Raw genomic sequence first — 57,671 nt, forward strand, 5'->3', positions numbered from 1 at the left:
TCCCATCAGCACTTTTGTGACTGAAAAACTGATCTCCAAAAATGTAAAGGAGCCGTGTCAGTTTTTCAAGTACCAGAGTGCGAAGCTTGCCCTTGAGGAAATCAACGGCATCCGACCCAACTATCTCTTTCTGGATCTGAACATGCCGGAAATGAACGGATGGGACTTTCTCGATCGCTTCAAACCAGAGTACCAAGATGCCCAGATATACATTTTGAGCAGTTCTGTGGACGAAAGAGACATCTCCAAAGCAAGCCAATACCTCCTCGTCAAAGAGTATCTATCAAAGCCGCTGATCAAGAAATACATCAAGACGATCTTTAACTGACCTCAAAAAAGTCAGTTTTTTTTTTGCTTCGGCTTTTCATTCCCGTTCTACTTTTGCGAAATTGGTATGAGTTGAAATCGTTAGCCCATGCCCAAGAATTATCGGAAACTGACCGAAGCAATCGAGATAACCGCAATAAAGCTGGCCTGGGGAGCGAGATATTAGGGAGTTTACTTCGGTGAGGGAAGTCGCGGAATTTCGTCCCAACAGCCCACACATTTCACCAAATCGGAAATCCACAGTTTATGTTGCTGAGAAAATAACTAAAGAAAGGATATCACCAGCTATCTGGATTTCTAGGCGAAAACCCTAAGAAACAAATGGATCAAAGAACACGAGCCGAAAATTGAATTGGCACCACGAAAAAAATTAAAGTTGCCAGTATTGGTGTAATTGTTTTTTTGGCTTATTTCGTATCAATAAAATCAATAAAACCCCTTTTAAGACAGCCATGGAGGATTTTGAAGAAGAATTCGATGAAGTTGATGACTTCGAAGAAGAAGACGAGTTCGAAGCCGAATTTGAAGACGAGTATGATCTCGATGAAGACAGTGATCTGGACAGTATCGTAGACTTCGATGAAGAAGACGAAGATATAGACGACGCTGAGGATTTTGAAGACGAGGAATTTGACGATGATTTGGATTAAATCATCCAATATCGTGCGTCGGAGTTAGGATCGGCTTTGTAAAATCAGCTGCCAGCTTTATCTTCGCACATCCATCCGAATTTCAACAAACAAGAAATGATACTACTAGATATTTTCAGCTCGCCCATCATGTCAGGAGCTCAACTGTTTCTGCTGATCGTGTGTACACTTATTGGACTTGGTGCAGGCATCTCAGCAGTGGATGTCAGAAGTACTTTCTCCAAGAAAAAGAAAGCTGATCATTGATCAATTTACAATATTGTTAAAGGAGGCTTGGCCTCCTTTTTTTTTACCCATTCCACTCTATGAAAACCCAAAACTATAAAAATCACGCCCGAGTCTATCCACTTCACCATTTGGTGATTACTCCGATGACTTTGATTTTTCTGGGCTGGACCGTGTACCGTATGGATTTTAGTACCTCAGAAAGCACTTGGACAGGCGTCTACTTTCTTTTAGGTGCCACTGTGCTGGCATTGCTTCCGCTCCTATCGAGGATTTACGCCATCAAAACCCAAAACAGAATTATCCTCGGGGAGATGAGACAGCGATATTTTCATCTCACCGGATCCCCTTTTTATTCTAAAGAGGCTCAGCTGGGTCTCAGCCAAATCATCGCCCTGAGATTCGCCGGCGATGAGGAATTAATCCATCTGATGGAAAAAGCAATCAAAGAGAGGTTGACACCTAAAGAAATCAAGCTTCAGGTCAAGAACTGGCAGGGTGACTATCGTCGAGTTTAGTCTAGCTTCCCTTCCAAAATTGCCAGATCAATTAGCCCGATGAGATTTTCCCGGGCTTTTTCTTTGAAGTCTGGAGCGGAAAAATCCAATTCAGGAAGCTCCAAAACCAAGTCAAAACCAGAATCTCTACCACCAGTACCAGAAGTGATTAATACGATCTTTTTTTGATTGGCTTTGGCCAAATTCAAAAGCTCGAAGCTCGCCTTGCCCTCATCGCTTTGGGTATCGTACTGCCCTTCGCCGGTGATGATCCAATCCGACTGGCGGACTTTCTCCTCCATCTTCACTAGGTCAAAGAAATAGGACGAGCCAAACTTTATCTCTGTATCAAAGAAGAATTGAAGTCCCATGGCCACTCCGCCGGCTGCTCCAAATCCCGGTTGATCAGTCCACTCTTTTTTCGATTTTTTGATAAGAAGTTCAAGTATCCGTTCACTCGACTTGCCAAAAGAATCCAGCTGATCGAAGTCAATTCCTTTTTGCGGCCCAAAGATCCGGACCGCTCCGTTTGCTCCCAAAAAAGGGCTTCTTACATCGCAGAGGCAGGTAAATTTGATTTTTGGTGTCGAAATAGCCCGCTGGACATGTTGCACTTTTTCTAAAAATCCCGGAGAAAACATCGGAATCTCCCGTCCGCTTTCATTCAGAAATAATAGGCCCAAGGCATTCAGAATTCCCGTACCCAGATCTACCGTAGCACTCCCTCCCAAGCCCAAAACAATCTCCTCCGCTCCTTTTTCCAGTGCTTTTAGGATGAGAATCCCTGTTCCATAAGTAGAGGTCACAGCTGGATTTTTCTGATGTTTTTCCAACACCCCGATTCCAGACGCCGTAGCAAGATCGAGATAGGCCTTATTTTGCGTCGCATCCCAACCAAAGTATCCGTAAATAGGTCGACCAACCGCATTGAGCGTCAGGACATGGATTTTCTCCAAACCCAACGAATCAATCAATAAGGCGCACGTGCCGTCACCTCCATCTGCTATCGGTTGGATCCAGCATTCTGCATCCGGTTTTTTGCCGAGTGTATCTGCAATCAACTTGGCTGCTTCATCTGCAGGTATCGTTCCCTTGAAAGCATTTGGAGCGACTAGGTACCGCATTATTTTTGGGCCTTCATTCTAGCAAAATAATCCTTCGATGCTGCCCGAACTTTTGGAGACAGATACAGCGCTGCGATCATATTGGGAAAAGCCATAACCGCATACATCCCGTCCACCAAGCTGACTACCACTTCCAGGCTAGCGACCGCACCGACTACGATCGTCGCCAAATAAAAATAATTATAGTACGATGCCTTATCCGCTCCAAATAAGTAACCGGTACATTTTTGACCGTAGTATGAATAGGTAAACATGGTAGAAAGCGCAAAAACCAGCACGGACAACATCAAAAGGTATTTCCCATAAACTGGGATCCCAACTTCAAATGCTTCCAAAGTCAATCTTACTCCATCATTCTCGGAGTTTTGCCAAACACCGGTCAACAAAATCACCAAAGCTGTCAGCGTACAAACTACAATCGTGTCCACAAATGGCCCGAGCATGGCAATCAGTCCTTCCCTGATGGGCTCCCGGTTTTTGGAAGCTCCGTGGACCATCGGTGCGGTACCAATCCCTGCTTCGTTGGAAAAAGCAGCCCGCCTGGCGCCGATCACGATCACCGACCCAACAGCTCCACCCATCGCTGCATTGCCCGTGAAAGCATCCACCACGACCAAACGCAGCATTTCCGGCACCTGTCCAAAATACTTAAAAACAACAAATAAAACCGTAACCATGTAGATCCCAACCATGAATGGGACCATCTTAGAGGCTACTGAGGCAATTCGCTGGATTCCTCCCAAGATAACAAAGGCCGTCATTCCCATCATTCCAAAACCGATTATCCAACGGTTTCGTACCGTTTCTTCCATCGTCTCAGGTTGGATCAACACAGCCTGAAGCACCGCCGTCAGTTGGTTTGCTTGGAAAATCGCAAGTAGTCCAGCTACTCCAGCTACACAAAAAATGACGGAAAGAAACTTCCATTTTTTCCCCATGCCTTCTTCGATGAAATACATCGGACCTCCTTGGATTTCGCCGGCACTGTCCTTACCCCGGTACATAATTGCCAGGCTACAGGTGTAGTATTTCGTCGCCATTCCCACAAATGCCGCCACCCACATCCAAAAGAGCGCGCCTGGCCCTCCCATGTTGATAGCGATCGCAACTCCGGAGATATTGCCCAATCCGACTGTGGCGGCGATAGCGGAAGAAAGCGCCTGAGCGGAAGAAATCTGCCCCGGAGCGAGGTCATCATCATATTTCCCCGTCAGTAGCTTGACAGCATGCCCCATCTTGGTGAAAGGAATAAAACCAGAGTGTATCAAAAAATAGGTTCCTCCTCCCAAAAGCAAAACCAAAATCGGCGGACCCCAGATCCAGTTGCTAAATGCTATTATAATATCTCCCATTGGAATTTCAGTGTTCTAATTTTAAGGCTCAGCCTGAATTTAGGTTCGATAATAGGCCCAATTTCGTCTAAATCAAAAATTAAAAGTAAGGATATAAAAATGCCCGGAGCCTTTTTGAAGCTCCGGGCAGATCTATCATCTAAGATTTACCAGGTTACTTTTGGGGATTTATAGTACCCTACGCCCTGGATATCCCATCTTTTGCCGTGGCCGGCAACCCGCTTACTATAGTTTTCCCAGCTTCTGCCTTCTTTCTTGGTCCAAGCAACCTCTGCGATAGCAGTGAGTCTCGGGAAAGCCAGATAATCTATGTCTGCTCTGTTGGTGACAGTTTCGGTCCAAAGCGGAGCTTCCACGCCGAGGATATTCTCCTTCGAAATCCCCTCAGCATACTCCGTCGGCTCCCACAGGTAGGCAGAGTCCAGCTCAATGTAAGCTGCCCAATGAAGACCGATCCTGCTGGTGCTGTCGTATTGCATATCCAGATACGCTTTCTTGGCAGGAGACATCAGTATCTGATTACCTTGATCCTTCGCCAGTTTGGCATTTTCTTCCAAGGCCCAGAATTGAGCTACATTCCCAGGAAGCAGTTTTGCGGTCGCCACTTCATCCCAGCCGATGCTGGTTTTCCCGTATTTGGAAACAATGTCCTGCACCCGCTCCACGAAGTAGATGTAGTCCGACTTTTCGGTCACATGAGATTCGTCTCCTCCAATATGGAAATACGGCCCCGGCGTAATTGCTGAGATCTCTCGCGCTACACTGTCAACAAATGCATAGGTCAACTCAGACTTCGACGAGAATGTACTCCAGCCTACCTCAATGCCCGTGTATAGTTCTGCTGCTTGTGGGACTTTCAGCTCCATTTCGTATTCCAAGGGAGCCTTGGTGACCGTAGTAAGATCGCCATCTGGCAAGTTTACCCCAGGATTCAGCTCGCCATAAGAAGCCAAAACAGCATTGGTATGGCCTGGCATATCTACCTCAGGGACGACCGTGATGAATCTTTCAGCAGCATAGGCCACAATCTCTTTGTATTGCTCTTGGGTGTAAAAACCTCCTTCTCCTCCTCCAACTTCGGTGCTACCACCGATTTCGGTCAATTTTGGCCAAGATTTGATCTCTATTCTCCAGCCTTGATCATCTGTCAGGTGAAGGTGCAGGTAGTTGAACTTGTAGACCGCCATCTGGTCGATGTAGTATTTCACGTCCTCTATGGAGATAAAATGTCTTGCGACATCCAACATCGAACCGCGATATCCGAACGTCGGCTCATCTTTGATGGAACCTGTGGGAATTGCCCAGTTTGCTGACTGCACGGTCGGGTTTACTATTTCCTTCGGAAAAAGCTGAAGCAAAGTCTGGACTCCGTAGAATAGACCTGCTTCACCGGAAGAAGTGATTTTAACCTCCTCTTCTGAAATCTGAATCTCATAAGACTCAGAAGCTTCACTTCCCGTCAATTCCAAAACAATCTGCCCAGCATCGGCTGAAACAGGCACATCAAACCCAGAAGCTGGACGGAGTTTTCCGGCCAGATGCTCTCCGATTGCAGTCAAATGTTCTCCTGAACCAACTAGTTTTATCCCTGTCTCGGGGGTCAAATTGAAGCTTCCCGATCCATTTGTTATTTCCTGTGGTAAAGGAATGATAGCCGAGTCTGAAAGTAGAGGGGACTCTTTACATGCTCCTAATCCAAGCACGCTTGCGACGAGTAGAGTCCAGATTGATTTTTTCATTTTGTGTGATTTTGGATAAACTTAATTGAAAATTTTAAAAATCTACTTTCCACAAACCAAATTAATTTTGAAATTAGACCCGGTCAAATTCGGAGTATAAAAACACTTTCGTCTAAGTGGCATCGACAAGAATAAAAAGGTGTCGACCATTTGTCATTTTTCTCTTCAAAGTGAATTTTAAATTACTTCTTTTGACAATTTGAAGTCTGTCTATTATCAACCTGAAATAATCATGGAAAACAAAGCTTCCAATCCGGAGAACTCCTCCAGAAGAAATTTTATCAAAGGCTCCGCTCTTGCTCTGGCAGGGTTCGCGATCGTCCCAAGACACGTGCTTGGCGGTCCGGGGTTCATCGCTCCCAGTGATCGGCTGAGAGTTGCCAGCATCGGTGTTGGCGGCATGGGAGGAGGCGACGTAGCCGGAATCTTCCGAAGCGGAAAAGTGGACATGATCGCACTTTGCGATGTGGACGATACCCGGGCCAAAAAAAGCCGTGAGGCTCATCCCAAAGCCACATATTATAAAGACTACCGCATTATGCTGGAGAAGGAAGAAAAAAACATCGACGCGGTGTCGGTGTCTACTCCTGACCACATGCATGCTGTGCAGGCGATGATGGCAATGAAAATGGGGAAACACGTGTACGTGCAAAAGCCGATGGCACACGACATCTACGAGGCGCGCATGCTTACCGAAGCCGCTGAAAAATACAAAGTGGTCACCCAAATGGGTAACCAAGGATCTTCCGGCGATGGAGTTCGCCAAATGGTAGAATGGTACGAGGCTGGAGTGATCGGCGAGGCGACCAAAGTATATTCTTGGACCGATCGCCCGGTATGGCCTCAGGGGATCCAATGGCCGACGACGCCAGTGACACCACCTGCTGATCTGGACTGGGATCTTTGGCTTGGTACGGCTCCTCAAAAAGATTACGTCGGCAACCTTGTCCCTTTCAATTGGAGAGGCTGGTGGGACTACGGAACGGGCGCCCTAGGTGACATGGCTTGTCACATCATGGAGCCTCCTTTCCGAGTCTTAGGACTTGGCTATCCCAAATCTGCCGAGTGTTCCGTCGGATCGGTATATGTCGGTGAGTTTAGCAGAGGATATTTCCCAGAGAGCTGCCCTCCTTCCTCACACATCACGCTTAGATTTGATAGGCCTGGAAAAGAGGATCTGGAATTCCACTGGATGGATGGCGGTATACAACCGACCAGACCTGAGGAACTTGAAGCAAATGAGATGATGGGTGACGGAGGAAACGGGGTGATCATCGAAGGTACCAAAGGCAAGATGATGTGCTCCACTTACGGTGCTAACCCCAAGCTGCTACCTACGAAAAGAACCCAGGAGGTGAGTGTTCCACAGACAGAATACCGAGTTCCACTCGGAGATCACGGTCACTATAACAATTGGGTGGATGCGTGCATCGCCGGTCATGGCTCCGAAGAATTCAAGAAACTCAGCTCACCTTTCTCAATAGCGGGTCCATTGACTGAAACTGTGTTGATGGGGAATCTAGCCATCCGAAGCTATGATTACAGAGTTAAAAAGGAAGGAACAGAAAACCAGTTTGACTATCCTGGAAGAGGAATCAAATTGCTGTGGGACGGTGCAGACATGAAAATCACCAATTTCGAGCCTGCAAATCAGTTTGTGAAGCGAACCTATCGCGGAGATCATTCTCTCTGACAATAGCCTTCAAAGAGAAAAAGGGCTTCCATTTTAGTTTGGAAGCCCTTTCTTTTTTCATTCAACCGCCAGCTCGACGCGCCGGTTTTTGGCTCTGCCGGCTTCGGTCGCGTTGGACGCTATCGGTCGAGTGCCGCCCCAGCCTGATATTCTAAGGCTTTCGAAGCTTACCCCTTTGCTGACCAAGAAGTCTCGGACACTTCCAGCCCTTTCGAGCGAAAGCTGTTTATTCAGACCGGGATCTCCAGCATTGTCCGTGTGCCCGTTGATCCTGATCGTCACCGACGGATTTTCCACAAGGAATCTTGCCAAATCAGCCAGGCTCGCCTCTGTGCTCTCCCCCTCCAGTTCTGCAGTTCCTCTCTTGAAGTTTACGTCTTCGAGCAGAACGGTACTACCCGCTTCAGCTTTCGTCAGAAGCACCACCGATTTGCCTTTGAGGTCAAAGCTATCGACTGATACCTGCTTGGGAAAATACCCCGGCGAAGAAATTTTTACGGAACTGACTCCTTTCTCCTTCATCTCAGAAACCAGATATGGCTCTTGATAATCAACACTTTCCACTCCAACCTGCCACGTCAAAGTATAAGGAAGTTCGAGTTTGTTTTTACCATCAATAGCAAGGAAAGTGACAGGGACTTCAATCGCTTTTGGAGGTTCTGATGGTTCTACGGCGGAACTTGAATCCATCGGAATTGGTGTGATAACGGTATCGAAATAGATGTTTGTCGAGTCAGAAACCGGAATTACTGTAATCTGTCTATTCTCCACCGAAACTCGGGAAGACCGAGCAGGCGATGCTGCTTTTTCCACCGGCTTCTCAGCAACGACCGGAGCGACAAACTCTGTGGGCACCACAAGTGGAACAGGTGTGGAGAAAGTCATCAGATCTGCAAAACCGTCGCTGTTTTGAGTACTCGTCCAAACGATTTCATCTTGGTCAAGAAACGTAATTGAGGCCTCGGAACCGTTTGAGCTGATCTGCTCCCACTTCTCCGGTAAGCTCCAACTTTGCCAGGATTCGCCCAGCTTTTTCGCGATCAGGATGTCTTTCCCGTTTGCTCCCGGATATGAGTTGGAAGAAAAATAGAGCTGATTGCTTTTGGGATCGAAATAAGGCCCGCTCTCCTGAGCGAACCCGTTTATCGCAGGGCCGAGACTTTGCAGACTGGACCACTCGATTACTCCGACTTTCTCACTCAGATAAATATCTTCATGCCCAAGTCCTCCTGATCTTTTCCCAGCAAGAAAAAGCAATTTGCCCCCTTCCGCGACTCTGCCGGTGACGAACCCTTCAAAGTAATCCAGATCCGGAAAATTCACTTTGCGAAGGTAATTCCAGTCCTGACCAAACTTTGAAAACTGGTGAAGCGAGGCTGTATTCCCTTCCTTTCGAAGCACCAAAAGAGTCAATACATCTTCCAGACCCAAAGCGAGATCATAGCCCGCCGTGCTCAAGTCCGGCCGATGTGTGGCAATGCCCCACTCGCCTGCATCGTCCTTTCGTGTCTCCCAAATATCGCCCGGATCGGCTGTGCCCCCCAAGTTTGAGGGATGGAAAGCACGGGTAAACAGCAGTGTATTATTTCCAATCCAAACTGGGTTGGTATCGTCATTTGGGCTATTGGCTCCGGAAAGCGATCGCAATTCCTGCGCTTCGGCACTGATGAAAAAACAAAAAGCAAGCAGCATAACGCCGCTTGCTTTGAGAATATGAGAGTTTGAATTAGTCATAGTTATTGATCCAACACGATGGCGAAAATCAGGGGCGCCACGATGGTTGCATCAGATTCGACAATGTACTTAGGTGTTTCCTGGCCGAGCTTGCCCCAGGTGATTTTTTCATTGGGAACAGCTCCGGAATAAGACCCATAAGAAGTGGTCGAATCAGAGATTTGGCAGAAATAACCCCAAAGAGGCACATTTGTCCGCTGCAAATCCTGGTGCAACATCGGTACCACACAGATAGGGAAGTCTCCTGCAATTCCCCCGCCAATCTGGAAAAATCCGACAGTACTTTCGTCAGTTGCGTTCTGAGTGTACCATTCTGCCAGGAACATCATGTACTCGATACCGGTACGCACGGTGTGTACTTTCTTGACGTCTCCCGATATCACGTGACCGGCAAACATATTTCCAAGGGTAGAATCTTCCCAACCTGGGACGATGATCGGAAGGTTTTTCTTTGCAGCTTCGAGCAACCAACTGTTTTTTGGATCGATCTGATATGACTCCTCCAGCTTACCTGACAAGAGGATTTTGTAGAAGAACTCATGCGGGAAGTACGCTTCATTTGCCTGGTCGGCTTTCACCCATTCTTCGAGGATGACGTTCTCGATACGGCGCATCGCTTCCATTTCTGGAATACAGGTATCCGTGACGCGGTTCATGTGGCGCTCCAGCAGCTCCTGCTCCTGCGCAGGCGTCAGTTCGCGGTAGTTGGGAACGCGCTCATAGTAGTCGTGAGCCACGAGATTAAACACATCCTCCTCCAGGTTGGCGCCGGTGCAGGAGATGATCTGCACTTTGTCCTGACGGATCATCTCCGCCAGAGAGATGCCCAATTCAGCAGTCGACATGGCTCCAGCAAGGGAGACCAACATCTTTCCTCCATTGTCAAGGTGGGTTTTGTACCCTTCGGCAGCGTCAATTAGTGCCGCGGCATTGAAGTGGCGGTAGTTGTGCTTTAAAAATTCCGTGATTTTCATCTGTTTATATTTTGTTTTTCAATGGTCAGATGGAATACCCAGGATATTCATCCCCTTGTGTGAGAATGGTTTTCTCATGGGTATTTCATGCTTTTATAATTTATTTTTTAATGGCAACCTGGAATCTGGCATTTTGGATAATCCCTCCAGTTAATGGGGTACCCGTTATGCCCAATTTCGTTTCGTTCGGGGTTTTCGATCGTGGCGCAAAAATACCCAATTTTTACCCACAAAAAAACCCGGAATAAATCCGGGTTCTCAAACTTAGAGTAGGTTTCGCTTACTTCTTCGCTGTCGTATCTGCCGCCGCAGGAGCTGCGCCTGCCGGATTTGCAACGTATTCTTTGTTCAAACCCTCTACTACAGAGGCTGTCACGTCGATGGCATCAGTGGCGTACCACATCGCGCCGCCACGGGTATAGCTCAGGATGATGTCTATGTTATTTTCCTTCGCGTAGTCTTTCATGTAGGTTTGCACTTTTTCGTACACATCATTCATCAACTTCGCCTCATCAGCTGACAACTCTTGCATCAGATTGTTTCGATAGGTCATCAGGTTTTGCTCTTTCTGTACCAATTCATCCTGCTTAGCTCTCGCTTGGTTTGGAGTCATATTACCGCCAGTCTGCTGGAAAGTCGCCACTTCCTGCTCAAATCCTTTTGCTCTGGACTGAAGATCCGAGTCAAATCTTTTTCCTTTTGAGGTGATTTCCTCAGACATCTTTTTGAAGTAATCATACTTGTTGATCACAGAGTCTGTATATACGAAAGCCACTTTCATATCACCTGCAGCGACTCCTTCGCCAGTTGACGCGGTTTCAGCAGTAGAAGCGGTTTTTTGGTCACATGAATAGAAAAGCACTGATGCCAGTGCCAGTACTCCGAAGAATTTCAATCCTTTTTTCACTTTAAATACGTTATGGTTGACAGGCCGCAAATATATAGAAAGTATTGATTCTGCAAGAATGGAGGGGAAATCTGTCTGTTAATTTCAGTTAAGCCTCTAAAAATAAAGCGATTGCGCCAGCCGAAAGACATGCGCGTGCCCCTCGATAATATCCTTGATCCGCTTGGAGTACCCGCCTCCCATGCAGCACATCACCGGAATCCGGTTGTTTTTTGCCAAGGTAAGCACGGTTTCGTCTCTTTCTTTCAATCCGTTTTGGCTAAGCTGTAGGCGGCCCAGTTGGTCTGAAGCCAAGACGTCCACACCACATTGGTAGATCAAGAAATCCGGCTCAAACACCTCCAATATTTTAGGCAAATTCGCCGTTAAGGCACACAGATATTCCCGGTCGCCAGTTCCGTCCGAAAGTCCGATGTCCAGGTGCGATTTCTCCTTTCGGTGGGGAAAATTCTTCTCCCCATGCATGCTGAAGGTGAATACGTCGGTTCGCCCCCGGAAGATCTCTGCCGTCCCATTGCCCTGATGGACGTCCATATCCACGACCAATACCCGTCTCACCAGCTGATTTTCCAAAAGATAGTTTGCGGTGATCGCGATGTCATTGAGCAGACAGAAGCCTTCTCCCCGATCAGAAAATGCGTGGTGCGTACCTCCCGCAATGTTCATTCCGACGCCGTCTTGAAGCGCGTAGACCGCAGCTCTGACCGAGCCATTTGCGATCACTTTTTCCCGATGGACCAATTCCGCGGTGAGTGGAAAGCCGATTGCCCGAATCTCTGCCCGCGATAGCTCCAGACGCTCCAGTCTATCGAGATAATCCCGATGGTGGGTGTTGAGCAACCATCGTTCATCGATAGATCCTGGCGTGAAAAAATTCCCTTCCGTTAGCGTCCCTTCATAGAGAAGCTGCTCAGGTAGTAGGCTATATTTTTCCATTGGAAACCGATGTCCCTCCGGCAAAGGATGGGCGTAAACGTTTGACCAAGCTACTTTAAGCATAAAAAATGCACCGGTTGCTCACCAGTGCAGAGTTTGTTTTGTATAATATATTGCGCTTAAGATAGAATCGCAAAGCGATACATAAGGATGAGTAATTTCAAATCTCGTCTTCTTCCGTCTGAAATGCATACAGTGTATCGTCCAGTACCAGCGTGTCGTCATTGAACTCCTGAACAAACTTGGTAACGGTCTTCTCCGAAATCTCTTCCACATTGAGCGCAGCATCCAACCCCACTCCATAGTCATGGTTGGTATCGATGTCGACAAATTCCTGAACCTTCACCGTCTCCTCTTCCTCCATCTCCATGATGATCTCGGTGATAAACCAGCCGACCTCTTCCTCTTCGCTGCTCAAGGGCTTCATATTCCCATTTTCATCCTCCTCATAGTTGATTCCTTTGAAATTGGGGAATTTTTTGGCAGCCTCGTGTTCGGCGATTTCGTACACTTCGCTGGCGTGGTGAAGCCGAAGGGTGTAGAGCGCGGCATCGTAGATTACCTCTTTGCCTTCAAACATTCCAACAAAGTAAAAATTGACAAATTCGTCAGAATTTTCGTCGTCAGGGATAACCTTAAAATTCTTTCCAGACTTCTTAAGTTCGGCTTTTAAGTTATCTACGTTTTGCGGATCAAATCCGGGATTAGAAAAAGTCATAATTCAATAACTTAGGTGGTAGTATAGAGGTGATTTGAAGAGTAACGGGCAAGGCCAAATCACAGTTCACAAATAGATAAGAAAGTAAAGGAATAAAATGAAATCAGCAAAATTTGAAGAACAATTTGTAAAAAACCTAATTAAGCAAAAAGAAGGCAATAAGTTAGATTTCAAACAGAAAATAACTTCAAAGGAAAAAATCTCCAAAACATTGGCTGGAATGGCCAATTCGGACGGTGGTTTTATTTTGATCGGCATTTCTGACGACAAAAGAATCATAGGAGTCGACCCAGAGGAAGAACGCTACATGATCGAGGCCGCCAACGAGGAATTTTGCATCCCCAAAGTCTCTCTCGCGATCAATGAAATTAAGGTTTTTGACGAAAAAATGTCCGACCTGACCGAAGAAAACGAAAAATCGCTGCTGTTGGTCGAGGTCAAAAAAACGCAGGGCCCGGAGATCTTCTGCAAAGGCAAAAACGGGGAACTGAAATCCTATAGACGCGTCAACGACCAGACGCTATCGACTTGAATCGAGACTGTTTCCAAATACTCCGTTGATCAAACTCACCACCAACGAAAAACCCAAAGCCCACCAGAAACTTTCCACGACAAATCCAGGGATAAAATGCTCCGCAATCAAGATGACGCAGGCGTTGATCACCAATAAAAACAGCCCGAATGTGATTAGCGTAATCGGGAAAGTGAGAAGAATCATGATCGGCTTCAGCGTGAAATTGATCAAAATAATCACCGCTGCCAGAATAAAACCAGTCGTCCACGTGTCAATGCTGACACCCTTCATCAGATAATCAGCGATCAACACCGAGATTCCGCCCAGAATGATTTTGGTTAAAACCGAGCTTCCTTTGCTTTTTGCATCCATAGTGTCTAAAGTTAAGAATGTGATCAAAACAACGCTCCAAACCTGACATTAATCATCGCCTTATTTGGCGCGATTTTTCCAACGGTAAATGGAATCAATCTAATCTAGCAGTATATTTGCACACGCACTGTAAAAGTTACCTGAGTGATCATCCTTATCTTCTTCCTGCTTCACTGGTATTTCTCCCTGTTTTGCCAGAGTTTCTTCCTCCACCGATACGCCGCCCATCAGATGTTTGTGATGAGCAAGTATTGGGAAAAGTTCTTCTATTTTTTCACCTGGATGTGGCAGGGCAGCTCCTATCTCTCTCCGAGAGCGTATGCGATTCTTCACAGGATGCATCACGCCTACTCCGACACACCAAAGGATCCGCATAGTCCACATCACACCGAGAACCTTTTCACGATGATGTGGAAGACCAAAAACATCTACAACGACTACTTTAGCTTTAAACTAAAGCCAGAGGAGCGATTTTCTAAAGATATACCCAGTTGGAATCGGTTTGACAAGTTTGCTGATAACATGGCCATCCGGGTCGGTTGGATCATGGTATACGTGTTGATCTACGTGCTTTGCATCTCTGTCTTCGAGCTGCCGGGAACCCACTGGTGGATGTACTTCCTGCTACCCATCCACTTCTTGATGGGGCCCGTGCATGGGGCGATCGTCAACTGGAGCGGACACAAGTACGGCTACGCCAATTTTGACAACAACGATCAGTCTAAAAACTCCCTCCTACTCGATGTGTTGATGCTGGGCGAATTGTTTCAAAACAATCACCACAAGCTCCCCAACAGACCCAACTTCGCGGTAAAGTGGTATGAATTTGACCCGACCTACCCGATCGTCAAGCTCCTGCACGCCACTCGAATCATCAGATTGCGGACGACGTAGATTCCGCTCGAGAAAAAAAAAGCCGCCGAAAGCGGCTTTTTTTTTGTCTTATCAAATAGGCAATCAGGTTCGTTTACAGCCTTTTGAGAGAATATTTCGGTTGCCTCTCTCTGACCTCGATCCATGTGATTTTTGTATCAAAAGAGATTACGGCTATGCAAAACGCGAAAAACCAGTCTCAAACTTCGCCTTTGGTACGCTTAAAAATCCCTTTTATGGAAAAAGTTCTTTTTAAAAAATTTGACAAATGTCAATTTATATAGTTTATTATCAGGCTATTACTCCAACCTACCAACTAAACACTATAAATATTTTATTAAACCCTTTGGAATTAAGAAACTAAACCAATAATTTTCTATTGATTTAAAACTTAACACCTTATGAAACCATTAACAAGAGCGGAAGAGGAGATCATGCAGATCCTCTGGGATATCGAACGAGGCTTCGTGAAAGACATCCTAGCACCAATGACGGAGCCAAAACCTGCCTACAACACTGTATCGACGATTGTCAGAATCCTCGAGAGAAAAGGATTTGTTAGCCACAAATCTTACGGTAAAAGCCACGAGTATTTCCCGATTGTCTCTAAAGATGAATACAGAACGTTCATCATCAAGAGAATGCTGGAAGGGTACTTCGACAGTTCATTTGCCAAGTTGTCTCAGTTTTTCAAAAACGACGAGTCACTGAACACCAAGCAATTTCAGTAAAAACTGAAGCTTAACACTCAAAAAAACCCGATCGGATTGATCGGGTTTTTTTCGTTTTGTAGCTTTTACTTGACGTCCTTGAGGAGTTCCTCGACGGCTTTTTCAAGCTGCTGATCAATCCCCCGGTCTATTTTTCCTGGCATATTTTTCACCTCAAACTGCGGCTTTGTTTCATTGTTTTCCATCCATTTCCCGGCTTTGTCTTTCGCAGAAATGGGTACAGCTCCCCAGCGGGTTCCATCCGGCAATCCTTCCCATCCTGCAAAGGAGCAAGTTCCCGGTGTAGGCATCCCTACCGTCTTCCCTATCTCCAGATCGGTATAGCCGCAGGCAAAGCAGTGTCCGTCGGAATAATTGGCCTCGTTAAACATCGCCAAGGTCGGCTTCGTCCAGCGAGCGGTCGGCTCCCCGCCTACTATCTTGTCGGCAGTTGCATAGGTGATAAATGGTTTCCCGGTGAAGAACATCACCAGATCTGCTACCAAGTCTCCACCACCGTTGAATCGGGTATCGACGACGACGGCTTCCTTGTCGAAGTATTTTCCCATCATATCCTCGTACGCATTGCGATACGGCCCGTCACTCATGCCGGGAATATGGACATAGCCGAGCTTGCCCCCGCTGAGTTTCTCGACTTCTTCCTGGTTCTTCTTCACCCACCTTTTATAAAGCAGTTGATTTTCAGCGCCCAGTGAAATCGGCTTCACGGTATATTGCTTTCGCTGCTGACTGCTCGGATCGAGAACCTCAATTGCCGTGAATTTGTCCGCTTTTCTGTTGAGCAGTTTGGCAAAGTCCGTCGTGGCGCTTACGAGTTCACCGTCGATGCGCTCTATGATCATCCCCGGTGCAATCGTAATGTCGCTCTTGTCCAAGGGTCCGCCTTTGACCACTTCTGTCACTTTGATCCCGTCACCGGCGAAAGAATAGTCCCAGAAGATCCCCAGCGCACCCGTGGCGTCAGCCATCGGAACGCTGCGGCTGAATCTCGCACCGGCATGAGACACGTTCAGCTCGCCGATCATCTCAGAGAGCATCTCGGCAAACTCGTAACTGTTGCCGATATGAGGCAAATACTTCTGATACTCCGGCTTGATAGCATTCCAGTCGATGCCATGCATGTCCGGTGTATAAAAGATCCCCTTGGTTCTTAGCCACACGTGTTCAAAGAGATGAGCCGTTTCGGCATTCCTGTCAAACGTCATCTCTCCCGATATCTTAATGCCTTCCTTCTTCATGGTTTCCGGATTGATCTTGGAGATACTGCCATCGGAAAGCAAAAAGAGATTTTTCTGGTCCTTGTCCCAGAGCAGGCGACCCGAATTAGCGTCCAGTGCAATTTCCTGCTTGGTATCTTTGGTTCTCAGATTGGTGCTCCAGAGGTTCATGCCTTTTTCGAAGCGGGCCAGGTAAAAGAGCTTTTCCCCGTCTTTGGAAAGCAGGGCATCGCCCATGTTGGAGGAGTGAATCGTCAATCTCGCTTTTCGCTCCTCAAATCCATCCCAGTCAAAATCAATCGGCTTCACTTCTTTTTTCTCCGGCTTGTCAGATTTTGATTTTTCGTCTGATTCCGCAGGTTTTTTCGCTTTTTCGATCTCTTTCAAAAGATCAAATTCATCTTTGTTCAATCTGAATTTGTCCCAGGCAGTTTGGTCGAAAAACATCGTATAAACGTCATCCTCCATCCTTCCGCTGGTCGCATAGCTTCTGAGTCCGTCCCGGTTGGAAAACCAGATCATCTGCTTACCGTCGTTCACCCACTTGGCGTTGTCATCGGAATAGCCACTCTGAGTCAGCATTCGTATCTTTTCTTTGCCAGTGGCATCCAGCAGCACCACTTCTGAATTAGTCATCGTCGGTCGGTAGCTCGCCAGCAACCACTTGCTGTCCGGGCTCCAGGTGAAATACTGATCTCCATCACTCATGTGGAACAGCAGATCAGAGCCCATCAACGTCACAGAAGTTTTCGCATCGATATCCAAGACTTTCAGATTTCGGCGGTCTTCGATGTATGCCAGCTTTTTTCCGTCAGGGGAAAATTTTGGCAGATAAGCATCGGCCCCCGCGCTGACCAGTGTTTCTTCCTTGAGCAAGGTGGACGCAAAGAAAAACGGCTCGTCAGCACGAACCTTCAACGTTTTATAGATCTGCCATTTACCGTCCCGCTCCGAGGAATACACGACCGACTTGCCATCGGGAGCGAAGGCTACAAAACGCTCCTGCTCGGGCGTATTCGTGATCCGCTTCGTCAATGAACCATCGACCGAAGTCACGAAAACCTCTCCTCTAGCGATGAAAGCAATCTCCTTTCCGTCCGGAGAGATGTCCATTTCCCTTACGCCCCCATTGATTGCGATGTAGTTGTCCGGATTGGAAATCGACTGGGTAGCGATGGAAACTTCCAGTTTTTTAGGCTGCTCGCCTTTTTTCAAAGAATAAAGCTCGCCGTCGTAGCTGAAGCTCATCAGGCCATTGTCGGCTATGGAAAGAAAGCGAACCGGAAAACCGGTAAAGCTGGTCAAGGCTTGAGGACTGGCTGGATTGGCTGTCGGCATGCTGTACACATTAAAGCTGCCGCTTGCCTCACTCAGGTAATAGATCTCAGATTCATCCGGCGAAAAGACTGGATTTCGATCCTCCCCATAGAATTTGGTAAGCATAGCGTGCTCATTTTTCGCAGCGTCATAGATCCAAATGTCCCGGGCGATTGCCGATTGATGATGTTTTCGCCATTCGTTTTCACCACCCTTTTTATCATGATAGATCATCTTGGAGCCATCCTTGCTGCTCTGCACATACTCCGCCGGGATCGTCCAAATCTGGTCGATCCGACCGCCGCCTTTCGCTACCTGATAGAGCTCCGGCTGTGAGCCTGTAGGATATTGGCGATGCTCGGCCACGTCCATTCGGGCTGCGCCAAAGATCACCTTCTGATCATCTGAACTGAAGTCAAAGGGCATTTCGTCCGAAGAATGATAGGTAAGTCGGGTCGCCTCTCCCCCGGCTGCTGCCATGACAAACACGTCAAAATTGCCATAGCGATCTGAGGCAAAAGCGATTTGCTTGCCATCTGCGCTCCAGATGGGCTTGAAGTCATGCGCTTCGTGAAAAGTCAGTTGACTGGCCTTCCCTCCCGTGCTGGAGACCAGGTAGAGATCACCTTTGTAAGTAAAAGCAATTTGACTTCCGTCGGGAGAAATGGCCGGATAGCGCAGCCAGCTCGGGGTAGTTTGTGCGAAAGCCTGCGTTCCAAAAAGAAGGCAAAATCCCAGCGCAATACCTGTAACCTGTTTTTTCATTTGATTTGCTTTTTAAAAGCCATATGGAATCTCGCTCTACCGATATTCATCCCAGTGGTGCGTCGGCGGCGACACGCCCGATTTCATAGGGTAGTTGAAGAACGGCCTGAAAGTAAACAAAAAAAGACATGCGGTTTTCCATGATTTTCGTAACCGGAAATGATTCTATTGGAAAGGCCAAACTAGGTTTCGATACTCCACAGCGATGGCCTATATTTGCGACCTGATAAAATGACCCTTTCAATGAATTCATTTATACAAGAGCTGCAGTGGAGAGGAATGCTCCAGGACATGACCCCGGATCTCGAAGAACATTTGACGAAAGGAATGGCTTCTGCATACCTCGGTTTTGACCCGACAGCTGATTCGCTTCATATAGGACATCTTGTGGGCGTGATGACACTGCTTCACTTTCAGCGTGCGGGTCACAAACCTTTTGCCCTAGTCGGCGGCGCAACCGGAATGATTGGTGATCCATCGTTCAAGTCTGCTGAGAGGAATCTGCTAGACAAAGCAACGCTCGACCACAATGTAGCCTGCATCCAAAGCCAGCTTTCCAAGTTCCTGGACTTTTCCGGCGCGACCTCCAACAAGGCTGAATTAGTCAACAACTTCGACTGGATCTCCCAATTCTCCTTCCTGGAGTTTATCCGCGACGTGGGCAAGCACATCACGGTGAACTACATGATGTCCAAAGACAGCGTGAAACGCAGACTGGAGGACGGAAACGGCCTTTCTTTCACCGAATTCAGCTACCAGCTGATTCAGGGATACGACTTTTATCATCTTTGGAAAAACAACAACTGCTCCATCCAACTCGGCGGTTCTGACCAATGGGGAAATATCGTCACCGGTACTGAGCTCATCCGAAGAATGGGCGGAGGAAGTGCTTTCGCGCTGACTGTACCCCTGATCACCAAGGCTGACGGAACCAAATTTGGCAAGACCGAAGGCGGCTCGGTATGGCTCGATCCGGAGAAGACTTCTCCGTATGCTTTCTACCAATTCTGGTTGAATGTTTCGGACGAAGACGCAAGCAAATACATCCGAATCTTCACGGTTTTGGATCAGGCAACCATCGAAAATCTGGAGACAGAACACGCCGCGTCGCCGCATCTGAGAATCCTGCAAAAAGAAATCGCCAAGCAAGTGACCACGATGGTTCACAGTGCAGCAGATTTTGAAATGGCCGTGAAGGCTTCTGACATCCTCTTTGGAAAATCATCCACCGAAGACTTGGCCGCGCTAGACGAGCGAACCTTTTTGGCCGTTTTCGAAGGCGTCCCACAGGTCCAGATCAGCAAAGACGAATACGCCGGAGTAGAAAACGTCCTGGATTTGTTTGGAGAAAAAACGCAGTCACAGATCTTCCCATCCAAAGGAGAAGCCCGCAAAATGATCCAAGGCGGCGGAGTGAGTATCAACAAGGAAAAACTCGGAGATCCGAATGCAGCCCTGACTTTCGGTCTACTTCAGAGCAAGTACCTGCTCATCCAAAAAGGAAAGAAAAATTATTACATCCTGGAAGTAAAATAAGCTCCTGACCCACAGTAGAAAAGGCCTCAGTTTTAATTTTGAGGCCTTTTTTTATCCTCAGTCTCTGACATATCAGCGCTGCTTTTGACCCTGATTTAATATCTTTGTCACATATTTCACAACCTCGATTCAACCGCTATGGCCGGAGAAAAAAACAAAGAAAAACTCATCCTGGATTCGGCTGTTGCACTCTTTACAGCTAAAGGCTTCCAAGCCACTCGCATGGAAGACGTTGCCAAAAAAGCCGGAATCAGTAAGGGACTCACCTATTTTTATTACAAGAACAAAGAGGATCTTTTCATGGCCTTGACCAAAAAGGCCTTTGATCAGTTTAAGGAGGAGTTCAGGGAAGTGCTCCGCTCCAAGGGGAAAAACGGCCTGGAGATGCTCTGCGATCTGATGGCTAAGACAGTCAATTTTGCAAAAGAACAACCGGTTTACTATCAGGCGGTTTTAAACTTTTTGGATGTCTTGAAGAAATACAATCATCCTGCAACAAGAAAGGAAATCGATCCGCTGGTCTTGGATTCCGTCCATTTTCACAAGATGCTTGAAATCCACCTGGAGCCCATCAAGCTCGGCGTGCAGATGGTTTCCCAAGGAATAAAAGACGGTAGTATCAGACCGGAGCTCCAGCCAGAGATTACCTTTTACGCCGTCTGGGCGATGATCATCGGTTTCGAAAAGATGAGCGGTCCGGTAGGTTTTGAGGGCAAGGAGACCAAGATCAGCCCCGAAGCCTGGCAGCCCGGTTTCACCAAGTTGATGCAGGACATGCTCCGCGGTACGATCCAGGCGACCCGCCCGGCAACCGTACAAACCAGCTTATTCTAAACAAAAAAAAGGACTCATATGAGTCCTTTTTCTGTTTTCTGTTTTCCTAAAACTTATCCGAGAGATTCTCGGACACCCTGTTTACTTTTTATAGTACTCCAGAGCCTTTGGCATATTTGCATTCAGCTTTTCGATCCTGCGACCCGGTCCCGGGTGCGTAGACAGGAACTCAGGCGGTGCCTCTCCTCCCTTGGCTTCCATTCTTTCCCAGAAAATGGGAGCTTGCCGAGGATCATACCCCGCCATTGCCATGAAGATCAACCCCATCTCATCCGCTTCCAACTCGTGTTTTCTTGAGAAGCTCAACATTCCCAGTTCACTTCCCATACCGATAGACTGAAGTAAGAGTTGCTGGGTCATGGTAGGGTTTTGACCCATTGCAGCGGATACCGCAGACATTCCCATGTTGATGGCCATCCCATTGGACATCCTTTCTCTGGCATGCGAGGCCACGGCGTGAGCGATCTCATGTCCCATCACGACCGCAATTCCGGTCTCATCCTGGGTGACCGGCATGATCCCGGTGTAGAAAGCCACTTTTCCGCCGGGCATACACCAAGCGTTTACCTGCTCGCTCTCCAACAGATTGAATTCCCAAGCAAAGTCGTCGACTAACTCCTGATATCCTTCCGAAATCAGATAAGTCTCAACGGCAGCAGCCATTTTCTTGCCGACCCGTACTACTTTCTGACCGTCAGCCGTGCTCGTCAGATTCTTGTCAGCGGCAATTGCCTTTTTATACTCTTCGTTTACCAAAGGCTGGATCTCATCATTGGAGACTACTGCCAGCGCACTTCTTCCTGTCAGGGGAACTTTGGCGCAGGAATAGACCAGCAGTCCAATCGCAAAAATGATCGTTATCTTTTTCATGTGTTTAAAATTGTTTTTTTAAGGTTGTCCCGATATCGGGAAGAAATCTCGCTGTCTATAAAGAGTCGTCTCAAGTGTGACATTTACGTCCTGCTCGATTTCATGGTTGATTATATTTCTTGCTGGAATTTCAAAAAGGATACCAACGTTCGTCGCGCCGGTTAATTTTAGTATTTTGGATCAAAATACCCAAGATGGAAACTCAACGCTTAGCCCAAAGTCTTTCTTCTGCAGCTCTTGATTATCAGCGAAAGATGACCAGTACGATCGTGTTCTGGTTTGCGATGCTGGTCAAACTGCCATCGGCGATTTTCTGGGGATTACGGATCAAGACGTTGACCTCCGAAAGTTGTGCGGTGACTATCCCCTATTCCTGGCGAACCCAAAATCCCTTCAAATCTATCTATTTCGCGGCTTTGGCCGGAGCTGCTGAGTTGAGCACCGGGGCGCTGGGTCAACTTGCTTTGGCAGGAAGAGGCGCTTTTAGCATGCTGGTGGTAGACTTTCGGGCAGAGTATTCGAAAAAAGCCAACTCCAAGATCACCTTTACCTGCGAGCAGGGAGCCGAATTGTTTGCCTTGATCGAAAGTCTGAGCGTGGGAGAAGCTGGCCAGCTGACGATGATTTCCTCAGGTAAAAATCCTCAAGGTGAAGTAGTTGCACAATTTTTTGTCACCTGGTCATTTAAGCGAAAAAGCTAGAAATCGAAGGAGGATTCGATTCGGATAAACTCTGCCAAACTGGCTGCCACTCGGTCTTTGGGCCAATCCAAAAACTCATGCTCGAGATGAAAAGTATTGAACCGCATGATCAATTCATCCCACGTTTCCCGATCCAGCTGATAAGTTGCCATCAAATCGGTGCGGATCGAATCGGAATCGATGACCTCCAGATAGCCTTGTCTGCGCTGTATCCATTCCAGCCGCTCCTCATACTGCCGCAATTGCCGGTTTCTTTTGGTTAGTGAACTCAACACGCCATAAAGAGCAAATCCCGGCGTGAGGTCAGCGTTCTGCGCAGCGCCTGCAGTTACACCGTGGCTGAGCTTCCTCGCCTGCTCAGGTTCGTCCTCGGCGAGGTACAATTTTCCGTCTTTAAACCGAAAGCGATAAGGTTCCGCTTCTACCTGGAAAGTCGGAAGCAGCCGGGCCTGATCCTGAATTTGAAGTAAAAGAAAACGGTCTTTTCCCAAGATAATCTTCCGGTCTATGAATCCGGGGAAGCTAAGACGCAGCGTATCACCCTCCTCGCCTTTCACGGAAAAATACCCCCTGGAATTGGTCCTGACGACCTCATTTCCCTTAACTGATACCGCCACTCCCTCCAGATACTTTTTGTCAAATGCGTCCAGCACATTACCCGAAAAGCTGGTTTGGCCATTCGCGCAAAAGACGACACTGAAGAAAAGGACGAGGAAAACAGGGATTTTCATTTCGGCTGCAAATTACTCGAATATCGCCCAGCTGTCGTAAGACGACCGTTAAAGTAGCTTAATACGCTTCCCGCCCGGCCTTTTGCGCGCTTCGACAGGACTTTTGCTATTTTCGCAGGATGAAATCAAGTACGACCCAAGCAACAAACACCCGGATGATTATTAACAGTGCGAGATTCTCCCGATCCGCCGCGGCGGACGGGACGGGCTATGTGGCCGATAAAAAACAAACTAAAAACACATGAATCTTAGTCTGACCCGTATCGCCCCTACACCGAGCGGCTATCTGCATCTAGGCAATGCCTATTCCTTCCTTGTCACGAAGGCACTTGCCGAAAAGCACGGAGCAAAAATCCTCCTGAGGATCGATGATTTGGACCGGGAAAGATACCGGACAGAATACGTGGAAGACATCTTTGAGACTCTGGATTTTCTTGAAATCAAGATCGACCTGGGGCCAAGGAACCTGCAAGAGTTTGAAGCCGAGTGGTCGCAAATCCACAGAGTGGGCAAATACCAAGACGCCCTGAGTACACTTCGACAGGACTTGAAGGTCTTTGCCTGTGATTGCTCCCGGAAGAAAATCCAACAGCTCGACTCTTCCGGCTATTATTTAGGGCAATGCATCGACCGGAGGTTCTCTTTGGATAAACCGGAAGTCGCCTGGAGAATGGACACGATGGAGGCGGACTATGTGAAGTTTACAGAATATCCCGATCTGCCGAAAAAGGCGCTGATCCCGCAGGATTCGGCTTTTTACGTCGTCAGAAAAAGAGACGGTCTGCCGGCTTATCACTTGACTTCGGTAATCGATGACCTACATTTTGGCGTAGATCTGATCGTGCGTGGAAGCGACTTATACAGTTCTACTTTGGCGCAGCTTGATCTTGCGAGACATCTCGGCGAGGCCGGATTTGAAAAGATAATCTTTCACCATCATCCCCTGGTCAAAGGCCCAAAGCAGGAAAAACTCTCCAAATCCGACGGCGTAACCTCTATTCAGTCCCTGAGAAAAGAAGGGAAAACCCTGAAGGATATCAAGGCGATGGTCGGCCTGGAAGGTTAGAAAAAGGACAATCCCATCATTTTTTGAAAATTTTCTCAAAGCCCTTGCTTTGGAAATCGATTTAATCGTAATATTGCAATGAAACAATTATAACCCATGGGACTTACCAAAACGGAGATATTTTCTGAGCAGCAAAACGAGATCGCTGTCTTTGCTAAGGCTTTCGCTCATCCGGCCAGAGTTGCGATTCTTCAGCACCTTTTTAAGATGGACACTTGCGTCTGCGGGGATTTGGTCATCGAGATTGGGCTGGCTCAACCGACCATTTCCCAGCATCTGAAAGAGCTAAAACAGCTCGGACTGATCAAGGGAAACGTGGAAGGAACGAGCGTCTGCTATTGCATTCACCGCGAAAACTGGAACAAGATGAAGGAAATGTTGAATAAGTTTTTCGATCAGGATATCGCAACCAAAGGGAATTGCTGTTAAAAAAATTTGACTCTATTAATCGTATTATCGCAATAAACAAATAACAAAATGAAGCTATCAGAAATTAAATCCGCTCTGAGCCAGTTGGACTCCATCGCCTTTCAACTTCCCAATGGAGACTTGGTTCCTACTCATTTTCACGTCACCGAAGTGGGGAAAATTTCGAAGCATTTCATCGACTGTGGTGGAACTGTGAGGAATGAAAATGTCGCCAATTTTCAACTTTGGAATGCGGACGATTATAATCACCGACTGCATCCAGAGAAATTGGTACACATCATTGAGCTTTCGGAGAAAGTCCTGGAGTTGGAAGATCTTGAGGTCGAGGTGGAATATCAGGCGGATACCATCGGCAAGTTTGGGCTGGACTTTGATGGGGTTAATTTCCAGTTGACTATCAAGCAAACCGATTGTCTTGCAAAAGAGAATTGCAGTGTACCAGCGCAAAAGCGAACCATCAGACTGTCTGCCTTGACTGCAAGTCAGTCCTCTTGCGCCCCTGGATCAGGCTGCTGTTGAGTTGAAATTAATCCTCGAATCTGTCTGAGGACCCTTTTTCCAACCAACAAAATACCTCCTATTCAATTTATCCAATATGTCCAAAAACGGATTTGGCTTGCTGCCAAAGCTTGAAAATACTGTGGAAATGGCCAGATCGCTGGCCATTTCCGAAGACAGGAAGCAGATTCTCAAGGTTTTGGTCGAGTACATTCAGAGCAAAGCTGACGCGGGAGATGCCGCAGATCTCAACTTTATCTGTACGCACAATTCGCGCAGAAGCCAGTTTTCCCAGATTTGGGCACAGACCGCTGCAGACTGTTTTGGAGTTTCGGCACATTGCTTTTCCGGGGGTGTTGAAGTGACTGCTTTCAATGAGCGGGCGGTTGATTCGATCAAACGCAGCGGATTCCGAGTGACCAAAAAGGGAGAGGAAAATCCGACCTACTTCATCTTCCACTCGGATGATGCCGAGCCGATCGCTGCATTTTCCAAGCTTTTCGACGACCCAATCAATCGCACGGATCGATTTGCGGCGGTGATGACCTGCGCTCATGCGGACGAAAATTGCCCTTTTATCCCCGGAGCTGAAAGCAGAATTCCTGTGCGCTATGAAGATCCAAAGGCCTTCGACGATACACCTGAGGAAGCAGAGAAATATGATGAGCGATCGATGCAGATTGCTGCTGAGATGTTCTATGTTTTCTCTCAAATCGCCATTGTAGGTAGCTGATGGGGAGCAAAAAGTTAAGTTTTCTTGATCAATACCTGACTCTTTGGATATTCCTGGCCATGGCGGTGGGCGTTGGAATAGGCTATTTCTATCCATCGAGCTCCTCCGTAATCGACTCTTTCAGTGTGGGCAGCACGAATATTCCGATTGCTATTGGTCTGATCCTGATGATGTATCCTCCGCTGGCCAAAGAGGACTACAAGCTGCTGCCGAAGGTCTTCAAGAATGTAAAAATCCTCACTATTTCCCTGGTTTTGAACTGGATCATTGGGCCGATACTGATGTTTGCCCTGGCTTTGATCTTCCTCCAAGACTACCCGGAATACATGGTAGGCTTGATCCTGATCGGGTTGGCGAGGTGTATCGCGATGGTGCTGGTGTGGAATGATCTGGCAGAAGGAAGCAGCGAGTATGGTGCCGGCTTGGTCGCGCTGAACAGTATTTTTCAGGTCTTTGCGTACAGCTTCTACGCCTGGATATTTATCACCGTCCTCCCTCCCTATTTTGGTTTCGACGGAGCCATCGTGGATATTTCTATCGCAACAATAGCCGAAAGTGTCGCCATCTATCTCGGTATCCCGTTTTTGATGGGGATTTTGACACGGGTGATTTTGGTGAAAGCAAAAGGTGGGGATTGGTACAAAAACACCTTCATTCCTGCCATTTCGCCTATCACGCTGGTGGCTTTGCTCTTCACGATCGTGGTGATGTTTTCCCTGAAAGGCGAACTCATCGTACAGATCCCGATGGATGTGGTAAGAATTGCTGTTCCCCTCTTGGTTTACTTTGCATTGATGTTTTTAATCGGCTTTTTCGTAACCAAAGCAATGGGTGCCGAGTATGACAAGTCTGCTGCTGTGGCGTTCACCGCTGCCGGAAACAATTTTGAGCTGGCGATTGCTGTCGCGATTGCGGTGTTTGGCTTAAACTCCGGTCAGGCATTCGCCGGAGTGATCGGCCCGCTGGTGGAGGTGCCAGCATTGATCCTGTTGGTCCGTGTGTCTTTTTGGTTGAAGAGAAAGTATTTCAGGGCCTAGTTACTCTCCCTCAACCTTCCTTTTCCACTCAGGATAAGCCGCCAATACTTTAGACGGAGCATTCGTGTACCAACTATAGCCGTTGCGGCGCTCGTAACCGATCTCGGCGAGTGAGTTTTTCTTGATCCCATCGCGATCACAAAAGAAGGGTTGCTCGGTTTCCAGATCGTAGAAGCGGGCCCACAGAGGCGCTGCGTTCTTGTTCTCCACCACGATGCGGTTCTTTTTTCCCTCCGAATCGGTTTCGGTTTCTACGCTGATTCCTTCGATCTGATGTGCTTCAAACCATTGAATCGCTCCATCCACTGCGGCGATCACTTCCTTGGAAGGATCGTCCAGTCTCATCAGCAACAGCACAATTCCGGCAGATTCGCTGCCGCTAAACGACGGCAACTCGTACGCACGGGCCTTTGCGGGAGCAAACGTTTTTTCATCATGCTGGGCACACCAGACGGTACGCTGACCATTTACCACGATTTGGGTTTTCAGAATGCAGTCAATCCCTGCGTCAAATGACTTTTGTGCTTTTGCTATTAGTTCCGGATCGAGCTTCAAGGAGGAATAGGCTTTGTCCCCAGAATAGATCTCTTTGAGAAATCTCAGCGTGTTCACCATCGCGTCGTCATTGTAGGTGATGTGCGTCGAGTAGTCTACCTTTCCCCCACGAATGGGGAAAAACTGCGGCCATCCGCCATTGTCGTATTGGGAGATAAGGATGTAATTCAAGCCCCTTTCAAACGCTTCCTTATAGCGTTCGTCCTGTAGATGAGCATACACTTTCGCCAAAAACCTCATCTCGGTGATGGTTGCTCCATTGTCAAAAGTGGCTCCTATTTTGGCTTTGGTCGCGATGATCCCGGACTTTACTGAGTCGGACAAGGGCTGGTGAAACTCTTTGTTTTTCTCCCAGCCCCCGATGTCTTTTTGGTTCAGCAGGACGTTTTCGGCCACTGCTTTAGCCTCATCCGATCCATACCAAGCGTCAGGCATCTTGGTCGCTACCTGCTTCCAACTTATGGTGAGATAGCTTGCTTCCTGAGCGAAACCTGAAGTGCAAATCAATGCTATAAGAAAACTGAATAGGTTTTTGGGTTTCATGGTTGCTTGTAAATGTGCTTTTGTTTAACCTCAACGATAATACCGCGGCAGTTGATCAAATCTGGCGTATCGTTGACTGTATCTTTTCAAAAACGTGAGTATCAAAAAAGCCCGAAATTTCTCCCGGGCTTTTATCCTGATGATTCTTCGATCTTAGTTCTTCGCGGGCTGGCCAGGCGCAACGGTGGACTTCTGGATAAACACACGAATGTCTTCATTTGACGTCGCTAAGTCCTCAGCTCTCAGGTACATCATGTGTCCAGAGCGGTAGCCTTTGAAGTCGATGCGGTCTTTCAACTTCCCGTTCGGATCGATGTGCCAGGTGCTGTATTTGGCATTGAAATAGTCGGTGCCACCATCATAATATCCAGACTGAACCATGAGGTGTAAGTATGGATTCTGACGCATGGCAGTTCCCAAATCATACCCGGTCGTCTCGTTGCTTCTATCCCAAGGATGAACCGGACCGAAAAGATTGTAGGTGAGGTCAGTGTTGAATTTCAGCGTGTTTTTGGCATAAACCTGAAATGCCGGAGCAAACGCATGATTCCAGCTGGTCAGGGCCGGATCAAAATCAGGAGAACTTCCCGTGTCCATTCGGTCGATGCCTTTGTAGCGGCTATCCAGGCGACCGATCGTCATTCCGTCACGTTCTCTCAGCAGTTCCTTCCAGAAAAAGCCGGTTGGCACCATGAGGTTATAGCTAAGAATGGACTCCTTGCTCAAGCCTGAATAGTAGGCCATCTTGGTCGCAATGGCGTCTCTTTCGGTTTCCGAAAGCATTCCTCCTTTTGACATCGCCGGCAGCACTTCATTGAGCGCAAACGGCTCTACAATTGCCAGCAACTCATCTAGATCTTTGCTCTGCAAGTCTGCAGGCAACGCCTTGTGATACCAAGCGGTAGCGGCGTAGTATGGCCAGTAGTTCGCCATCTTCACCGGACCTTCACGCTCGATTCCCATGTCGGTCGGAGACACCAGGATTACTCCGTTGAAATACATCCAATGCGCATCTTGCAGCTGAGCCACGATGCCAGCCACTCGGGTGGTGCCATAGCTTTCGCCGATCAGATACTTTGGCGAAGCCCATCTGTTGGCGCGGGTCACAAAGGTATTGACCCAATCCGACAGGTATTTGATGTCAGAATTGATCCCAAAGAAAGTTGCTCTTGGCGTATCTTCTTTGACCATTCTGGAATAACCCGTGTTGACCGGATCGATGTAGACGATGTCCGCTACGTCCAAGATCGAATGCGGATTGGCTTTGGTGCCATATGGCTGGACTGGATAGCCCTCGTCATCGATATTCAGGATCACCGGGCCGGTGTAGGCCAAGTGCATCCAGATCGACGCCGAACCGGGTCCGCCGTTGAAGCTGATAACCAAGGGACGCGTGGTCTTGTCAGCGATGTCGGTTCTTTCGTAGTAGGTGTAGAAAAGCGAGGCAATCGGTTCTCCTTTTTCATCCCAAACCGGCTGCGTGCCGGCCGTGGCTTTGTACGGAACCCGCTTGCCCTTGATGGTAACCTCGGCGGTGGTTTCCACCTTGGTTTCTACCGGGATCTTACGTTGGGTTGTCAGTTCGGTTTGTGCCAGGGTGACACCAAAGCAAACTAAAAGCAACATGCTTAAATAGATTTTCTTCATAAGGCGTGGTTTCTAAGTTTATTGAAAAAATAGCGAGGAAATATGGTTGTTGAGACTCGATTTTACAGGAATGGGGATTCTTTTAGTGTTTTTCGACCGTACTCGACCCCACCAGCTTGGCGATCACCACCGCTGGATAGAGGATGCCGGTGGTAGACAGCATCACCGCCAGCATTTTTGACATGATGTTTACAGGAAGATAGTCTCCATACCCCACTGTGGTCAAGGACACCAAACTGAAATAGATGTAGGCCGAAAAATCCTGATCCACCCCTGTCAGTTCCTTGATAGACGCATCTCCAGAGATCCCGGAGATAGACGAACCGACACTGATCTGAATCACTTCCAAAGCAAAAGCGCCCAAGATTGCAACCAGCAAATAGACGTTGATCGCCCCGATGATCCGAAAGAGGTTGATCTCATAATTCCTGAAAAGCAATCTGATATTGAGGAAGATGAACACCATCATGTTAAGCAATCCGATGATCCGTTCCTGCAAATAAAACTCCACCGGCAAGTCGCTAAACCGCAAGATCCGCAACACCAACTGGCACAAAAACAGGATCGTGGTCAACCCGATCAGCAACTTATTGTCCGACATCCAAATGCCGGTAAAGAACAAAAAGATGAAAACGATGTTGACAAAAAGTATCTTGACGTGGCCGTAGTCAATCAAAACGGGCAACACAAAAACGGTGAAAACCAAGGCAACCATCAGCACCAGAAAGCTCGCGTCGTTCAACCAGTAGTCCGTTATCCGCTTGAAAACTTTGTGTACGGGATGCAGTCTCGGGATTCTTTTGGTTTCCATGGCTCAGGAGATTTCCAAGGTACCGACCAAGACTTTGACCGCATTTCCACTGATCAAGACACGGTCGTCATGCTTTTCCAGAAAGAGCTCCCCTCCCCGCTGACTTGCCTGAAAGGCTTTCAGCTGGGTTTTCCCCGTCTTCTGGCCCCAATAATCGATCAAAGCACAATGCACAAAACCTGTGACAGGATCTTCATTGATTCCCACGTTTGGTCCAAAAAAGCGGCTGACGATGTCGTGCGCTCCGTCTCCGGGCGCGGTGATCACAAATCCGAGGTCGCTGTTTTCTGCGATTTCGCCAAAGTCAGGAATAAATTCCCGCACGGCTTTTTCACTTTCCAACTCAAAGATCCAACATCTCGGAAGCTGGGCGGCGTGAACGACTTTGTTGCCAAACAGCTCGGCGCTAAAGAAGGGATGCATGTCGGAAAACGTCGGAATCAGAGGGAAATCCATCGTGAGTTGTCCCTCTTTTGTTTTGACCCGTAGCTCTCCGCTTCTCGTCTGAAACCGGATGGTCTCCAGATCAGAAGCCCAGCCGCATTCGTTCATCCAAAAAGCCGATGCCAAGGTGGCATGTCCGCATAGGTCGATCTCCACCGCTGGCGTAAACCAGCGGAGCGAAAACACGCCGTGCTCAGAAGTTCGCTCGACGAAAGCCGTTTCGCTCAGATTCATCTCCATAGCGATGGACTGCATTTGGGCGGCGGAGAGGGAATGATCTAACAGGCAAACCGCTGCGGGATTACCCGAAAACGCCCTGTCCGTGAAGGCGTCAATGATTGCGATAGGTAGGATCATGGATCAATAGCGTTCTTTGAGGATGTTGAGATGATGGATGAAATGCCCTGGAATGATCCAAAAAAGGGATCTTGGGGAGATTAAGTTACCGTTAGCCGTGCCAATATTGTCCAGCACATTGTCATTCAGCGATCGCACCAGGGTCATCAGCGCGGTCCGCTCCGCTTCGAAATCGGCCAAGAGCAGTTCGATCTGCACATGATTGTATTGGGCATTGAGGACATAGGGATCCTGGTCAAAGCCCGGCAGGGAATTTTGATCCCCACGGGAAAAGCACAGCGCGCGAAAAGTCATGATCCGATCCGTGTCAGTGATATGTCCCAGGACTTCCTTGGGAGTCCACTTTCCGGGTGCGTAAGGAGTACTATCCCAATCTCCTTCTTTGGATCGAAACAAATCCTTCATCTCAGCGACCTGTGAAAGGATGAGCTCCAGATAGTTTTCTTCAGAAAGTTTAGAGATGTAGGTGTGATAAAAAGAAGGATAAGTCCCGGTTTGGGGTAATGTGAAGCTGTTCATATAAAAGTTGCTTGGGTTAAAAGGGATTCGGATAAATTTAGGGTTAAGGTTAAAACCAAACTACTATGCGCAAAACTTTATTCGCCCTTTTTCTCGTCCTCACGATCTGGAACTCACACGCCCAAACGATCGTGGACCGAAACCCGAAAATTGAAAAACTGGTCGCTGAGGTCTCGGCTGATTCTCTCAAGAAATACATCTACGACTTGGCCGCCTTCAACTCCAGACACACGCTGAGCGTCGACGACAAAAGCGGCATGCCAGCCGCCCAGCGCTATGTTCTCGACAAGTTCAACTCCTTTGCGACCGCTTCCAATGGACGAATGACTGCGGAGATAGCCGACTTCGTCACCCCTGCCGATGGCCGTCGGATCACTGCCGATGCAAAAGTCGCCAATGTGATCGCCACGCTGAAAGGAACTGATCCTGCAGATGACCGGATCTTCATCGTCTCGGGGCATTTGGACTCCCGAAACAAAGACGTGATGGATGCCGAGGGCGGTGCGCCGGGTGCCAATGACGACGGCAGCGGCGTAGCAGCTGTGATCGAACTGGCCCGCGTCATGGCCAAGATGGAGTTTTCAGCCACGGTTCTTTTTGTGGCGTTCACAGGGGAAGAGCAAGGACTCAAAGGTGCTACTTACCTCGCCGACAAAGCCAAAACCGAAGGCTGGAACATCGCCGGCGTGCTGAATAACGACATCGTCGGCAACAGCAACTCATCCGAGACCAACATCAGCGACAACACCAAAGTCCGGATCTTTTCCGAGACCATTTCCCTCTCCGAGACCGAACAGCAGGCAGGCCTTCGCCGCTCCATCAGTGCCGACAACGACAGCAAGTCCCGTCAATTGGCCCGATATATCAAGGAAGTCGGCGAGCGCTACGTCGATCAGATGGAGGTCAAGCTGATCTACAGAAGCGACCGATTCCTCCGCGGCGGTGACCAGACTCCTTTTCTGAGAAATGGATTTACCGCGATCCGCATGTCGGAGATGAATGAAAATTTCTATCATCAGCATGAAAATGTCCGCATGGAAAATGGCATTCAGTACGGAGATTTGCCGGAATTCATGGACTTCGAATACCTGCGAAAAGTATCTGCGGTCAACCTTGCCGCTGCAGCTTCACTTGCCAACTCCGCCGGTGTGCCCGAGGAGGTCAAGATCGACGTGCGCGGATTGAGCAACAAGTCGATCCTGCTTTGGAACGCTCCAGCCCTCGGCAAAGTGAAAGGCTACTATGTCCTGATGCGCGAGACCTCGGAGTCGATGTGGGAAAAGAAGTTTTTTACCACCGAGACAACCCTGACTTTACCCTATTCTAAAGACAATTACTTCTTTGCCGTTCAGTCCGTCTCAGAGACCGGCGAAGAAAGCTTGGCCGTAATCCCTGTTCCACTTTCCAGATAAGCTGTTGAGAGTAATTAAACCAATTCTAAATTCTGGGCTAACCGGCCAGATTGGGAATGAAATACTCCCTGATTTGGTTAATTTTAAACAACGAATTTTTACAAGACATGTAATCGAGCATTCGAAAACGCCCGCTGTGGGATTTTAGCAACCGTGCGAGATTACACCTTACCTTTAAAAACAACTTATAAACAGATGAAACAGAAAGAAATCGTAACGCTTCAGCGTTCGTTACTCCCCGATACGGAAGACCTTCTCAACAAACAGGTAGAAATGGAAGGCAAATCTTCCGCCTACTACTTATCCATGGCTTCTTGGTGCCACATGATGGGCTACGCAAATGCCGCCAAATACCTCTACACCCACGCGGATGAGGAGCGGATGCACATGATGAAGATCTTCCAATACATCAACGAAGCTGGAGGGCATGCCATCCAGCCGGAGATCACCGGAGTCCGTCATCATTTTAACTCACTGCGGGAGGTATTTGAGTTGATCCTGGAGCACGAAATCCTGGTCACCAAATCCATCAACAACATCGTGGATCATGCTTTTTCGGCGAAAGACTTTGCGACCTTCAGCTTTATGCAATGGTATGTGACTGAGCAGCGTGAAGAGGAAACCATGTCCCGCAGAGCGCTTGAGCTGTTTGAGATCATCGGTGTTGAAGGTGTTGGACTCTGGACAATCGATCAGGAGCTGGGCAAGCTGCACGCAGCGGCTGCCAGCGCCGGAGCTTAAGACAGATAGTCATTAGAAACAAGAAAGCCCCAAGACCTGACGGTTTTGGGGCTTTCCTGTTTATTGACATTCGACATTGGTCTCTTTCCTACTCTACCAATTTCACACTCAATACTTCTTCCGCTGACACCTTGAAAAACTCGCGGTGTACGTTGAACTCCGGTTCGTCACCCACAGGATGCTTGGCCAGATAGCTTCCGTCCTCCTGCATCACGTAGGAATTCACATTGTCTTTCAGATTGTAGGCCAGGATATTCATCAACTGCTTCTCCAGCAGTGGAGCCTCTACCTTGAAGAGTGACTCCAGCCGTTTGTCAAAGCTCCTGACCATCATATCGGCGCTGCCGGAATAGGTCCGGGTGTCGCCGTTGTTGTGGAAATGATAGATCCGGCTGTGCTCCAGAAAATCTCCCACGAGGGAAAGTACCTCGATGTTTTCGCTCAGTCCCGGTCTTCCCGGTCTCAGGCAGCAGATCCCCCGCACGATCAGCTTGATCGTCACGCCAGACTGCGAGGCGCGATATAGTGCATAGATCGTCTCGGAATCTTCCAGTGAGTTGACCTTGATAAAAATACCTGCGGGCAAGCCCTTTCTGGCATTTTCGGCTTCCTCCTCGATGTACTTGATCAGCTGGTTTCGCATGTCGCGTGGCGCAGTGATCAGGTTTTTATACGTGCTCGGCACGGAGTGGCCGGTAATGACATTGAAGAACTCGGATACATCATTTGCCAGCGTCTCGTTGGTAGTCAGCAAGCCGATGTCGGTGTAGAGACGCGCCGTGTCCTCGTTGTAGTTACCTGAGCCCAAGTGGACGTACCGCGTAATCTCGGAATCGTCCTTTTTGACGATCAGGAGCAACTTGGTGTGGGTCTTCACATTGGAGATCCCATAGATCACAAAGCAGCCGGCCTTTTGCAGTCGCTTAGCTTCGCGGATGTTATTTTCCTCGTCAAATCTCGCCTTCACCTCAAAGAGTACCGAGACGTGTTTGCCGTTTTCAGCAGCCCGAAGCAGTGTCTTGGTGATCCGGCTTTCCTTGGCAAGGCGATAGATCGTCATCTTGATCGCCATCACGTCGGGATCATCCGCAGCCTTCTCTATCAAGTCTAGGATGGAGTCGATGTTGTTGTAAGGGTGATGCAGCAGGATGTCCTTCTCCTTCAAAACTTCGAAAATATCCGCTGTGCCCTCTTCGGAATATGAAACCGGCTTGACTGGCTCCGGTATCTGTGGAAGCCGCTCGCGAAACCGCTTATTCCCGACGATCTGCCACAATCCGGTAAAGTCGATCATGCTGGCCCGCTTGATCAGGTACACCGACTCCGGTCTTAGATTCCAGCGCTCCAGCAGGGAATTCAGCATCCATTTGGAATAGCCCTCCTCGATTTCGATCCGGACGACGCGACCGGTTTTCCGCTCCATGAGTTTACGCTTGACTTCCTCGAGGAAGTTGGCGTCCATGTCCTCACTTTCCTCGAGCGTAAAGTCTCCATTTCTGGTAATTCTAAACAAGCTGATCGACTCGATCTCCACATTTCTGAATAGCGAGACAATGTTTTCCCGGATCACTTCCTCGATCGGAACCAAAGTCAGGGAGTTTTCCCGCTCCACCTCAAAGAATCTCGGGATGTTGGCTGGAATCTGCACAAAGCTCATCTTGCGCATGTCCTTGCGCTCTCCGGGACTGGTAGTCACCACTCCGAAAACCAGGAGCTTGTTCATCAAGATGGGAAAGGTGCGATAGCCGTCGTAGACCATCGGGGTGAGCATGGGGTAGATCGCCTTCAGAAAATACTGGCGGACTTTCTCCTGCTCTTCAGCCGTTAGTTTGGAGACATTGCAGACCGTGATACCTTCTTCATGAAGCTTGGGAAGCAGTACCTGCGAAAAATGCTCGTGCTGGTCGTGATGAAACTGCTGACAATCCTTCATCAGTTTTTCCTTAAAGGGCTCCTCTCTCAGTCCGGAATAGTCTACACGCTCTTTTTCATAGTCGAGGTAGTTGTACAACGACCCCACCCTGATCATGAAAAACTCATCCAAATTGGAAGCGGTGATCGCCAAAAACTTCAGTTTTTCCAAGATGGAGCGGTGCTCCTTTTTGGACTGGTCAAGCACCCGCACATTAAATTTCACCCAGCTCAAATCCCGGCTGACGAGATCGCTTTTTTGGATGATTGATTCGTATTTATCCCCTACTGCCAATTTCATATTATTCAAACTTCATATAAAATCAAGATAAAACACTGCCCGATCTCTCGGGTAAGTTCAAAAATAATTTAAAAAAAGGGGACTGAAAAGCCCCCTTCTTTATCAGGAATCGATCTTCGCGTACTTCGCGTTTTTCTCTATAAAATCCCTCCGTGGCGCCACCTCGTCTCCCATCAGCATGCTAAACAAGTGATCAGCTTCTGCCGCAGACTCAATGTTTACCTGCTTGATGGACCGCACGTTTGGATCCATGGTCGTGGTCCAAAGCTGCTCGGGGTTCATCTCTCCGAGACCTTTGTATCGCTGGATGCCGACGCTGTCTTCTCTGCCGTCTTTGGCCATCTCCGCGGTCAGCATCTTCCGCTCTTCCTCAGTCCAGCAGTAGCGCTCGTCCTTTCCTCTCTTCAAAAGGTACAGGGGAGGCAAAGCGATATAGACGTAGCCACTCTCGATCAAAGCTCTCATGTATCGGAAAAACAAAGTCAAGATCAGCGTTCTGATGTGAGACCCATCGATGTCAGCATCCGTCATGATGATGATCTTGTGGTATCTGAGACCAGTCATATCCAACTCCTTATCGTCATTGGCAGTACCCAGCTTCACCCCTAGGGCGGTCAGGATATTTTTGATCTCCTCGTTGTCGTAGATCTTATGCTCGTGGGCTTTCTCCACGTTGAGGATTTTACCCTTCAATGGCAAGATCGCCTGAAAGTCACGGTCGCGTCCCTGCTTGGCAGATCCACCTGCCGAGTCCCCTTCCACAAGGTACAATTCGCAGATCGTAGGATCGGAATTGGCACAATCGGCCAGCTTGCCCGGAAGGCCACCGCCTCCAAGAACACTTTTCCGCTGCACCATTTCACGCGCTTTTCGAGCTGCGTGTCGGGCCTGAGCGGCAAGAATAACCTTCCCGACGATGGTTTTGGCTTCTTTCGGATGCTCTTCCAGCCAGCTTTGGAGCGTCTCCGAAACGGCACTGTCCACGGCACCCACTACGTCAGAGTTTCCAAGTTTGGTTTTGGTCTGGCCTTCAAACTGAGGCTCTTGTACTTTTACAGAAATCACTGCAGTCAAGCCTTCCCGGAAATCGTCTCCGGAAACCTCCAACTTCAGCTTCTCCAGCATTCCGGATTTATCTGCGTAAGACTTCAGCGTACGGGTCAGCGCACGTCTGAAACCGGTCACGTGCGTCCCGCCCTCGTAGGTATTGATCGTATTGACATAGGACACCACGTTCTCAGCGTAGGAACTGTTATAGTTCATCGCCACCTGAACCGGCACGCCGTTTTGGTCTGACTCGATGTAGATCGGATAGTCGATGATCTTCTCACGCGTCTCATCCAAGTACTGGACAAACTCAACCAGACCGCCTTCGGAATAGAATTCGTCGCTTTTGGCAACGCCGTCTTCGACTTCTCTGAGATCTGTGAGCGTGATTCTGATGCCTGCATTTAGGAAGGACATCTCCCGCAGACGATTGGCAATCGTCTCGTATTTGAACTCAGTGACGGTGAAAATGCTCGCATCCGGCAAGAAATGAATGGTCGTCCCCCGCTTGTCCGTCGTTCCGACCTGGCGCGCTGGATATTGAGGTACGCCGATCTTAAACTCCTGCTCTACGATGACTCCGTTTCGGTAGACAGTTGCTTTAAGATCTGTAGAAAGTGCGTTGACACAGGAAACCCCTACACCGTGAAGACCGCCGGAAACTTTGTACGTGTCTTTGTCGAATTTTCCCCCGGCGTGAAGTACCGTCAACACAACTTCCAGCGCTGACCTTTTCTCTTTGAGGTGCATGTCGGTCGGAATACCTCGGCCATTATCCTCTACGGTAACCGAGTTATCCTCATTGACGGTGACTCGAATGGTATCGCAATGTCCTGCCAGTGCCTCATCGATAGAGTTATCGACTACTTCCCAGATCAGGTGATGGAGTCCTTTGATACCAATATCGCCGATATACATCGCAGGCCGCTTTCTGACTGCTTCCAGGCCTTCTAATACCTGGATATTATCCGCTGAATAATCTGCGGATTTCTTATCTTTTTCTTCACTCATATTTTTTGGAGAAAACCCTCAAAACGGGCCTAGAAAGGTGATTTTGTGTTGGATTTTAGATTACGCAAGATAGGCAAAAAAAGTCATTTATCCCAGCCTTTTCCAAAACTCAATTAGGCTTCGACGCGATCAAAAAACGGGCTTTCGAGCTGGAGAAAACCTATCAAAATCGGCCGGTGCTCAGAAGAACCAAGGTACATGCAGGCTGGACGTCTATCCCGGCTTCGGCAGCCTTCTTAAAAAACTCCGGGTTTTCTGTCCCCGGATTGAAGATAATCCGCTCAGGTTTCAGTCCGACCAGATAGTCGATCCACTCTGCCTGGTTAGCCGGGCCGACGTAGAGTGTAATCGTATGAATGTCTTCCAATTGCGGCTTTGCCCGCAGGTCCACGATCTCGCGCCCAAAGACATTGCCTTTCTTGATCCCGATGGGAACGAAGTCGATGCCCTTTTGATCGAGCATCTTTGCCGCCAGATACGCATACCGAGAGGGATCTGTGGTGGCTCCAACTACCAGCGTTTTTTTCATAGTACCTTAGGTCCTATTACCAAAACGTCGATCACGGACAAAAGTATCCATGTGGCGATGCTTTTTACTTTCGTAGATATCCGAAAGCGTAATCATAATCCCCGTTTCCTCTACATCACCAAACTCGTCATTGAGGGAAGTACCGAAGGTTCGCATGGTTGGCGAAAGGTTCATGTAGGTATTGATCAGCGGCGGGATATTCTCCCCAAGCGCTCTGATCCTGCCGTTCAAGAGTTTGTATCCCTCTTTGTAGTCCAGGTTTTCGAAAGGATTGGGTTGGGAAGCAATGTCAGTATCATAGCTCAACCTCAGGTTTTCTTTTGGCGTGACAAGCCTCTCATGATCAGGGAAATAATGGTTCATGAAATACAGTAACAGATCCCGGCCTTCCCTGTTGAAATGCGGGTACATCGTCACTTTCCCAAAAAGGTATTTAACATCCGGATTTAGCAACACCACGGCGCCGAGCCCATCCCAAAGATTATCCAGACTGAAAAGTCCCTTGCGATTGTCCAAGCTCGGCTGATACATCGGCTGGACAAATGATCTGCCCAGTTCGAGGGTATAGGGGATGTATTCCTTGACGAATTTCTCCGAAAAATCAAATAAGTGCGTCGTCGAAAGATTGATTGACCCGTCTGGTTCGATCGCGTTTTTGCACATGATCACCCGATAGCCGGCCACGATCTCCTCGTCCTCCGGATTCCAGGTGATGAGCTGGTCGTAGCATTTTTCGCAGGTATCGTTGTCATCCAGATCGAGCTCCATTCCTGTTCCCCCACCAGCTGCCCGGAAGGTCAATTCCCGCAATCTTCCGATTTCCTGAACAACATTTGGTGCGTTATGGAAGTTTACCAGGTAGACCAGGTTGTCTCCGTTGTTGGTGTAGCGGAGAAAACGCTCCGGAGTCAGCTCCTTTTTCAAAAGTTCTCGATCTACAGCTGAAATAATCGGCATTTCGTTATACATGTCTTTCTCCCAGTTTATAAACCAACTCTTTCAAATATTCGGCCCACTGCATTTCTGTTTTATCCGCGGTAAAAAAGTTCGGGGAAATGGGCTTTCCAACCCGGATTTCAACTTTCTTCCCCCGTTGTTGATACATTTCATCGACCAACCAAAACATCTCAATGTTGGCCTTGACTCCAATCTTCTTCCGCCAGTTGGCAAGATTGTAAAAAAACTCAGAATTCTTCCCTCCGATATGGCAGGGGATGACGTCCAACTGATGTTTTTTTGCTTTTGAGACAAAGCTTTTTTTCCACTGAAGATCTTTGATTTCTCCCTCCTGCTTTCTGGAAACAAGTCCGGCCGGAAAGATCAACACTGCGTGCCCGTTGGAATAGGCTTCCTCGATCCGCAGGTTTGCGTTCTTCGAGTTTGCTCCGTGCTTGTTTACCGGTACGAAGATTGGCTCAAAATTATCGAAACTCATCAGGAGATCATTAACCAAAAAGCGGACGTCTGGCCTGATCTTGCCTACGGCATGCATCAGTGCAATCCCGTCCAATCCGCCCAAGGGGTGATTGCACGCGATGATTACCCCTCCCGTCTTCGGGATATTTTCCGCTCCGACGAGCTGCACATCCATCTCAAACTCGGTGATCAGTGCATCGGCAAAGTCAAGCCCTTTCTTGTTCAAATGCCTGTTTACAACGGAGTTTAGCCATTCCTCGTGTGTGACGCGCTTCACGTAATTCAACAGGAAACCCGGCATCCATTTGAGGAGTTTGGGGTTTTTAGAATGAATGGCTTTTTCGATATCGATAAATTTCTTTGACATGGGGTCAAAAAACTGCGAGTCACAAGTTGAAATCGGAGGAAAAATTAGAATTTCCACAACAGATTGATTCAAAAGTACAAAAAATAAGCCTTAGCCTATCGCCTCGCATCCAGGCTGAAATTAGTTTGCTGAAAACCAAGAACCTAGATTTTTGTCAAGCTCGAAGATACAGTCCCATCCGGGAAAACGCCCTTTGAGTCTTTGCTCGACCGGATTGCAGCTTGCTAATCGAATATCTCTATTTTTGCCCCGATGGAATCGAGTATGGCGCCAGCGTCGAACATTGGGATGATTATCAGCTTTGCGAAGATTCCAGATGGTCGCTGAAAAAAATCACAACTATATATGAAAGAAACTATCCTCTCGCTCTGCCCCGGCCCTTGGGCTGATTACGAACTGATCGATACCGGGGGATTTGAAAAACTGGAACGCTTCGGGAAATTCATCCTCAGTCGCCCTGAGCCGCAGGCTATTTGGGACAAGAGTCTTTCCGAATCCGAGTGGAGAGGTCTTGCACATGCCCATTTTGCAAAGGAAAAAAACAACCCCGAAAAGGGCCAGTGGCAGCAGATCAAACCCATGCCTCACAACTGGTCCATCGGTTACGAAAATGCGGCTGGGCTGAAAATGACGCTGAATCTGGCTCAAACTTCCTTCAAACACATCGGACTTTTCCCCGAGCAAGCCGTCAACTGGGACTATTTATTCCAAAAGATCAAAGCTTTTCCCGGTCAAAAGCCAAAAGTCCTCAATCTCTTCGCATACACAGGCGCAGCTTCCGTGGCTTGCCGGGCTGCCGGAGCTGAAGTGACGCACCTCGATTCGGTGAAGCAGGTCGTCACTTGGTCTAAACACAACATGGAATCCTCCGGACTGGACGGAATCCGATGGATGATCGATGACGCGATGAAATTTATCAAGCGGGAAGCCCGTCGCGGGAATGTGTATCAGGGAATCATCCTCGATCCTCCCGCCTACGGTCGTGGACCCGAGGGCGAAAAGTGGATACTGGAAGAGCAAATCAATGAAATGCTCAAGACCTGCGCCGAGATCCTTGATCCAAAAGATCACTTCCTTCTGCTGAATATGTACTCGCTCAGCTTCTCGTCGCTTATCGCCGCCAACCTGATCAAATCCAATTTCGGAGAGGTGCAAAATCCGGAGCAAGGCGAGCTCTACTTGGAGGAAAAACAGGGCAAAAAGCTTCCATTGGGTATTTTCTTCCGATTTTCAAGTTTTTGACCCCTAGTTAAAAGATGAACAACCGCCAGATTTTTCTTTCCAATCTTGCCCAAACGACAGATTTCCCCCTGCTGATCGAGGTGGAGAAAGCGGAGGGAATTTACCTTTTCGGGCCAAAAGGCGAGCAATACGTCGACTTGATCTCCGGGATCGGAGTCAGCAACGTCGGCCATCGGCATCCGAAGGTAATCGCAGCCATTCAAGCTCAATTGGACAAATATCTGCACCTGATGGTGTATGGGGAATATGTCCAGACACCACAGACGCAGCTGGCAAAGGCCCTTTGCGACACGCTGCCCAGTCAACTGGACAACGTCTATCTGGTCAACAGCGGCTCCGAAGCGGTAGAAGGAGCTTTAAAACTTGCCAAGCGATACACGAATCGGCGGGAAATCATCTCCTGTGTTAATGCCTACCATGGCAGCAGCCACGGTTCGCTGAGCGTCGGCGGCAACGAGATCTTCAAACGTGCCTATCGTCCTCTCCTGCCCGGAATCAGCCATATTCAGTATGCGAACAGTTCAGATCTGGAAAAAATCACGCCCGAAACAGCCGCAGTCATCATTGAGACCATTCAAGGAGAAGCCGGAATCCGCGTTGCTGACAAGGAGTATTTTAAAGCGCTTCGGCAAAAATGCAATGAAACAGGCACGCTACTGATCCTCGATGAAATTCAGGCAGGTTTTGGACGGACAGGCAAGTTCTGGGCGTTTGAGCATTTTGATATCGTTCCCGACATCGTTGTCTGTGCCAAAGGAATGGGCGGAGGAATGCCGATCGGTGCATTCATCGCAAACAGGGAAGTCATGGGTGTTTTCAAAAACAATCCCCTACTGGGCCACATTACCACTTTTGGAGGTCATCCGGTAAGCGCAGCGGCATCGTTGGCTACAATTCAAATCCTGAAAGATGAAAACATGGTTGGGCAAGTCGATGCTAAAGCTGAACTTTTTAAAAGTCTCCTAACCCATCCCAAAATTAAAAGTATCCGGAATAAAGGCCTGATGATGGCCGTAGAATTTGAGTCATTCGAGGTGCTGAAGCCGATCATCGACCGGGCCATCGAGCTGGGTGTGATCACCGACTGGTTTTTGTTTTGCGACGATTCGATGCGAATTGCGCCGCCCTTGATTATTACAGAGGAGCAGATTCGGCAGGCCTGCCAAGTGATCCTGCAGGCGATTGACGAGGCTTCCTAGTCATTTCGACTGCAGGGAAAAATCTCATGATGTGAAGTGGTCACCTTGATATGGCCTCTCCTATCGTTGAGGTGATTGAATCAGTTGACTTGACGGGACGACCGACACTTGGTACTTTGGACTTGGTACTTCGTACTAGATTCTTGATACTAGTATCTTAATACTTACTTTCAGTCCTTATCTTTTCCTGAAATTTTCTAAAATGAACAAGGTTGCAGGCATTTTCGGCTTTTTGCTCCTATTGCTGATCGGAGGGGTATTGGGGTTTATTTTTTACCAAAGTCCCCAATACAGTGGCGAATCGACACTGGCAGGTCTGACTGACAAGGTTGAGGTTCATTTTGACAAATATGGAATTCCCCATATCTACGCCCAAAATGAGGAGGATGCCTATCGGGCTTTGGGTTACGTGCACGCACAAGACCGACTTTTCCAGCTGGAAATGATGCGTCGTGTCGGATCAGGTACGCTGGCTGAGTTTCTTGGAAAAGACCTGCTGGAGGTCGATCAGTTTTTTCACACACTGGGCATTCCAAAACATGCCAAAGAAAGCGCCGCCGCATTTCTGTCTGCGGGTGATACTCCTTGGAGAAGAGCCGCAGAAGCCTACATCACCGGGGTAAACGACTACATCAGCAAGGGAAAACTGCCGGTGGAATACCTGCTTTTGGGAGAAAAGCCACGTCTCTACACGATTGAAGACATGCACTCGATCGTCGGATATATGAGTTTCACCTTTGCCATGGGATTGAAGACAGACCCTCTGGTGACCAAGATAGCGCGGGAACTCGGGCCCCAATACCTGAATTCGCTGTCCGTTCAGACCCTTCCCGAGCATCATGTCATTCCGGTGAATTATCCCGACTCACTCAGGTTGGATTCAGGCCTTGTAAATTCTACCCTTTCCGCATTGCTGGATAAACTCCCTGCGCCGCTTTTGGAAGGCAGCAATGCCTGGGTGATCGCCGGTAGCCGAACCAAGTCCGGAAAGGTGCTTTTCAGCAACGATACGCACATTGGCTTTTCCTCGCCTTCGGTCTGGTACGAAGCCCATCTGGAGTATCCCGGCTTTAGCTTTTATGGAAACCATCTCGCGGGAGTTCCTTTCGGATTGGTCGGACATTCACGTCAGCACAGTGTAGGCTTGACGATGTTTGAAAATGACGACCAGGACTTTTTCGAAGAGAAGCTCAATCCAGCCAATCCCAATGAAATCCTCGTCGGGGATTCGATTTTCCCCATCTCTTCGCGAAAAGAACTGATCCAAGTCAAAGGCCAAGCAGCTGTCGACTTCGAAATCCGCGAAACCATCCATGGACCGATTATGAATTCCGTTTCCAAAGAAATCGCGGCGCTGACTTCCAATCCGGTCGCTTCTTGGTGGGTGTTTGTCTTGGAGCCGACCAAAGCACTGGAAGCGATCTACAAATTAAATCACGCCCATTCCATCCAGGAAGTGGCCGATGCAGCAGGGCTGATTCACGCGCCGGGATTGAATATCATGTACGGCGACAGTGCGGGAAATATCGCTTGGTGGGCTGCCGCAAAGCTCCCCATCCGAAGCGAAACCGTTCATTCCAAGATCTTTGCTGACGGATCAGATCCTGAGACTCTTCCCAAAGGCTGGTATCCATTTGCTGACAACCCACAAAGCATCAATCCCGAGATCGGATTCGTGGCGTCGGCCAACAATCAGCCGGATACCATGCGAAACGGCGTGCTCTTCCCAGGTTATTATTTCCCCGGAGAGCGCTGGAACAGGATCGCTAAAACCATCACCTCCAGAGACGACTGGGATCAGGAATCCATCCAGGAGCTTCAACTCGAGTCAGTCAACGAAGTTCAGCCCCAGATCGCCCAGCATATGCTCAGCCACATCAAGCGCGAGGATTTTCCAGAATATTCCGACGCCTTGGACGCACTCCAAAATTGGGATGGCTACCATCATCTGAAGGCGGTGGCTCCAACGATCTACTACAAATGGCAGTATCACATCCTAAAAGTCGCCATGCAGGACGAGTTGGGCGAAGAGGCTTTCAACGCGTATCTGGAAACGTTTATCATGGTGCGGAGCACGCGGCATTTTCTCACAATCGAAGACAATCCCTGGTGGGATATCAAAGGAACGGATGCTAAGGAAAGCCGCGAGCAGATTATCACCGAAGCTCTGAAAACTTCACTGGATGAGTTAACCACCCAGTTTGGCAAAAAAACAGAAGATTGGGAATGGAGAAAAGCGGTGACACTGGAGCATCCACATCCGTTGGGAAGCCAAAAACCTCTGGACAAAATCTTCAACCTAAGGACAGACCCGGTCGCTGCCAACGAAGAATCTGTCAACAAACTGGCGTTTCGACTGAATGGCGAAGGAATCTATAAAGTCACATCCGGCCCGGCGATGCGGATCATACTCGACTTTGCCAATGTCGACGGTTCTATCTCCGTCCTGCCGACCGGCAACTCCGGAAACCGCTTTAGCAGGCATTATTCAGATCAGAAAAATCTCTACGTCAAAGGAAAATATCGCCCTCAGCTAATGGACGAGCAAGAAATTCGAGAGAAGTCAAAAGAAAAATTGGTCTTGGTTCCTAGCGAAAAATAAGATGGACATCTTGAAAACAGTTACAGATTCGATTTGCACACAGTTTGGAGCGGCGATCGATATGCTCGAAAATGCCATTAGGTTTTGTCCCGATGGGCTTTGGGAGACCGAGAAAGCATTTTCCCATCAGGCTTTTCACACGCTATTTTTCCTGGACTATTACCTTTCTTTAAAGCCCGTTGGCTTTACTCCTCCAGCCAATTTCACGTATTCCGAGTTTGGAGATGAGCCTCCTTTAGAAATTTTCTCCAAAGCCGAAATCTTCGAATACCTGCTTTTCTGCAAAACAAAGTTTGATCAACTTATCTCGAATCTAACAGCCGATTTGGCCGAAAGCCGCTGGGTCAACGGGTCAAAAACCATGGACTTTTCGATCATCGAGATCTTGCTTTACAACCTTCGCCATGTGCAGCATCACGTGGGGCAGCTAAACATGATGTTGCGTCAAAGCATAGACGATACTCCCAATTGGGTTAATCGACACGGGGAAAAAAACAAACTTTAATGCCGCAAAAAGGGTTTATCGGGTATGAGCAAGAAAGAGCAAAAAAACTACGAAATCACGAAGCCTGCTGCTGAATGGGAGGCTCAATTGGATCCCGAATCTTACCATGTCCTTCGGGAAAAGGGAACTGAAAGGCCATTTACAGGTCAATATTATCTGAACAAGGATACGGGCATCTACGAGTGCAAAGCCTGTGGAAACGAGATCTTCCATTCCTCCAACAAATACGACAGCGGCTGTGGCTGGCCCAGTTTTACCGAACCGATCCGGCCGGAAGCCATTGATGTCCACATGGACTATAGCCACTTCATGGTTCGTGAGGAGATCCTCTGCGGTAAGTGCGGCGGTCACTTAGGACACCGTTTTCCCGATGGTCCTAAGGATCAGGGCGGCATCCGCTACTGCATCAATTCTCTCAGTATGGATTTCAAAAAGGAGTGAAAAAATAAGGCTGAGCTTCGGGATATTCTCTTCCCAACTCAGCCTGTTCCCTCTTAAATCAAAAACCCGCAAATCAGACAATTCCCTTCTCAGGATGTCTGCCTGTCACCGTTCTCCCGAAAACTTTTAACTCTTCGATCTGCGCATCCATGTTTCCATCGGGATAGATGCACGGGCCGATGCCGGCCTCCTTCTTTTTGTAGTCCAGATAGCCAACTACAATCGGAACGTTTGAATCAAGTGCAATGTGATAAAAACCTGATTTCCATTTTTTTACCGCTTGACGAGTTCCCTCAGGAGTCACCATAATTACGAGCTCATCGCTATCTTTGAGCATGTTGACCATGGCCTCGGTATAGGTCTGTTTTCTGCCTCCCGGAATCCTCTTACGGTCAATCGCTATCGCACCCAAACCACGGAGCAACCAACCCAAAGGCCCGACCATGACTTCTTTTTTGATCGTGAACCTGACCGGAATATCCATCAGGAAAAATGCCGCTCTGGCGTACAGGATGTCCCAGTTAGATGTATGGGGAATGGCAATCAAAACCGCCTTTTTTAAGCCTTTTGGCCAATTGTTGTTGAGCGACCAACCTGAAATCCAAAAAACAAATCTGGAAAGGAGCTTCATCATAAACTTAAATGTTTTGCATTGGGGTTTGCCAATTCTAAGATAGAAGGGTTTTCTTCAATTATTTTCATGGTATGGTCGTATCCGGTCTGAAAAAGCTCGGGAGCCTTTTTGATGTCAAAAACTCCATATCTTCCCAATCCGGGCGGTTCTATGAAATAATCGCACTTGGATTTCCGGCTGTAGACATTGTAATTCATCGACATGATGACTGCGCGCTCGATCAGATTCTTCATGTTTTTGATGTTACTCTCTGCAGGAAGCTGATTGCAGTTGACACCGATCACAAAATCACAGATTCCATCCAAAGGCTCTACAGGCATATTGTTCAGCACGCCGCCATCCACCAGGTATTTCTTCCCGATCATGATGGGCTCAAACATCCCGGGGATGCAACTCGACGCCATCAAGGGCTTAATCAATTCGCCCTCGTCGAAGTACGCCACTTTCCCTTTGATAATGTTGGTGGCGGCCACGACTAGCTTTGTTTTTAGCTGCGCAAAGTCGTCGTGTGGCAGATAAATCCTAAAAAGCTGTCCAACGCTATCCATCTTCAGTATTCCCTTGAGAGAAATTGCCGGACGCATAAACCGGAAAAAATTCGTTTCTACGATAATCTTGAGGATTTCCTCGGGCTTGTATCCCTGGCAATACATCGCTCCGGCGATCGCTCCAGCAGAACTTCCAGATACCTTGGTTGGGAAAATTTTTGCTTCATTCAGCGCCTTCAGTACTCCCAAATGCGAAATCCCACGGACTCCGCCGCCGGACAAGGCTATGCCAATCTTTAGTTTAGATTTCATCCAGACGAAACGTTTGATCCAGACGCACACCGCGGTCGGTCATCTTCACGGTGCAGCATTCGTTGACTGGATCATGCTCAAGAAAAAGCACATATTCTTCCCGCGCGGCCTCTTCCAGAAACGCCTGTTTTTCCGTCATCGTGAGCAGCGGTCTCGTGTCGTAGCCCATTACGTAAGGCAATGGAATATGTCCGACGGAGGGAAGCAAATCGGCGACAAAAACGACTGTTTTCCCCTTGTACTGAATCTTGGGCAGCATCTGCTTGTCCGTGTGCCCGTCGACTGTGATGAAGTCGAATCCAGGGAAGAGACTTTTTTGACCCAGATCCAAAAACTTCAAATGACCCAGATCCTGCATGGGAAGGATGTTTTCCGTCAGGAAAGAGGCCTTCTCTCGTGGATTGGGGGCGGTCGCCCATTGCCAATGATCGGCGTTTGACCAGTAAGTGGCCCGCGGGAAAGTCATCTCATACTGCCCATGCGAACCGTACCGAACGCCTCCGCCACAGTGGTCAAAATGCAGATGAGTCAGGAAATTGTCCGTGACTTGATTAAAATTGACCCCGAGTCGATGAAGGCTTTTTTGCAAAGAATCATCACCGTGAAGATAGTACAGGGAGAAAAATTTGGCGTCCTGCTTATCTCCTATCCCATTGTCGATCAAGACGACACGATCTCCGTCGACGGCCAGCAAGCTGCGCATCGCCCAGTTGCAGAGGTTGTTTTCATCAGACGGATTGGTGCGGGACCAAAGAACCTTCGGCACGACCCCAAACATGGCGCCGCCGTCCAACTTAAAAAAGCCTGTATTGATCGTGTATAATTCCATTCAGGTTTCTTTTTGGGGTTAAAAAGCCAAAAGCAACCTTTCCCAGGAAGGATAGATTGCTTTTTGGATTTTCAAATAGGAGTTGCGGTTCCGCAATCTCAAATATCAGATTCTAAGCTCTAATTATCACTCCTCTACCACACCCATTGCGCAAAATTTCTCGATACGCTGTTCGATGCGCTTTTCAGGTTTGATCTTGTCAAGTTCCTTAAGCGCGCTCAATATGGCCGATTTTACTTCGGCGGCCATCCACTTTATATCTCTGTGTGCGCCACCCAACGGCTCAGGGATGATGCCATCCACCAGGCCGTTGCCTTTCATGTCTTTGGCGGTCAACTTGAGCGATTCGGCAGCTTGCTCCTTGTAATCCCAAGATCTCCAAAGAATCGTGGAGCAGTTTTCCGGAGAGATGACCGAATACCAGGAATTCTCCAGCATCAACACACGGTCTCCGATTGCGATACCCAAGGCTCCACCGGAAGCTCCCTCACCGATGATAATGCAGATGACGGGCACCTTCAGCATGAACATTTCCCGCAGGTTTTTTGCAATCGCCTCTCCCTGGCCTCTTTCTTCAGCTTCCAATCCGGGAAAAGCACCCGGTGTGTCAATCAGCGTGACGATCGGCTTGCCGAATTTCTCGGCCATCTTCATCAGGCGGAGCGCTTTGCGATAGCCCTCGGGATTGGCCATCCCAAAGTTGCGCATTTGACGCTGCTTGGTATTTCTGCCTTTTTGCTGGCCAATAAACATGACAGTCCGGCCATCCACATCTCCTAGCCCGCCGACCATTGCTTTATCGTCAGCGACAGTTCGGTCGCCAAAGATCTCAATAAATTCGTTGGTGATTTCGTAGATGTAATCCAGCGCATAGGGACGGTCTGCGTGTCGTGATAGCTGCACTCGCTGCCAGCGGGTGAGGTTTTCGAAAGTCTCTTTTTTCAATGCCAGAATTTTTTCTTCTAAAGAATCAATATCGCTACTGAGGTCGATATTCCGGCCTTTGGCCAGCTCTTTCATCTCTTGAAGTTTTTGCTCTAAATCAGCAATGGGTTTTTCGAATTCTAATACCATTTCGGTGATTTTTGGAAGTAACAAAGATAAGGATTAAACGGTAGTGACAAACCCTAGAATTAGCCAGAAACCGAGCCCCCACCCCAGAAATTTAGTAGGCTGAAATAGAAACAGATAGAATAAAGGTTCAAAATTATTGGAACCACCTATTGCGGAGAAGGATCAAAATCTTACCTTTGCACCACTTCAAAAGGAAGTAAATAAAACGGAGTGGTAGTTCAGCTGGTTAGAATGCCTGCCTGTCACGCAGGAGGTCGCGGGTTCGAGTCCCGTCCATTCCGCACAATATTGAAAAAAGCTAAGCCATTAGGAGTGGTAGTTCAGCTGGTTAGAATGCCTGCCTGTCACGCAGGAGGTCGCGGGTTCGAGTCCCGTCCATTCCGCTTTAAAGTCCCAAAGAAATTTGGGACTTTTTTGTTTCTAGCCCATTCCAATTCAGCCAGTTAGAATACCTGTCCCGATACGTCGGGAAGGTCGCGGGTTCGAGTCCTCCCGTCCGCCGCCGCGGACGGCACAGGCTGTCCATTCCGCTTTATTAGAAAGCCAAGGCATTTTTTTTTAGCCCATTTGGCTTTACCATCTTCATCATTTTACCTTTTCATGACGTTTTGAGCTAAGTTGACCCCGATTTCTTTTCGTCATCGCAGAAGGCTGAATTATCTTCGGCTTAAATCTTGCAAAGATTTAAGCCGCATATCGTCCCAATCACGTCATAGTGACTCATGTCATACAAACTGATGGTAGGCAAAAATACCCCTTGGATTAACTAACCTCGATTATGAAAAAGACTTTGTGGATCGTTTTGGGAATATTTCTCTTCTTGATCGCAGCTGCTGTCGCTGTCCCCTTTCTGTTTAAGGACAAGATAGCTGCCCGGATTGACCGTGAAATTGCCCAAAGTGTGGACGCTCAAGTGATTCTCGACCTGGATAATGTCAGCCTGAGTCTGTTTCGGAGATTTCCGAATGTGTCTGCGACAATCAAAGATTTCGGGATAGTCGGTCATGCTCCTTTTCAAAATGACACCCTCCTTTCAGTAAATGAGGTCTCGGTTGATTTCAATCTTAAGTCTGTGCTTTTTGACGAATATCCGACGCTCACCGGCGTCCATCTGGACGGGGGAAGTCTCTATATCAAAGTGCTGGCGGACGGTACCGCCAACTATGACATTGCGATCCCTTCGGATGAAATTCCGGCAGATTCCGTGGAAAGCACGATGCAAATCGGCGTGGACCAGATCGAAGTAAGCAATCTCAATCTGGTATATGACGATCGGCAGCTCGACTATTTCATGGCGTTGGGCGGCATCAATGCGATCGGTCAAGGCGAATTTACCGCGGATGTGTACGAGCTTCCGATCAAACTGGATGCGATGATTGCCGACATCACCTATGAAGGTATCAGCTACCTCTCAAATAAGGAATTCTCAGGCGAAACGGATCTGACCGTGGACATGAAAAACATGAAATTCACGCTCGGCGAGGGGGATTTCAGGTTGAATGATTTCCTTTTTGGGCTATCCGGATACCTTGCAATGCCTGCCGACGACATCGAGGTAGACGTCACGATGGCTGGCAAAGACAATGAGTTTAAAAGCATCTTGTCGCTGGTACCGGGGATCTACACCGAAAGCTTCGATGGCCTGGAAACTTCCGGGACAATGGATTTTCAGGGAAAAGTAAAAGGAATCTACAACGACGAGACGATTCCGGCATTCGACATCTCGCTGAAGGTGGCCGATGGAATGTTCAAATATCCTGACTTGCCGAGGCCAGTCAAAAACGTAAATCTTGACCTTCGGGTAAAGAACGATACGGGAATTGTGGAGCAAACCTCCGTGGATATTCCCACATTCAATCTGGACTTTGGCAGCAATCCTATCTCGGGAAGGCTTCATCTGAGCGACTTGGTCAGCTATACCATCGATGCCGCACTCAATGGAAAGCTGAATCTCGAAGAGCTCACCTCGATTTTCCCCATTGAGGGGATGACCCTGAAAGGCAATCTTGATATCAACGCCCTCGCAAAAGGGAGATACGACTCGGCAGCGGGCGTGATCCCGGCCATCGACGCCAAATTGCTTCTGGCGAACGGCTACGCAAAAAGCACCGACTACCCCGCCCCCATCGAAAACCTGACGGTGGATGCAATCATCCAAAATCAAACTGGAAAAATGAACGACTTCTTGGTTGATCTCAGTCGCTTCGGCTTTGTACTGGAAGGAGAAGCTGTCAATGGAAAGATGAAAATCAGCGATCTCGACAAGCTGTTCTGGGACGGAGCGATCACCGGAGGAGTGGATTTGGAAAAAATCCTGGCCATCTTCCCGATGGAGGGAATGACTATGGCTGGGCGGATACAGGCAGATGTTGCTACCAAAGGTTCCTATGCCGCAGTTGAGGCCGGCAACTACAACCAATTGGAGACACGGGGTACGATGGATGTTTCCAACTTTAAGTATTCATCGGTCGATGTTCCCCAGGGAGTTCAGATTACCCAAGCCACCGCCGAGTTTACCCCGGAGCGGATAAACCTGTCTCAGTTTGACTCCAAGATTGGAGAAAGTCCCGTGCAAGCCACCGGATTCCTGACCAATTACATGGACTATTTCCTCGGGGAAGCCGGTGTACTTACCGGTCAGCTGGCTTTGAACAGCAGCCGGTTTAATGTGAATGAGTGGATGAGTGAAGACGCCGCAGCGGATACTACGAGCGCGCCAATGACTGTCATCGAGCTGCCGAAAAACATTGATTTCAACATGTCTGTAGCCGCCAATGAGGTCCTCTACGACAACATGAACCTCAAAGAGGTAAAAGGAAAGATGCTTCTAAAAGACGGGGTTTTGAGCTTTTCAGATGCCTCAATGAGTACGCTTGGAGGATCGATCGGGCTCAACGGAACCTACGACCCCAGAGACTTGTCCGCTCCCAAGTTTGACTTTAACCTGAATCTTGCCGATCTCAGCATCGCGGAGGCATTCAAATCTTTCAATTCGGTCAAAGTCTTCGCTCCCATCGCGCAGCATCTGACCGGTAAGTTCAATTCAACACTGGCTTTCTCCGGCAAGCTGGGCCAGGATATGATGCCATTGCTCGCCAGTCTGGACGGAACCGGGCTTCTAAAAGTCGCTGAAGCAGCGCTGAAAGACAGCAAAATCTTAGAAGGAATTACCAGCCTCACCAAGCTGAAAGACGGGAATACGCTGCAACTGAAGAACATCGCGATTCCTATCTCGATCAACAACGGCGTCATGGATGTGAAACCCTTTGACGTCAAACTTTGGGACTATCAGGCAAATGTCCAAGGTTCAGCAGGTTTCGACGGGTCGATCAATTACCTGATCAACATGGATATTCCTGCCGGCAAATTTGGCAGCCAGGCAAATGCGCTATTGGCAAGTATCTCCGGCACTTCGGCGAGCGAAAACACGACCATTCCGCTGGCATTGAATCTGACGGGCTCGTACAATTCCCCGAAAATCGCGCTTGCCGGAGGCAATAGCATCGAAACCCTGCTTGCCAACGCACTGAAATCGCGAATAAGCGGAGAATCAGAAAAACTTCAGGCCGAGGCGACCAAACAGTTTAACGCCGCACAGGACAGTATCAAGCAAGAGCTTCAGGTCAAAGCGACGGCATTGCAGGACAGTGTGAAAAAAGAACTGCTGAAACAGACCGACGCTTCCAAAGACAAAGCTGTGAACGAAGCCAAGAAGCTCTTAAAGGGTTTTCTCCCAAAGACCACCACACCTACACCTAAACCCGATACTACCGCAGTGAAAGAGAACTAGCAATTGATCGATCAAAAAATCAGAGCCACAGGTGAAAGGGTCAATCCGTGCATCTGTGGCTTTTTTTATCCAAGCTAAGCGCTCTTTTCCCCTACTGACTGTTTGCGCTCCGACCTTCAAACCACGCTTTGATCCACCACCACGTGTACATTGGGGTGGAGCCAAAGCAGTGAAGCCGGAAACTGCGTCGACACTTCCTCCTTTAGAAGTTGTTCAAAAGCATCTTTTTTTCCGGATCCGGAGATAAACAATATGATCTTCATGGAGCTGAGGATCTCTCCCACTCCCATGGTCATACCGAAAGTCGGCGGTTGTTTCAGCGCCTTGATCATGCCGTGGTTTAGGGTGGTTTCCGCCAATTTGGCGAGGTGATATCCGGGCTGAAGCACATCAGAAGGCTCGTTTAGCGCGATGTGTCCGTTGACTCCGATTCCCAGGATGCAGATATCAATCGGGCCAGAACCTTTCAGTTCTGCTTTCATCTGCGCGCAGGCCGCTGCGGGATCCGCCGTGAATGGATCAATTGTTAGATATCGATCAGGAGTGATTCCCAATGGCAGGATAAACTTGCCTTGGACGTCAAACTCCGAAGTAAACGTGGAGCCCGGCTCGAGTCCGCCCCATTCGTCCAGTTTGACGACTCTTAGCCGTAAGCAAAAATCAGCCTCCACTTTTTGGTGAGCTACCATCTCTGCATACAGCCCCGAAGGCGATCCGCCACTGGCTACACAAAAAAGCAAATCGGGATTTCTGTCAATGTCCATTTTTACTAGTTCGAAGCCTTTTCGGCTCATCTCGGAAAAGTTGGGGAGGTAGTGAAAATTCATGGGTTGTTCTTTTTCAGGATTACAAAAATCTACAAAGCGCTTTGAAGCAATCTAGGCTGGAATCTGATTCATTCCAAGTCAAGCTACCTGGCTAGTTTCGTTTTTTCATCTTGCTTACCCTCCATCTATTTTGCCGTTCACATTTCAATCGCTTCATCTTTTGATGACAATCCTTATCTTATTGGGACAAAACCTTACAAGAATCCCCAACCACATGAAAAAACTCTATTTGGGAATTTCCGCGGCATTTATGCTCTCGGCGACTCCTCTTTTCGCACAAAAGAAACCGGCCAAACCCGATCCTCTCAAGCAGGAAATCCAGCAGACGATCGATGCCAGATTTGCCGACATGACCCAGCTGAGTGATCAAATCTGGTCCTTTGAGGAGACGGCGTTCCATGAATCACAATCCGCCGAAGCTCTCGCCGCCTATGCTGAAAAGCTGGGCTTCAAAGTCACCAAAGGAGTCGGTGAGATCCCTACCGCCTTTGTAGCAGAATATGGCTCTGGCAGTCCGATCATCGGAATCATGGGAGAGTTTGATGCCCTTCCGGGCCTTTCTCAAAACAAAGTACCATTCAAAAGCCCGCTTCATGAAGATGCTCCCGGCCATGGCTGCGGACATAACCTGTTCGGTGTGGCTTCGCTGAGTGCCGCCGGAGCGATCAAGGATTTGATTGCCGAAGGAAAACTCAAGGGGACGATTCGCTTCTACGGTACTCCCGCTGAGGAGAAATACTTTGGCAAGCTGTGGATGATCCGGGCGGGACTGATGGACGACGTGGACGTGATGATGGACTGGCATCCCGGTGCAGAGACCAAGACTGATGTACAGAAAGGTCTGGCTTTGGTGGACTTTATCGTCGAGTTTAGCGGCCAGGCGGCTCATGCCTCTGCCGATCCCTGGAATGGCCGCTCTGCATCCGATGCGCTGGAGCTTTACACCACGGGGATCAACTACTACCGTGAGCACATCAAACCGACCGTTCGCATCCACTATCATATTCAAGACGGCGGACAAGTCGTGAACGTGGTCCCCGACTACAGCCGCATCTGGGTCAGAGTCAGAGACAGCTCCCGCGAGGGCATGACGCCTGTCTGGAAGCAGGTCGAAAAGATGGCCAGCGGAGCCGCTATCATGGCAAATGTCGACTACAAAGTCACCTTGGTCTCAGGCATCCACGAGATCCTGGTCAATCGCACCGGTTCGGCTGTGATGCAAAAAAACCTGGAAACGTTGGGCTCGATATCCTACACAGAGGAAGAGCAGGTATTTGCCAAGAAGATCCAGGAAGCCACCGGCAAACCTCAAATCGGAGTCGTCTCCGTGATCGAACCGATGGAGGAAACCCAGGAGCACAGCATGGGCGGAAGTACCGATGTGGGTGACGTGAGCTGGGTCGTGCCGACGATCCGGATGAGTGCGACCACAGCTCCGAACGGCACTCCGTGGCACTCCTGGGCTGTCGTAGCTTCGGGCGGAATGTCGATTGGACACAAAGGAATGGGGTACGCTGCCAAAGCACTTGCCATGACTATGGCGGACCTATACCAAGATGAGACTTTGCGAAGCGAGATCAAGGCAGAATTCAAAGAGAAAAAAGGCGACTATGTCTACAAAGGAATCATTCCTGACGGACCTCCGCCTTTGAAAGTGAATTACTAGTCTTCAGTAAGCTGGCTCAGCTTACGGGATCCTTTGAGGTTTTTAAAAACTTCAAAGGATTCTTCTTTTTAGGGGGAATGGATCTTCACTCCTGAAAAAGATTCAGGCCAGATATCCGACAAGTCCGATGCCAAGTCCCTTGATCATGGATCTGACCACCCCCTGAGCAATTGCTTAGCAAAATCGGATTAAAGACTGGGTTTATTCGTCGTAAGTCCCGACTTTGTAGCCTCGTCTTTGGAATAAAGCCCGATCCAAAATCCTACAAAACCCGCATATTCCTCACATTTGGTGACAGGCCGTATTTCTTTTTACCGTCCTTCTGCCACAGCCCTACTCAAACAGCGAGCTTCTGTTGTCAATCAGTGAAGCGATATCAATATTTAGCTGGGTATTTTTCCTTTTCTGATGATAATCCTCGTTTAGTTCCCGGATGAACTTGTCCATTTCTTCCGACACTTGGTGTAGATGAACGGAGATCTCCCTGATGTCTTTTTCGCTTAGTTCACCGGATTGGACAAGCTTCGTCAAGCTGAGCATCGTGGATAGTGGTCTGCGGATCACATGGCCGATATCAAAGATCATCTGCTCGATCGAGGCGATATACTCCACCAAGGAGGTAATGTCACTGGTCGCGCCATACCAGACTATTTTCCCGTCTTTGTCCTTCTCGGAGATCGCCTGCATCCAGCGCCATCTGACTGAATTATTTACGACCATCCTGTATTGAAAACTAATCGGCGAGCCGGTTCGATGAGCCTCCTTCATCGTTTGACTGTATTTCAACTCATCATCCTCGTGCAAATGCTCCCGAAACTGTTCGCTCTGATTGGACTCCTCCTCAGCAGTATGGGTTTGATGGAAGGGTTCGGTTCCCCGACTCTTGAACAGAACTTTGTTAGTCCCGTCAGCCGCTATCTCAAACATATAGGTGTTTCCAGGAACCTGGCTGGTGATCTTTTTTAGCAATCGCTCGCTTTCTCTCAACTTTTCCGTGCCGAGTTTCCTTTCGGTGATGTCGTAGTTGATGGAGAGAAATTGGTAGATCTTCCCCTCCTCATCCAAAAAAGGGACGATGGTAGAGTCAGCCCAATACAAAGAGCCATCTTTTGCGCGGTTGCAGAATTCCCCCCGAAAAGGCCTCCCATTTGCCATCGCATTTCCAAGTTCAAAAAAATATTCCGCCGGATGGTAGCCTGACCACAGGATATCGTGATGCTGCCCGATCAGTTCCTCGGCACTGTATTTCGATATTTTACAGAAGTTTTCGTTTACAAGATTGAACTTCGCATCCGGTCCTGCCACGCTGACGAACGCAGCGATGTCCAGAGCATATCTGAAATCCTTCAGC

General features: G+C 48.4%; 53 protein-coding genes and 2 tRNA genes (2 of these 55 cut by a window edge). 27 read left to right on the plus strand and 28 right to left on the minus strand.

Features of this window, described 5'->3' with window-relative positions:
• The 4 genes from G459_RS0124350 to G459_RS0124365 form a co-directional block, all read left to right on the plus strand.
• Positions 1–328 carry the 3' portion of a response regulator gene (locus G459_RS0124350; RefSeq protein WP_026969910.1) on the plus strand. The gene continues 29 nt to the left of window position 1, outside the view, so 328 of the gene's 357 nt are visible here — the last part of the coding sequence; its start codon lies off the left edge, out of view; it ends in the stop codon at positions 326–328.
• A gap of 451 nt (positions 329–779) precedes the next feature.
• Positions 780–977, plus strand: a complete 198-nt coding sequence (locus tag G459_RS0124355; RefSeq protein ID WP_026969911.1) for a hypothetical protein — start codon at positions 780–782, stop codon at positions 975–977.
• A gap of 96 nt (positions 978–1,073) precedes the next feature.
• Entirely contained in the window at positions 1,074–1,223 is a 150-nt protein-coding gene (locus G459_RS30065; protein ID WP_157373451.1) for a hypothetical protein, read from the plus strand.
• Positions 1,224–1,282: 59 nt separating this feature from the next.
• Positions 1,283–1,720, plus strand: a complete 438-nt coding sequence (locus tag G459_RS0124365; RefSeq protein ID WP_026969912.1) for a DUF6526 family protein — start codon at positions 1,283–1,285, stop codon at positions 1,718–1,720.
• On the opposite strand, the gene G459_RS0124370 is transcribed toward G459_RS0124365, so the two are convergent.
• The 3 genes from G459_RS0124370 to G459_RS0124380 all read right to left on the minus strand — a co-directional run bounded on the left by G459_RS0124370 (position 1,717) and on the right by G459_RS0124380 (position 5,914).
• Positions 1,717–2,823, minus strand: a complete 1,107-nt coding sequence (locus G459_RS0124370; protein ID WP_026969913.1) for a glycerate kinase — start codon at positions 2,821–2,823, stop codon at positions 1,717–1,719. The genes G459_RS0124365 and G459_RS0124370 overlap by 4 nt on opposite strands.
• Positions 2,823–4,175, minus strand: coding sequence for an alanine/glycine:cation symporter family protein (locus G459_RS0124375; RefSeq protein ID WP_026969914.1), 1,353 nt, complete (start codon positions 4,173–4,175; stop codon positions 2,823–2,825). Before G459_RS0124375 ends, G459_RS0124370 begins: the two co-directional genes overlap by 1 nt.
• Before the next feature lie 146 nt (positions 4,176–4,321).
• A complete protein-coding gene (locus tag G459_RS0124380; protein WP_026969915.1) occupies positions 4,322–5,914 on the minus strand; it encodes a beta-N-acetylhexosaminidase in 1,593 nt (530 codons plus the stop codon).
• 232 nt (positions 5,915–6,146) lie between these two features.
• On the opposite strand from G459_RS0124380, the gene G459_RS0124385 reads away from it, so the two are divergent.
• Positions 6,147–7,607, plus strand: a complete 1,461-nt coding sequence (locus G459_RS0124385) for a Gfo/Idh/MocA family protein (RefSeq protein WP_026969916.1) — start codon at positions 6,147–6,149, stop codon at positions 7,605–7,607.
• 57 nt (positions 7,608–7,664) lie between these two features.
• Here the strand turns inward: G459_RS0124385 and G459_RS0124390 are convergent, their stop codons facing one another.
• The 5 genes from G459_RS0124390 to G459_RS0124410 form a co-directional block, all read right to left on the minus strand.
• Positions 7,665–9,341 (minus strand): OmpA family protein, encoded by a 1,677-nt coding sequence (locus G459_RS0124390; RefSeq protein WP_026969917.1) that lies wholly within the window; start codon positions 9,339–9,341, stop codon positions 7,665–7,667.
• Between the two features lie 2 nt (positions 9,342–9,343).
• Positions 9,344–10,315 (minus strand): deoxyhypusine synthase family protein, encoded by a 972-nt coding sequence (locus tag G459_RS0124395; RefSeq protein ID WP_026969918.1) that lies wholly within the window; start codon positions 10,313–10,315, stop codon positions 9,344–9,346.
• 280 nt (positions 10,316–10,595) lie between these two features.
• Positions 10,596–11,222, minus strand: a complete 627-nt coding sequence (locus tag G459_RS0124400) for an OmpH/Skp family outer membrane protein (RefSeq protein WP_026969919.1) — start codon at positions 11,220–11,222, stop codon at positions 10,596–10,598.
• A gap of 96 nt (positions 11,223–11,318) precedes the next feature.
• Entirely contained in the window at positions 11,319–12,221 is a 903-nt protein-coding gene (locus tag G459_RS0124405) for a histone deacetylase family protein (protein WP_026969920.1), read from the minus strand.
• Between the two features lie 97 nt (positions 12,222–12,318).
• Positions 12,319–12,876: a hypothetical protein gene (locus G459_RS0124410; protein ID WP_026969921.1), complete on the minus strand. Its 558-nt coding sequence runs from the start codon at positions 12,874–12,876 to the stop codon at positions 12,319–12,321.
• 97 nt (positions 12,877–12,973) lie between these two features.
• Between G459_RS0124410 and G459_RS0124415 the strand changes: the two genes are divergently transcribed.
• Positions 12,974–13,408 carry an AlbA family DNA-binding domain-containing protein gene (locus G459_RS0124415; RefSeq protein WP_026969922.1) on the plus strand — a complete coding sequence of 145 codons (435 nt, stop codon included), beginning with the start codon at positions 12,974–12,976 and terminating at the stop codon, positions 13,406–13,408.
• Here G459_RS0124415 and G459_RS0124420 read toward each other — a convergent pair.
• The gene (locus G459_RS0124420) at positions 13,397–13,762 is read right to left on the minus strand and encodes a phage holin family protein (protein WP_026969923.1); all 366 of its coding nucleotides are present in this window, start codon (positions 13,760–13,762) and stop codon (positions 13,397–13,399) included. The genes G459_RS0124415 and G459_RS0124420 overlap by 12 nt on opposite strands.
• 144 nt (positions 13,763–13,906) lie before the next feature.
• Here G459_RS0124420 and G459_RS0124425 point away from each other — a divergent pair, with 144 nt between their 5' ends.
• Together G459_RS0124425 and G459_RS0124430 are read left to right on the plus strand one after the other, a co-directional pair.
• Positions 13,907–14,656, plus strand: a complete 750-nt coding sequence (locus G459_RS0124425; RefSeq protein WP_026969924.1) for an acyl-CoA desaturase — start codon at positions 13,907–13,909, stop codon at positions 14,654–14,656.
• Between the two features lie 380 nt (positions 14,657–15,036).
• On the plus strand, positions 15,037–15,366 hold the full coding sequence (locus tag G459_RS0124430; RefSeq protein WP_026969925.1) for a BlaI/MecI/CopY family transcriptional regulator: 330 nt from the start codon (positions 15,037–15,039) through the stop codon (positions 15,364–15,366).
• 65 nt (positions 15,367–15,431) lie between these two features.
• On the opposite strand, the gene G459_RS0124435 is transcribed toward G459_RS0124430, so the two are convergent.
• On the minus strand, positions 15,432–18,665 hold the full coding sequence (locus G459_RS0124435; protein WP_026969926.1) for a S41 family peptidase: 3,234 nt from the start codon (positions 18,663–18,665) through the stop codon (positions 15,432–15,434).
• Positions 18,666–18,908: 243 nt separating this feature from the next.
• Between G459_RS0124435 and tyrS the strand changes: the two genes are divergently transcribed.
• Both tyrS and G459_RS0124445 read left to right on the plus strand, forming a co-directional pair.
• On the plus strand, positions 18,909–20,201 hold the full coding sequence (gene tyrS, locus G459_RS0124440; RefSeq protein ID WP_026969927.1) for a tyrosine--tRNA ligase: 1,293 nt from the start codon (positions 18,909–18,911) through the stop codon (positions 20,199–20,201).
• A 138-nt stretch (positions 20,202–20,339) separates the two neighbouring features.
• Positions 20,340–21,035, plus strand: coding sequence for a TetR/AcrR family transcriptional regulator (locus tag G459_RS0124445; protein WP_026969928.1), 696 nt, complete (start codon positions 20,340–20,342; stop codon positions 21,033–21,035).
• 81 nt (positions 21,036–21,116) lie between these two features.
• Here G459_RS0124445 and G459_RS0124450 read toward each other — a convergent pair whose 3' ends face one another.
• On the minus strand, positions 21,117–21,905 hold the full coding sequence (locus G459_RS0124450; RefSeq protein ID WP_026969929.1) for a M48 family metallopeptidase: 789 nt from the start codon (positions 21,903–21,905) through the stop codon (positions 21,117–21,119).
• 194 nt (positions 21,906–22,099) lie between these two features.
• On the opposite strand from G459_RS0124450, the gene G459_RS0124455 reads away from it, so the two are divergent.
• Positions 22,100–22,606 carry a PaaI family thioesterase gene (locus tag G459_RS0124455; protein WP_026969930.1) on the plus strand — a complete coding sequence of 169 codons (507 nt, stop codon included), beginning with the start codon at positions 22,100–22,102 and terminating at the stop codon, positions 22,604–22,606.
• On the opposite strand, the gene G459_RS0124460 is transcribed toward G459_RS0124455, so the two are convergent.
• Positions 22,603–23,337, minus strand: a complete 735-nt coding sequence (locus G459_RS0124460; RefSeq protein ID WP_026969931.1) for a peptidase associated/transthyretin-like domain-containing protein — start codon at positions 23,335–23,337, stop codon at positions 22,603–22,605. The two genes, G459_RS0124455 and G459_RS0124460, sit on opposite strands and share 4 nt — an antisense overlap.
• 241 nt (positions 23,338–23,578) lie before the next feature.
• On the opposite strand from G459_RS0124460, the gene G459_RS28540 reads away from it, so the two are divergent.
• The 5 genes from G459_RS28540 (at position 23,579) to arsB (ending at position 27,100) form a co-directional block, all read left to right on the plus strand.
• Positions 23,579–24,403: a glutamate--tRNA ligase family protein gene (locus G459_RS28540; protein ID WP_051315417.1), complete on the plus strand. Its 825-nt coding sequence runs from the start codon at positions 23,579–23,581 to the stop codon at positions 24,401–24,403.
• 96 nt (positions 24,404–24,499) lie between these two features.
• The gene (locus G459_RS0124475; RefSeq protein WP_026969932.1) at positions 24,500–24,832 is read left to right on the plus strand and encodes an ArsR/SmtB family transcription factor; all 333 of its coding nucleotides are present in this window, start codon (positions 24,500–24,502) and stop codon (positions 24,830–24,832) included.
• Between the two features lie 48 nt (positions 24,833–24,880).
• Complete coding sequence (locus G459_RS0124480) at positions 24,881–25,351, plus strand: DUF6428 family protein (RefSeq protein ID WP_026969933.1); 471 nt, start codon at positions 24,881–24,883, stop codon at positions 25,349–25,351.
• 76 nt (positions 25,352–25,427) lie between these two features.
• On the plus strand, positions 25,428–26,063 hold the full coding sequence (locus tag G459_RS0124485) for a low molecular weight phosphatase family protein (RefSeq protein ID WP_026969934.1): 636 nt from the start codon (positions 25,428–25,430) through the stop codon (positions 26,061–26,063).
• Positions 26,063–27,100: an ACR3 family arsenite efflux transporter gene (arsB, locus tag G459_RS0124490; RefSeq protein WP_026969935.1), complete on the plus strand. Its 1,038-nt coding sequence runs from the start codon at positions 26,063–26,065 to the stop codon at positions 27,098–27,100. Before G459_RS0124485 ends, arsB begins: the two co-directional genes overlap by 1 nt.
• Here the strand turns inward: arsB and pelA are convergent, their stop codons facing one another.
• From pelA to G459_RS0124515, 5 genes are all read right to left on the minus strand, one after another.
• Entirely contained in the window at positions 27,101–28,198 is a 1,098-nt protein-coding gene (pelA, locus tag G459_RS28545) for a pectate lyase (RefSeq protein ID WP_035456994.1), read from the minus strand.
• A gap of 153 nt (positions 28,199–28,351) precedes the next feature.
• On the minus strand, positions 28,352–29,845 hold the full coding sequence (locus tag G459_RS0124500) for a S10 family peptidase (RefSeq protein WP_026969936.1): 1,494 nt from the start codon (positions 29,843–29,845) through the stop codon (positions 28,352–28,354).
• An 82-nt stretch (positions 29,846–29,927) separates the two neighbouring features.
• Positions 29,928–30,656 (minus strand): potassium channel family protein, encoded by a 729-nt coding sequence (locus tag G459_RS0124505; protein ID WP_035456996.1) that lies wholly within the window; start codon positions 30,654–30,656, stop codon positions 29,928–29,930.
• A 3-nt stretch (positions 30,657–30,659) separates the two neighbouring features.
• Positions 30,660–31,457 carry a PhzF family phenazine biosynthesis protein gene (locus G459_RS0124510; protein ID WP_026969938.1) on the minus strand — a complete coding sequence of 266 codons (798 nt, stop codon included), beginning with the start codon at positions 31,455–31,457 and terminating at the stop codon, positions 30,660–30,662.
• A gap of 3 nt (positions 31,458–31,460) precedes the next feature.
• Positions 31,461–31,976 (minus strand): DinB family protein, encoded by a 516-nt coding sequence (locus tag G459_RS0124515; RefSeq protein WP_026969939.1) that lies wholly within the window; start codon positions 31,974–31,976, stop codon positions 31,461–31,463.
• Positions 31,977–32,041: 65 nt separating this feature from the next.
• On the opposite strand from G459_RS0124515, the gene G459_RS0124520 reads away from it, so the two are divergent.
• Both G459_RS0124520 and G459_RS0124525 read left to right on the plus strand, forming a co-directional pair.
• Positions 32,042–33,388 carry a M20/M25/M40 family metallo-hydrolase gene (locus G459_RS0124520; protein WP_026969940.1) on the plus strand — a complete coding sequence of 449 codons (1,347 nt, stop codon included), beginning with the start codon at positions 32,042–32,044 and terminating at the stop codon, positions 33,386–33,388.
• 195 nt (positions 33,389–33,583) lie between these two features.
• Positions 33,584–34,129 (plus strand): ferritin, encoded by a 546-nt coding sequence (locus G459_RS0124525; RefSeq protein ID WP_026969941.1) that lies wholly within the window; start codon positions 33,584–33,586, stop codon positions 34,127–34,129.
• A gap of 88 nt (positions 34,130–34,217) precedes the next feature.
• Here the strand turns inward: G459_RS0124525 and ppk1 are convergent, their stop codons facing one another.
• From ppk1 to glsA, 5 genes are all read right to left on the minus strand, one after another.
• Positions 34,218–36,341, minus strand: a complete 2,124-nt coding sequence (gene ppk1 / locus G459_RS0124530) for a polyphosphate kinase 1 (RefSeq protein ID WP_026969942.1) — start codon at positions 36,339–36,341, stop codon at positions 34,218–34,220.
• 102 nt (positions 36,342–36,443) lie between these two features.
• Entirely contained in the window at positions 36,444–38,399 is a 1,956-nt protein-coding gene (gene gyrB / locus G459_RS0124535) for a DNA topoisomerase (ATP-hydrolyzing) subunit B (RefSeq protein ID WP_026969943.1), read from the minus strand.
• Positions 38,400–38,562: 163 nt separating this feature from the next.
• Entirely contained in the window at positions 38,563–38,928 is a 366-nt protein-coding gene (locus G459_RS0124540) for a CoA-binding protein (protein WP_026969944.1), read from the minus strand.
• Positions 38,929–38,934: 6 nt separating this feature from the next.
• A complete protein-coding gene (gene glsB, locus G459_RS0124545; RefSeq protein ID WP_026969945.1) occupies positions 38,935–39,897 on the minus strand; it encodes a glycine N(alpha)-acyltransferase GlsB in 963 nt (320 codons plus the stop codon).
• Entirely contained in the window at positions 39,890–40,711 is an 822-nt protein-coding gene (glsA, locus tag G459_RS0124550; RefSeq protein ID WP_026969946.1) for a lyso-glycine lipid O-acyltransferase GlsA, read from the minus strand. Before glsA ends, glsB begins: the two co-directional genes overlap by 8 nt.
• A 345-nt stretch (positions 40,712–41,056) precedes the next feature.
• On the opposite strand from glsA, the gene G459_RS0124555 reads away from it, so the two are divergent.
• The 5 genes from G459_RS0124555 (at position 41,057) to msrB (ending at position 46,700) form a co-directional block, all read left to right on the plus strand.
• On the plus strand, positions 41,057–41,953 hold the full coding sequence (locus tag G459_RS0124555; RefSeq protein WP_026969947.1) for a class I SAM-dependent methyltransferase: 897 nt from the start codon (positions 41,057–41,059) through the stop codon (positions 41,951–41,953).
• 14 nt (positions 41,954–41,967) lie between these two features.
• Positions 41,968–43,152 (plus strand): aspartate aminotransferase family protein, encoded by a 1,185-nt coding sequence (locus G459_RS0124560; RefSeq protein ID WP_026969948.1) that lies wholly within the window; start codon positions 41,968–41,970, stop codon positions 43,150–43,152.
• A 202-nt stretch (positions 43,153–43,354) separates the two neighbouring features.
• A complete protein-coding gene (locus tag G459_RS0124565) occupies positions 43,355–45,754 on the plus strand; it encodes a penicillin acylase family protein (RefSeq protein ID WP_026969949.1) in 2,400 nt (799 codons plus the stop codon).
• 1 nt (position 45,755) lies between these two features.
• Complete coding sequence (locus G459_RS0124570; RefSeq protein WP_026969950.1) at positions 45,756–46,259, plus strand: DinB family protein; 504 nt, start codon at positions 45,756–45,758, stop codon at positions 46,257–46,259.
• Between the two features lie 24 nt (positions 46,260–46,283).
• Positions 46,284–46,700, plus strand: a complete 417-nt coding sequence (gene msrB / locus G459_RS0124575; RefSeq protein WP_026969951.1) for a peptide-methionine (R)-S-oxide reductase MsrB — start codon at positions 46,284–46,286, stop codon at positions 46,698–46,700.
• A gap of 73 nt (positions 46,701–46,773) precedes the next feature.
• Here msrB and G459_RS0124580 read toward each other — a convergent pair whose 3' ends face one another.
• The 4 genes from G459_RS0124580 to G459_RS0124595 form a co-directional block, all read right to left on the minus strand.
• The gene (locus tag G459_RS0124580) at positions 46,774–47,334 is read right to left on the minus strand and encodes a 1-acyl-sn-glycerol-3-phosphate acyltransferase (RefSeq protein WP_026969952.1); all 561 of its coding nucleotides are present in this window, start codon (positions 47,332–47,334) and stop codon (positions 46,774–46,776) included.
• The gene (locus G459_RS0124585; RefSeq protein ID WP_026969953.1) at positions 47,331–48,134 is read right to left on the minus strand and encodes a patatin-like phospholipase family protein; all 804 of its coding nucleotides are present in this window, start codon (positions 48,132–48,134) and stop codon (positions 47,331–47,333) included. The genes G459_RS0124580 and G459_RS0124585 overlap by 4 nt, the downstream gene beginning before the upstream one ends.
• Positions 48,124–48,963: an MBL fold metallo-hydrolase gene (locus G459_RS0124590; protein WP_026969954.1), complete on the minus strand. Its 840-nt coding sequence runs from the start codon at positions 48,961–48,963 to the stop codon at positions 48,124–48,126. The genes G459_RS0124585 and G459_RS0124590 overlap by 11 nt, the downstream gene beginning before the upstream one ends.
• Positions 48,964–49,089: 126 nt before the next feature.
• Positions 49,090–50,037 (minus strand): acetyl-CoA carboxylase carboxyltransferase subunit alpha, encoded by a 948-nt coding sequence (locus G459_RS0124595; protein ID WP_026969955.1) that lies wholly within the window; start codon positions 50,035–50,037, stop codon positions 49,090–49,092.
• 207 nt (positions 50,038–50,244) lie between these two features.
• Between G459_RS0124595 and G459_RS0124600 the strand changes: the two genes are divergently transcribed.
• From G459_RS0124600 to G459_RS0124610, 3 genes are all read left to right on the plus strand, one after another.
• Positions 50,245–50,318 (plus strand) — tRNA-Asp (locus G459_RS0124600).
• A gap of 28 nt (positions 50,319–50,346) precedes the next feature.
• Positions 50,347–50,420: transfer RNA gene (locus G459_RS0124605), tRNA-Asp, on the plus strand.
• A 395-nt stretch (positions 50,421–50,815) separates the two neighbouring features.
• Positions 50,816–53,827, plus strand: coding sequence for an AsmA-like C-terminal region-containing protein (locus tag G459_RS0124610; RefSeq protein ID WP_026969956.1), 3,012 nt, complete (start codon positions 50,816–50,818; stop codon positions 53,825–53,827).
• 116 nt (positions 53,828–53,943) lie between these two features.
• Here the strand turns inward: G459_RS0124610 and G459_RS0124615 are convergent, their stop codons facing one another.
• Positions 53,944–54,654 carry a 6-phosphogluconolactonase gene (locus G459_RS0124615; protein WP_051315418.1) on the minus strand — a complete coding sequence of 237 codons (711 nt, stop codon included), beginning with the start codon at positions 54,652–54,654 and terminating at the stop codon, positions 53,944–53,946.
• A 214-nt stretch (positions 54,655–54,868) separates the two neighbouring features.
• Between G459_RS0124615 and G459_RS0124620 the strand changes: the two genes are divergently transcribed.
• Complete coding sequence (locus G459_RS0124620) at positions 54,869–56,320, plus strand: amidohydrolase (protein WP_026969958.1); 1,452 nt, start codon at positions 54,869–54,871, stop codon at positions 56,318–56,320.
• A gap of 333 nt (positions 56,321–56,653) precedes the next feature.
• On the opposite strand, the gene G459_RS29270 is transcribed toward G459_RS0124620, so the two are convergent.
• Positions 56,654–57,671, minus strand: partial view of a PAS domain-containing protein gene (locus G459_RS29270; RefSeq protein ID WP_051315419.1) — the 3' portion only. It continues 980 nt past the right edge of the window; the window shows 1,018 of its 1,998 coding nt (coding positions 981–1,998); its start codon lies beyond the right edge, outside the window; its stop codon occupies positions 56,654–56,656.

The organism is Algoriphagus terrigena DSM 22685 (assembly GCF_000429445.1).
GTDB classification, from domain to species: domain Bacteria; phylum Bacteroidota; class Bacteroidia; order Cytophagales; family Cyclobacteriaceae; genus Algoriphagus; species Algoriphagus terrigena.

Coding starts and splice junctions, on each gene's coding strand:
- G459_RS0124355 (WP_026969911.1), top strand. CDS start 780: ATGGAGGATTTTGAAGAAGAATTCGATGAAGTTGATGACTTCGAAGAA.
- G459_RS30065 (WP_157373451.1), top strand. CDS start 1,074: ATGATACTACTAGATATTTTCAGCTCGCCCATCATGTCAGGAGCTCAA.
- G459_RS0124365 (WP_026969912.1), top strand. CDS start 1,283: ATGAAAACCCAAAACTATAAAAATCACGCCCGAGTCTATCCACTTCAC.
- G459_RS0124370 (WP_026969913.1), bottom strand. CDS start 2,823: ATGCGGTACCTAGTCGCTCCAAATGCTTTCAAGGGAACGATACCTGCA.
- G459_RS0124375 (WP_026969914.1), bottom strand. CDS start 4,175: ATGGGAGATATTATAATAGCATTTAGCAACTGGATCTGGGGTCCGCCG.
- G459_RS0124380 (WP_026969915.1), bottom strand. CDS start 5,914: ATGAAAAAATCAATCTGGACTCTACTCGTCGCAAGCGTGCTTGGATTA.
- G459_RS0124385 (WP_026969916.1), top strand. CDS start 6,147: ATGGAAAACAAAGCTTCCAATCCGGAGAACTCCTCCAGAAGAAATTTT.
- G459_RS0124390 (WP_026969917.1), bottom strand. CDS start 9,341: ATGACTAATTCAAACTCTCATATTCTCAAAGCAAGCGGCGTTATGCTG.
- G459_RS0124395 (WP_026969918.1), bottom strand. CDS start 10,315: ATGAAAATCACGGAATTTTTAAAGCACAACTACCGCCACTTCAATGCC.
- G459_RS0124405 (WP_026969920.1), bottom strand. CDS start 12,221: ATGCTTAAAGTAGCTTGGTCAAACGTTTACGCCCATCCTTTGCCGGAG.
- G459_RS0124410 (WP_026969921.1), bottom strand. CDS start 12,876: ATGACTTTTTCTAATCCCGGATTTGATCCGCAAAACGTAGATAACTTA.
- G459_RS0124415 (WP_026969922.1), top strand. CDS start 12,974: ATGAAATCAGCAAAATTTGAAGAACAATTTGTAAAAAACCTAATTAAG.
- G459_RS0124420 (WP_026969923.1), bottom strand. CDS start 13,762: ATGGATGCAAAAAGCAAAGGAAGCTCGGTTTTAACCAAAATCATTCTG.
- G459_RS0124430 (WP_026969925.1), top strand. CDS start 15,037: ATGAAACCATTAACAAGAGCGGAAGAGGAGATCATGCAGATCCTCTGG.
- G459_RS0124435 (WP_026969926.1), bottom strand. CDS start 18,665: ATGAAAAAACAGGTTACAGGTATTGCGCTGGGATTTTGCCTTCTTTTT.
- tyrS (WP_026969927.1), top strand. CDS start 18,909: ATGAATTCATTTATACAAGAGCTGCAGTGGAGAGGAATGCTCCAGGAC.
- G459_RS0124445 (WP_026969928.1), top strand. CDS start 20,340: ATGGCCGGAGAAAAAAACAAAGAAAAACTCATCCTGGATTCGGCTGTT.
- G459_RS0124450 (WP_026969929.1), bottom strand. CDS start 21,905: ATGAAAAAGATAACGATCATTTTTGCGATTGGACTGCTGGTCTATTCC.
- G459_RS0124455 (WP_026969930.1), top strand. CDS start 22,100: ATGGAAACTCAACGCTTAGCCCAAAGTCTTTCTTCTGCAGCTCTTGAT.
- G459_RS0124460 (WP_026969931.1), bottom strand. CDS start 23,337: ATGAAAATCCCTGTTTTCCTCGTCCTTTTCTTCAGTGTCGTCTTTTGC.
- G459_RS28540 (WP_051315417.1), top strand. CDS start 23,579: ATGAATCTTAGTCTGACCCGTATCGCCCCTACACCGAGCGGCTATCTG.
- G459_RS0124475 (WP_026969932.1), top strand. CDS start 24,500: ATGGGACTTACCAAAACGGAGATATTTTCTGAGCAGCAAAACGAGATC.
- G459_RS0124480 (WP_026969933.1), top strand. CDS start 24,881: ATGAAGCTATCAGAAATTAAATCCGCTCTGAGCCAGTTGGACTCCATC.
- G459_RS0124485 (WP_026969934.1), top strand. CDS start 25,428: ATGTCCAAAAACGGATTTGGCTTGCTGCCAAAGCTTGAAAATACTGTG.
- arsB (WP_026969935.1), top strand. CDS start 26,063: ATGGGGAGCAAAAAGTTAAGTTTTCTTGATCAATACCTGACTCTTTGG.
- pelA (WP_035456994.1), bottom strand. CDS start 28,198: ATGAAACCCAAAAACCTATTCAGTTTTCTTATAGCATTGATTTGCACT.
- G459_RS0124500 (WP_026969936.1), bottom strand. CDS start 29,845: ATGAAGAAAATCTATTTAAGCATGTTGCTTTTAGTTTGCTTTGGTGTC.
- G459_RS0124505 (WP_035456996.1), bottom strand. CDS start 30,656: ATGGAAACCAAAAGAATCCCGAGACTGCATCCCGTACACAAAGTTTTC.
- G459_RS0124510 (WP_026969938.1), bottom strand. CDS start 31,457: ATGATCCTACCTATCGCAATCATTGACGCCTTCACGGACAGGGCGTTT.
- G459_RS0124515 (WP_026969939.1), bottom strand. CDS start 31,976: ATGAACAGCTTCACATTACCCCAAACCGGGACTTATCCTTCTTTTTAT.
- G459_RS0124520 (WP_026969940.1), top strand. CDS start 32,042: ATGCGCAAAACTTTATTCGCCCTTTTTCTCGTCCTCACGATCTGGAAC.
- G459_RS0124525 (WP_026969941.1), top strand. CDS start 33,584: ATGAAACAGAAAGAAATCGTAACGCTTCAGCGTTCGTTACTCCCCGAT.
- ppk1 (WP_026969942.1), bottom strand. CDS start 36,341: ATGAAATTGGCAGTAGGGGATAAATACGAATCAATCATCCAAAAAAGC.
- gyrB (WP_026969943.1), bottom strand. CDS start 38,399: ATGAGTGAAGAAAAAGATAAGAAATCCGCAGATTATTCAGCGGATAAT.
- G459_RS0124540 (WP_026969944.1), bottom strand. CDS start 38,928: ATGAAAAAAACGCTGGTAGTTGGAGCCACCACAGATCCCTCTCGGTAT.
- glsB (WP_026969945.1), bottom strand. CDS start 39,897: ATGTATAACGAAATGCCGATTATTTCAGCTGTAGATCGAGAACTTTTG.
- glsA (WP_026969946.1), bottom strand. CDS start 40,711: ATGTCAAAGAAATTTATCGATATCGAAAAAGCCATTCATTCTAAAAAC.
- G459_RS0124555 (WP_026969947.1), top strand. CDS start 41,057: ATGAAAGAAACTATCCTCTCGCTCTGCCCCGGCCCTTGGGCTGATTAC.
- G459_RS0124560 (WP_026969948.1), top strand. CDS start 41,968: ATGAACAACCGCCAGATTTTTCTTTCCAATCTTGCCCAAACGACAGAT.
- G459_RS0124565 (WP_026969949.1), top strand. CDS start 43,355: ATGAACAAGGTTGCAGGCATTTTCGGCTTTTTGCTCCTATTGCTGATC.
- G459_RS0124570 (WP_026969950.1), top strand. CDS start 45,756: ATGGACATCTTGAAAACAGTTACAGATTCGATTTGCACACAGTTTGGA.
- msrB (WP_026969951.1), top strand. CDS start 46,284: ATGAGCAAGAAAGAGCAAAAAAACTACGAAATCACGAAGCCTGCTGCT.
- G459_RS0124580 (WP_026969952.1), bottom strand. CDS start 47,334: ATGATGAAGCTCCTTTCCAGATTTGTTTTTTGGATTTCAGGTTGGTCG.
- G459_RS0124585 (WP_026969953.1), bottom strand. CDS start 48,134: ATGAAATCTAAACTAAAGATTGGCATAGCCTTGTCCGGCGGCGGAGTC.
- G459_RS0124590 (WP_026969954.1), bottom strand. CDS start 48,963: ATGGAATTATACACGATCAATACAGGCTTTTTTAAGTTGGACGGCGGC.
- G459_RS0124595 (WP_026969955.1), bottom strand. CDS start 50,037: ATGGTATTAGAATTCGAAAAACCCATTGCTGATTTAGAGCAAAAACTT.
- G459_RS0124610 (WP_026969956.1), top strand. CDS start 50,816: ATGAAAAAGACTTTGTGGATCGTTTTGGGAATATTTCTCTTCTTGATC.
- G459_RS0124615 (WP_051315418.1), bottom strand. CDS start 54,654: ATGAATTTTCACTACCTCCCCAACTTTTCCGAGATGAGCCGAAAAGGC.
- G459_RS0124620 (WP_026969958.1), top strand. CDS start 54,869: ATGAAAAAACTCTATTTGGGAATTTCCGCGGCATTTATGCTCTCGGCG.